The following is a 51,045-nucleotide window of genomic DNA, read 5'->3' as shown; positions in this document are numbered from 1 at the left end:
TCGATCGGCTATATCCCACCGGCAGAGGCCGAGGCAAACTACTACCGGCAACTCGCCAGTCAGGCAGCCACCGTGGAGGCCTGACTTAAACCAAACAGCCTCCACGAAAACCGGGGCGGTTCAAAGCGCTGGTTGGATATGCGCGGCGCCATGCACTACCCCAATCGTTTGGGGTGCATCTGCTTCGCGCATCGTTTCTTTGATGCATGACAGCAGCTTTCGATCTCTTGAACTCAGAAAGGCCTGCTCGATGTCGGATTTTCGTCCTTGACGGAAAGTGTCGTCTCGACTGGGCAGGTCCTCCAGGTCCAGATGCTTGCCAAGCGATTCTCGACTTGCAGTGAGGTAGAGCCAAAATCCGTATATCGGAGAGAGGCACATGAGAGCGGCGCGCTGTGTTATTGGGATCTTTCGCCAGTGCTGCTCAAACTCTCCTTCTGTAACGTCCGCATGTACGAGGCGTAAAGGAAGATTGGCCAGCTTCAAGCCTTGGGGCTGAGTTTCAAGGTTGACGCGAGAGCGTTTGGTGACCCAGCGGTAGGATGTCGTGAGGAGTCGGGTCCGAAAAGAATCGACTCCTTCAAAGAGCACTACATCGCATTCGGAAAGGCGTGAGCAAATATCTCGGTAGTATTCCGAAGTTCCGATGTGGATCATCGGAAAGAGGAGAAATACGGCTGGGTGTTTTTCGCTGCATAAGCGATAGCAAGCAGCGCGTAAGCCCATGACGCTGCTTTCGATGAATTGCAGGGCACGACTCCTTTCGGGTGATATTTAATGCTGAGCGGTCCCCGGGTTGGGGGATGGGTGGCGATGCTCCGTCATCACTTTCCTGCCGTCAAGCGGGGAATTCCGCGCTGTAACAAGGGTGTGCGCGGCTGTCGCGACAGTGGCCCATGGAGTGCGGTGTCTTGCATGTGGTGCGAAACGAGGTGTTATGTCTTATTGGCTTGGAGGTTCGGATATACCCCTCGTGTCGATAGGTGTGGCGCTTTTGCGCTTTGCTTCTGGCGCGCGGGATGCGCGCCTGCTCTTCGGGGCCCCTCGGCGGCGGTGAGGCGTGGACGATCAGGCCGCGCAGCGGGCATCGCCAAGGAGGGCGATGCCTTTTCGACCGGGCAGGAGCCCGGCCGAAAAGCCCGGCCACGGCTCACGGACTTTCCGGCCAGGGATGGACGGAAAGCGCCGCCGCGGGGTGGCCTTCTCTTTTGGCTACTTTTCTCTTGGCCACGCAAGAGAAAAGTAGCTCGGGCGCCGGCAGGCGCACGAAACCGCTTTGTCGCTTGCGATGAATTGAAGAGCGCCCTCTCCCCCAACCCCTCTCCCGCAAGCGGGAGAGGGGAGCGAAGCTACGCTACGGGGCTCGCTTCAACGCCAGCACGGCGTTCAATCCCCCGAACGCGAACGAATTGCTGAGCACCGCCCGCACCGGCATCTCGCGCGCCACGTTCGGCACGTAGTCGAGGTCGCAGGCCGGATCGGCCTTGTCCAGGTTCGCGGTGGGGGGCACCACGTTGTCGCGCAGCGCGCCGATCGCGGCCACCAGCTCCAGCGCGCCGGAGGCGCCCAGCGCGTGGCCGTGCATGGACTTGGTGGAGGTCACTGCCAGCCTGTCGGCGTGGGCGCCGAAGGCGAGGCGGATCGCGCGGGTCTCGGTGACGTCGTTGGCCTGGGTGCCGGTGCCGTGGGCGTTGATGTAGTCCACGTCCTCCGGGTTGAGTCCGGCTTCCGCCAGCGCCTGGCGCATCGCGCTGGCGGCGCCTTCGGCGCTGGGCATCACGATGTCGCTGGCGTCGGCGCTCATGCCGGTGCCGGCGAGTTCGGCGAGGATGGTGGCGCCGCGCGCCCGCGCGTGCTCCAGCGATTCCAGCACGAAGATGCCGGCGCCTTCGCCCAGCACCAGCCCGCGCCGGTTGACGCTGAACGGACGGCAGGTGTCGTCGGAGAGCACGCGCATCGCTTCCCAGGCACGCAATGCCCCGAAGCTGAGGCAGGCTTCGGTGCCTCCGGTGACCGCCACGTCGGTCATGCCGTAGCGGATCATCTGCGCCGCCTGGATGATCGCGTGGTTGGCCGAGGCGCAGGCGCTGGCCACCGCGTAGGTGGGGCCGCGCAGGCCGTAGGCGATGCTGATCTGGCTGGCGGAGGCGTTCGTCATCAGCCGCACGATGGTGAGCGGATGGGTGCGGGTGGCCTTCCCCGCGTAGATGCGGCGGCTCTGCTCGTCCTGGGTGGTCTCGCCGCCCACGCCGGTGCCCACCACCACGGCGGTGCGCTGGCCGAGGCCGTCGCGGGCGAAGTCGATGCCGGAATGCGCGATCGCCTCGCGTGCCGCGTGCAGGGCGAATTCCGAGGTGCGGTCGAGCAGGGGCAGGGTGCGCTCGTCGATGCCGGTGGCCGGGTCGAAGCTTTCCGGTACCTGGGCGGCGATCTTCACGCGCAGCGTGTCGCTCTCGCGGTGGCGCAGCGGACCGATCGCGCTGCGTCCCTCGCGCAGGCCTTGCCACAGCGCACGGGCACCCACGCCCAGCGGGCTGACCGCACCCATGCCGGTGATCACCACCCGGCGCGTCTCGATGGTGGGCATTACTTGCTGCCTTCGCCTTCGGCGGCCTTCTCGTCCAGCGCCTTCTGCACGGCGTCGACCAGACTCTGCGCGGTGTCGCTGTCGAAGTTCGCGCCCTGCTGCTCGGGGAAGTGGATGTCGAAGTGCTCCTCGATGTCGAAGATCAGCTCGATCGCCTCCAGCGAGGCGATGCCCAGGTCCTTCAGTGTGGATTCGGGCTTGACGTTCGCCACGTCGACCTTGGCCTGCTTGGCGATGATCTCGAACACTTGCTGCTGGGTCGTTCCGGTCATGACGGGGTCCTTGGTGGCGGGCGACAATGGAAGGCCGGCGCAAGGTGTGCCGGTCACAGTCCTGACCCGTACAGTCTAGGCAAACTCGCTTACTCATGCCTTTCATTTCGCAACTGGAACCGGACGCCCTGCTGGCGGCGTTCATGGACGAACCGCCAATCGGCTTCACGGTGGCGCGCTCGCCGCAGGGCATGCCGGGCTTCGTGGCACCGTTCGACCTGCTGACCACGGCCGACGACACGCTGCGCCGTCGCGTGGCCGCGTTGCCGCTTGCGCGCTACTGGCGGCGCCTGCTCGTCTGGCGTACACGCTTCGCCGGCACCACGGTGTCCGAGTACGCGCCGCTGCCCGCGGAGGTGGCGCCCGCGGTCCTGGCGCAGGGGCTGAAGGACGCCTGGGGGCGCGAGTGCCGGCTGCTGATCGTGAAGGACATCGCGCAGGACTCGCCGCTGCTGGGCGACGCCGGAAACGCCCACGCGCGCGCCTTCGCCGCGTCCTGCGAAGCGCAAGGCTTCGTGCTGCTGGAAGGGCAGGCGCTGGCCTTCGTGGCCATCGATTTCGGTTCGGACGACGAGTATCTGGCCCGGCTCGGCTACAGCCGTCGGAAGAACATCCGCCGCAAGCTGCGTTCGCGCGCGAACCTCGACATCGAGGTCGTGCGCACTGGCGACGTGCGCTTCCATGACGAGGCCACGCTGGCCGCGTACTACGCGCTGTTCGACAACGTGTATGCACAGAGCGAGATCCATTTCGACCGCTTGAGCCCGGATTTCTTCCGCCGCGTGCTGCGGGATGCCACGAGCGGCGGCGTGGTGTTCGTCTACCGCCACGAAGGGAAGATGATCGGCTGGAACCTCTGCTACGAGCACGACGGCAAGCTGATCGACAAGTACATCGGCTTCGCCTACCCCGAGGCGCGCGAGCACAACCTGTATTTCGTGAGCTGGATGCACAACCTGGGTTACGCGCGCGAACGCGGTCTGAGCCATTACGTGGCCGGCTGGACCGATCCCGAGGTGAAGTCCTTCCTCGGCGCCAGCTTCACCTTCACCCGGCATGCGGTGTACGCGCGCAATCCGCTGCTGCGCGCATTGCTGCGCAAGCTGGGCGGGCATTTCGAGAGCGACCGCAGCTGGCAGGACCAAGCGGGGAAGGGCAATGAATGAGCTTGCACAGCGTCCCGTGGTGCTCGACATCGACAGCTCGGTGGGGCCGCTGCCAGACGGCCTCGTGCTGCCGCTGGCCGAATGGCAGGAAGCGGTCCGCTTCGGCTGCTCGCTGGCCACCATGCGTCGCTTCCGCACGCTGCTGGACGAACAGTTGCCTGGGCACTACGGCACCGTGTTCACCGGCTCGGGCGATTTCCACCACCTCAGCTGGCCGCTGATCGCGCGGCTCAAGCCCGTCACGCCGATTCAGGTGGTGGTGCTGGACAACCATCCCGACAACATGCGCTTCCCGTTCGGCGTGCACTGCGGTTCCTGGGTGCGCCGCGTGGCCGCGCTGCCCTTCGTCGAGCATGTCCATGTGCTGGGCATCACCTCGGCCGACATCGGCGCAGGTCATGCGTGGGAGAACTACCTCGCCCCGTTGCTGCGCGGCAGGCTCACGTACTGGAGCATGGGCGTGGATACCGACTGGTCGCGCCGGTTGGGAATCTCGCGCGCGTTCCGCGGCTTCGATCGTCCCGATGCATTGGTCGATGCCTTCGTCGAAGGACAGCGCACGCAGTCGTTGCCGACCTACCTCACCATCGACAAGGACGCGTTCGCGCCCGAGGTGGCGCGCACCAACTGGGACCAGGGCCGCCTGCAGCTCGAACACGCGCTGGCGCTGATCGGCAGCCTGCGGCAGGGGCTGGCTGGCAGCGACATCAATGGCGAGGTTTCGCACTACCACTACAAGGCCTGGTGGAAGCGCAAGCTCTCCGCGATGGACGAGCAGCCCGAGATCGATCCCGCGCAACTCGCCGGCTGGCAGGCACAACAACACGCGCTGAATCTCGAGTTGCTGGAGGCGATCGCCGCACGATCCGGCTGATTCCACGGACTCGCCATGCCGTGGGCGATCCGTCTCGGGCGAAGTCGACCGATGTCCTCTCGGGCGCGGCCCGGTCGGTTGCTCCGTGCGATCTCAGGGCTTGACGCCACCGCCCGCGGCACCGCATCCGGCTTCCGCGGCGATGTCGCCGGCATGCCAGATGCCCAGGCTGCGGCCGCGAAAGGCCCGCCGCTGCAACGGCGGCACGGGGCGCGGTAATCTGCGCCGCCACATCGTGCGGTTCGAGGTTTGCCGAATGGCCGCCGGGTCATGCCGGATCGGGCGGCAAGAGGGTCAACACCTCAATGCGAGCCAGTCCGCCGCAATCGTGGCGACATCCGCGGCGCCCAGGGGGCGTGTGTCGACGGCCGTGTGGTTGGTTCCATAGGGGCCGTACTTGCCCGAGCAGGTGGTCGAGAACAGGCCAAGGGTCGGCGTGCCGCTGGCGACGGCCAGGTGCATCACGCCGCAGTCGGCACTGATGAAGCCGTCCATGTTCGCGATCACCGCTGCGAGACGGCGGAGGTCTCGCGTGTAATAGGAGGCGAAGTGGTTGCCCAGCTGGCTCTGCCCGTGCTCTGCGACCAGATCGACGATGCAGATGTCCGGGCGCAAGGTCTGCAGGCAGTCGATGAATTGCTTCCACCAGTCCGTGGGGTAACGCTTGGTGCCGGTGGCGTTGGCAAACATGCCGATCACGGGCTGCTTTCCTGGCGACCGCCCGGGCCCGCCAAGGACGGCTTTCAAGGCCTCCCGGGCCTGCATCTTTTCATCGTCCGAGAGTCGCAGGTTCAGCGGCGGCCACGCCTGCTCCGTCTTTCCCGCATAGGCCGTGCGCAGCAGGAACACGCCACGGTGGGCCAGATGCACCGGACACGGGAAATCGCGCCAGGCCGACTTCCTGCCCGACTGCTCGCCCGGATACCCCAACTTGAAGCGGGCCTTGGCGATGGCCAGCAGCAATCGCCCCGATTGCGAGTCGTTGCAGGCATCGATCGCCAGATCATAGGTGTCGCTGCGCACCTGCCGGAGCAGGTCGATCGTCGCCCACAGGTGCCGCGCGATCTTGCGGGGCAGGCTGTACACCGTGCGAACCTGGAAGCGACGCGTGAACAGGTTCCTGGCGGCGCAGCCGGCACTGACCAGATCGATTTCGGCGCCAGGGTACAAGGTTTCGATTTCAGCCAACAGCGGGCTGATCAGCAAGGTGTTGCCGAGCCGGTGATTGGGCCGGCAGACGAGCACGCGATGGATGCCGCGCACTGGCAGTTGGTCCGGTTCGCACAGTTGCTCATCGGTGGATCTCAGCAGGCGGCGAAAACAGCAGGCCACGAGGCGGCGGCGCAAGCGGTGTGTGCGTCGCGTTGGTGCGTTCGGCGGTGACAGCGCGTCCCGCATGGGCGGATGCGATGCCGGATTCGGCATGGTTGGCGCCGGATGAAGAGGTGTACCTTCATCTTGCGCGAGCGGTCTTAGAGGACGCTTATGCCGGTGCACGGCGGTACGGGGCATTGCCGCAACAAGCTGCGGCAACAGGGGATGATGTCAGGTCGGCGTGGCTTCCAGCACGCCGCAGATCGCCGCCATGTCCGCGTCGGTGAGCCACGTGCTGTTGCCGATGCTGAGGCTGCGCGCGGCGAAATCGCGGGCATTGGGCACGCCGCCCGCGGGCACGATGCCGTCGAGGTAGGCGTAGTCGGGCAGGGCGTGGATGAACAGGCGGCTCACGCCGTGGCCGGTTTGCCACAGCTGCTCCAGCACGGCGTCACGGCGCTGCTGATCGGGCAGCAGCAGCATGAAGAACGGCCACGTGCCGCGTGCACCGGCTGGATCGTCCAGCACGCCGATGCCGGGGATGGCGCGCAGGCGCGGCAGGTATCGTTGTGCGCGCGCCGCGCATTCCCCGATGAAGGCGGGTAGCCGCATGGCTGCGTGCGCACCGACGGCTTGCCGCCAGCGACCTACCGCATGCAGCGGCAGCGGCAGCGAAAAATCATCGCCTACCGCGGCCACCGGATCGCCACGGCGCAGTGCGCGGCGCAGCGGATTGCCATAGGCGAGACGCAGGCCGCGCGGGCGATACAGCGCGGCGTAGCCCAGCAACTCCATGCTGCGACGCAGCTCCCAGCCGGGCTGGAACGGCGCGATGCGCGCGGCGGTATGCGCCAGGCGTTCGCGCAGCTCGGGATCGCGCGCGGCGAGCAGGCCACCTTCGTAGATCGACAGGCCCTTGCCCGCAGCGAGGCTGAAGAAGCCGATATCGCCGGCGAGGCCCACGCTGCCGCCTTCGCGGCGCGCGCCCAGCGCCTGCGCGGCATCCTCGATCACGTACGCGCCCACGTTGTTGGCGACGGCCAGTGCGTCGTCCACGTCGGCCACGCGGCCGGCGAGATGGGTGGGCAGGATCGCCAGCGTGCGCTCGTCGCAGGCCGCGCGCAGCGCGTGCGGCTCCATGTCGTAGTGGCCGGGGCGCAGGTCGCAGGGCACCGGTTCCAGCCCGGCCTGGTGCACGGCCAGCGGCACCAGCGGGCAGGTGTAGGCGGGCATCACCACGCGGCGGCATGAAGGCTTCAGCTCGCGCAGCGTGGCGAGCGCGATCAAGAGCGCGGCGGTGCCGGAGCAGGTGAGTGCCAGCGGCGGCGTGCCCAGCTGCGCGGCGATGTCGCCGGCCAGCGTGGCTGGGCCGGGACGCAGGTCCGTCAGCCTGAGCGGCAGGCCGGCGGTGGGCGGCAGTTCGTGGCGGCGACGGGGCAGCATGCGTGCGGCCGGGACTCAGGCCGGAGCCGGACCTTCGTCCGCTTCAGGCACGTGCTCGCGGCTTTCGGCCAGCCCCAGACACACGATGCCGGCGACGATGGCGACGGCGCCCAGCACGCGCGGCAGGGTGAGGTGTTCGTCGAACAGCCACACCGACAGCAGCATCACCGACACCACTTCCAGGTGCGAGGCGGCGAAGGCAGGCCCGATCGGTGCGTGCTTGAGCAGGCTCATCCAGGTGAAGAACGCGCCCACGTAGCCCACGATGGCGCCGTAGATCCACGGCGCGCCGAACACGCGAAGCAGCCAGGCCATGTCCGCGCTGAACGGCAGCGCGCGGGTGCCGGCGTACTTGAAGCTGACCTGCGCCAGGGTGTCGAAGCCCATCAGCAGGGTGAAGCCGATCAGATAGAACCAGCCGCGCTTCATCCCGCCACCCCCACGATCGCCACACCCAGCGTCACCAGCAGGATGCCGGTCACGCGCAGGCGGGTGAGCTTCTCGCCGAACAGGAAGCGTCCGGCCACCATGATGGCCACGATGTTGATCGAGCCAAGCAGCACGCCTTCGGACAGCGGGATCAGCGAGAGGAAGGCGACCCACACCAGGAATTCGATCACGTAGCTGGCTATGCCCAGCCACAGCCATGGACGAGACGCCATGTGCTTCCAGCGGGCGAGACCGTCGCCGGCATCCCGGTCGCCGGCGGCGGCCTTGAACGCGAGCTGGCCGCCGGTGTCGAGCACCACGTTGAGCACCCACAGCAGCGCGACGAGGGGCGAAATGGAACCCGTCGGCACGATCAGGCGGCCACGCGCTGCGGGATGTCGGCCGCGGCGATGCGGTCGAAGAACGCGGCGGAGCGCTCGACCAGGATGCGGCGGTCGCGGTCGATGGTGATCATGTGGTAGCTGTCGTCCAGCAGCAGCAGCTCGACCGGCGCGCTGACCTCGCGCATCACCAGCTCGGCGTTCTTGATGCTGGCCACGTCGTCCTCGCTGGCGTGCGCCACCAGGCAGGGCGCGGTGACCTGCGAGAGCTGGCGGCGCACCGCGGCGGACAGCCCGTACATCTCGGCCAGCGAATACCACGGATTGCCGGGCAGACCGGCGGCGGCGCTGTCGCCGCCCAGCATCGCGGCACTGACCTGGGCGCGCAGGCGCTCGTCGCGGATGCCGTAGGGCGGCTGCTCCATGAAGCTGCGGTCGCGGCCGATACCGAGTCTCTTCAACAGCGGCAGCATGAAGGACATGCGCGCCAGCCGCGGAATGCTCCAGCCGTCGTAGCGGAAGGTGGCGCCGTACACGCCCACGCCCGCGATCTGCCCGGGACGGTCGGCGGCGAGCTTGAGCGAAAGCAGGGCGCCCATCGACAGGCCGCCCACGAACAGGTGGTCCACCTTCTCGCGCAGCGCGTCGGCGGCCTTTTCCACGCTGGCATACCAGTCGCGCCAGCCGGTGGCGAGCAGATCCTCGGCATCGCCGCAATGGCCCGCGAGCTGCATGCCGTGCACGGTGTAGCCGGCGCGGTTGAGGCCCTTGCCGAGCAGCTTCATCTCCATCGGCGTGCCGGTGAGGCCGTGGATCAGCAGCACGCCGCTGCGGCCGCCTTCGAAGAAGAAATCGGTCTGTTGGATCACGTGGGGTACCTGGAACGATGCGAGCCACATCGGCGGCTTTTCAGGCATGCAGCTTCGCAGGGGGCGGTTTCTTCAGTCTTTCGGCTTGCGTGAGCCGGGGTTTCCTGTCTGCTTATCGCAAGCGACGCGGCGGTTTCGAGCGCCTGCCGGCGCCCGAGTTATTTCTCTTTTGCTTGTCCACGCATGCGCAGGAGCGCGTGCGAACAGCGAAGCTGGCCCGCGAGGGCGGAGGGCAGGATGCCCGGAGTCAAGGAGAAGCAACCGAGAGGGAACGACACCCCGATGGTGCGCCTTCCGGGCATCCTGCCTTCTGGGTACGCGGGCGGGTTACGGGTTTTTTCGACGGGGCTCCCGCCCCGGCGAAAAGCCGGCCCGCATCCGTGCGAGCCATCCTGCGGACTTTCCTTCACCTGCCCGCCGCGTCATGGGGGCCGCGGAAAGCAGCGTGCTCCCGACGCACAGAAGCGACAGCACCCCACCCCGGCCCTCCCCTGCATGCAGGGGAGGGCGATTTCATGCATGCGGCGCTTGGCTTTGGCTGTTGCTTCCGGCGCGCAGGATGCGCGCCTGCTCTTCCGGGGCCCCTGGGCAGCGCTGAGGTGGGGACGGAAAGGCCGCGCAGCGGGCGAGGTCAGGGATGGCCTCGCCTTTTCGCGGGGGCAGGAGCCCGCTCGAAAAGCCCGGCCCCGCCTCACGGACTTGCCGGGCAGGAGGCCCGGCAAGCGCCGACTGGGGTGCTCTTTCTCTTTGGCTACTTTCTCTTTGAGCACGCAAAGAGAAAGTAGCTCGGGCGCCGACAGGCGCACGAAAGCTCTTCGCGAACGGATCGAGTCTGAGCAAGCGTTCCCGCGAGCACCCGCCCCTCACCCCAACCCTCTCCCCAAAGAGGAGAGGGAGCGCAGCGAGTCAGCGCCTGGCGTCGGGCAGGAAGCGCACGATCACCCGCTGCCCGATCCGCAGCTGCTGCTCGGGCTGGTCGAAGGCCAGCACGCATTCCACCGTGCGCGCGTTGGCGCGGATCTGCGGATCGTTTTCCAGCGTGGCCGGGCCGTAGACCTGGCCGATGCGCAGCACGTGGGCGCTCCAGCGGCCGTTTTCGGTGTCGTCGTTGGCGACCACTTCGGCGTGCATGCCGGGGTGCACGGCGGCCACGAAGCTCTCGTTGAGTTCGGCACGCACGATGCGCGGCTTGTCCGGCAGCAGGGTGAACAGCGTGTCGGAGGAGGACACGCTGGCGCCGGGCTGGGCGGTCACGTGCACCACGCTGGCGTCGAAGGGCGCACGCAGGCTGCGCTGCGCCAGTTCGTATCTCGCTTCGGCCAGCTTCTGCGCGGCCATGTCCGCCGCGGCCTGGTCGGCGGCCTGTTCGGCGTCGAGTTGCGCGCTGGCTTCGCGGGCGTCGTCGGCGCTCTGGCCGTCGCCGGCGCCGGCGGCGGCGGCGGCGGAGAGGCGCTGCGCGCGCAGCCTGGCGGCAGCCTGCTTGACGGCCAGCAGCTTGAGCTGGGCCTGCGCCTGTTCGAGTTGCGCCTGCGCGGAATCCACGGCGAGCTGGGCGGGACGGGCGTCCAGTGCGGCCAGCAACTGGCCCTGTTTCACGATATCGCCTTCGTGCACGGCCACGCTGGCCAGCACGCCTTCGCGCGGCATGCTGAGCGCGAGCAGGCCGCCTTCGATGTCCACGCGGCCGCGCGCCACCGCGGCGTACTGGCTGGCTGCGGCGGTCGCGGCGGGCGCGGCACCCTTCGAGCAGGCGGCGAGCGCGAGCGTGGCGGCCAGCGCGAATCCGGCGGACCACAGCAGCGCCGCGGGGCGCGCGGACGAAGGCGGACGGGATGCGGTCGGCTTCATGGCGGGGTTTCCTTGAAGGCGCCGGCGTCGGGTCGCCGGTCGCTGAGAATGCGCCCATCCTCCATTGCCAGCACGCGGTCGGCATGCGCGACCAGGCGCGGGTCGTGGCTCACGCACAGCACGGTGGTGCCGTGGGTGCGGGCGATGGTGTGCAGGATGTCGATGATGGTCTGGCCGTTGGCGGCGTCCAGCGCGCTGGTGGGCTCGTCGGCGAACAGCAGCTCGGGTTCCTTGGCCAGCGCACGCGCGATCGCCACGCGCTGCTTCTCGCCGCCGGAGAGTTCCGAGGGCCGCAGCCTGATGCGGTGGGCCAGGCCCACTTCCTCCAGCGAACGGCGGGCGCGTTCGCGTGCCTCCTGCTTCGACAGGCCCATGTGGTTCAGCGGCAGCTCCACCTGCTCCAGCGCGGTGAGCGCGGGAAACAGGTTGAAGCCCTGGAACACGAAGCCGGTGTGCTGCAGGCGGAAGTGTTCCAGCGCGCGCAGGTCGAGCTGGCCCAGCTCGCTGCCGAGCGCGTGCACATGGCCGCTGTCCACTTTCTGCAGGCCGCTGAGGATGGCCAGCAGGGTGCTCTTGCCGCAGCCGGAGGGACCGGAGATCAGGGTGAGTTCGCCGGGATCGATGCTGAGCGACAGGCCGTTCAGCACCTGCGTGTGCAGCTTGCCGGAGGCGAAGGCCTTGCACACCTTGTCGGCACGCAGGATGGGGGCGCGTGGCGTCGTGGTCGTGGCGTGCGTCACGGCGTTCATCGCAGCAGGGTCGCCGGATCGATGCGGCGCATGCTGCGCATCGCGGCCATGCCGGACACCGCGGCCTGGCCCATCACCAGCGCGATGCAGGCCAGCGCGGCCAGCGGGCCGAGCGTGACCGGGACGTCTTCGGCGCGCGCCGCCAGCAGCAGCAGCACGCCCAGCACGGTGGCGCCGACGAGGCCCAGCGCGCCCACCCAGAACGCCTGTTCCAGCACCACCTTGCGCAGCGCGCCCACGCCCACGCCCAGTGCGTTGAGCGTGGCGTATTCGCGCACCGAGCCCTGCACGGCGCCGACCAGGGTCTGGCTGGTGATCACCGCGCCGACCAGGAACACGATGCCGGCGAGGAACAGCACGCCGGCGCCCGCGCCGGTGTCGAACAGCCAGTAGAGCACGGAGATGTGGGCGAAGTCGGCGGCGCTCCACGTGGTATAGGGGCCGAATGCGCTGCTGCCGCGCAGGCGTGCCGCGACCGCATCGGCTTGCGCGGGATCGCGCAGCCTGGCGACGAGGTAGGTGGGGCCGTTGTCGGCGTCGTCGGTGTCGAGCCGGCGCGCGGTGCCCAGCGAGGCGATCACGTTGATGCCGCCCAGCCCGCGCAGGCCACTGCTCACTCCGACCACGCGCACGCGCTGGCCGTTGATGGTGGCGGTCTGGCCCAGCGCCACGCCGAGCTTGTCGAGGTCGGCGCGATCCACGATCACCGCATCCGGTTCGGCCAGCCGTGCGCGCAACGCGGGCGGCAGCACCCGGGAGAACATCAGGCCGTCGGCGGCGGGATCGATGCCCGAGACGAACACCGACACGCCGCCGGTATCGCCGGTGCCGCGCCAGTCGCCGTCGATCCACTCGTAAGGCTCGACGCGCGTCACCGCCGGATCCATCAGGATGCGCGATTCCACGTTGGCGTCGATGGAGCGGCCCGAGCCCACGCTCTGCGTGCCGGGGAAGCCGACCCACACGTCGGCGGACGAGCCGGTGATGTACACGCTGGTGGCGCCGAAGATGCCCAGCACCAGCGCCAGCTGCAGCAGCTGCAGCAGGCCGGCGAAACCCACCGCGAGGATGGCGGGCAGGAAACGCCGCCATTCGTACACCAGGGTCTTGCGGGCCAGGGCCACCATCAGTGCGCCGCCTCGGCGGATTGGCCGGACTGCGCGCCGGGCGCCTCGTCCGCCGGCAGCGGCGCGCCGCCCAGCGCCTTGAACAGCGCCACGTAGGCCAGGCTGCGGCTGGCGCGCGCGTCGGCCAGCTCGATCGCGGCCTGGTCGGCGGCGAGCCGGCCGTCGGCGAGCGCCAGCGGGCTTTCCAGCTTCAGCTTCACGCGGGTCTGCAGCGTGCCGTCGACCCGTTGCAGCGCCTGCCACGCTTCCAGGTCGTGCTGTTCGCGCTGCTGCTGCTGCTGCAGCGTGCCCAGCGCGGTTTCCACCTCGGCCACGCCCTGCAGCACGGCTTGCCGGTAGGCCAGCACGGCGGCCTTCAGCTCGTGCGACTTGGCGTGTTCGTTGGCCTTGCGCAGGCCCCAGTCGAACAGCGGCATGTTGAACATCGGGCCGACCGAGACCAGGCCGTTGTCCACGGCGTGCTTGCGGTTGTTGTTGAGGTCGCTGGCCCAGACCATCGAGGCATCGAGGCCCAGGCTGGGAAAGCGGTCCGCGTGCGCCACGCCCAGTTCGCCGGCGGCGCGCAGCACGTCGGCCTCGGCACGGGCGATCTCGGGGCGCGTGCGCAGCAGGTTGGCCGGGGTACCGGGCAATTGCCACGCGCCGAGTTGCGGCGGCGGCCCGGCCTGCAGCCAGGCCGGGTCCGGGTGGTTCTGGCCCAGCAGCACGGCCAGCCGTTGTGCGGCTTCGTTGATGGCCTGGCGTGGCGCAGCCAGCGCGGCTTGCGCCTGCGCGACGGCGGCGACGGCCTGGTCCACCGTGCCGGCCGGCGCCAGTTGCAGGTGCTGGCGGATCTTCAGCAGATCGAGCTGGTGGCTGCGCAGGTCGCTGATCTGTTGCAGCAGGGCTTCCTGCTGCTGGGCGGTGCGCAGTTCGATCCAGTTGCGCACGACTTCGGCCACCAGCGTCACGCGCGCGGCCTGCAGGTCGGCCATGCCGGCATCCAGCTGGCCCTGCGCCTCGCGGCGGGTGCCCTGCGCGCGGCCGAACAGGCCGAATTCCCAGCTGGCGTCGAAGCCGGCCACCAGGTAGGAGGCGCTGGCGTCGGGGTCGATCACCTGGTCCGTGCTGATCTTGAGATAGGGCAGGTAGGGCGCACCGGAATGCCGTTGCAGCACGCGCGCGGCACGCACCCGCTCGACGGCTTGCGCCACGTCGAGATTGTGCGCCAGTGCCTGGTCGACCAGCGCATTCAGGGCGGGATCGTCGAACGCGCGCCACCAGCTGTGCAGGTCGGTGGGCGTGGCCGCCTGCGTTGCCAGCGCATGCTGCCACTGCGCCGGGATCGGCGGTTCCAGCTTCGGTATCGCCACCGAGCAGCCTGCAAGGGCAACCACCGTGCCGAGCAGCGCAGCGCGCCAGCGGCGGAGCGGTACGGGCCTGGCCTCAGCCATGCTGGTCGCCGCGTGTTGCGGGGCCGGCATGGAGTCCGGTGTTGTCGATGGGGATCAGGGCCACGGTCAGCTTGGGAGAGGTGAGTGGTGGAGGCGCGGATGACGACCGTGCACGTCCGCTCAAGGATACAGGCCAGGCGCCGTGGCTGTCAGCGCGCCGGTGGCGTTTCGTGAGCCGTGGCCGTGTCATCGCGGATCCGTGGCGCCGGGAAGCGCACCTCCACGCACAGGCCGTGTTCCTCGCCGAGCTGGTAGATCACCTCGGCGTGGTGGCGCTCGGCGATGCGCTGCACGATCGCCAGCCCCAGGCCGCTGCCCTCCTCGCTGCTTCCCGGCGCGCGGAAGAACCGCTCGCTGAGCCGCGGCAGCAGTTCGGGCGGCACGCCCGGGCCGTTGTCCTCGACCACGAGGTTGGCGCCACCGTCGGGCCGCGCCTGCAGGCTCACGGTGACCGTGCTGCCGCGGCCGGCGTAGCGGATGCAGTTGTCGATAAGGTTGTCCAGCAGGTCATGCAGGCTGGCAGCATGGCCGGTGATGCTTAGCGCTTGCTCAGGACCCTGGTAGCCGAGGTCCACGCCGGCGGCCAGCGCTTCGTGCACGCGTTGCATCACTGCCTCGGGGATCAGCCGGGTGAGTTCCAGCGGCAGGTGCTCGACCGTGTCGGTCGACGGCGCCTGGGCGCGGGTCAGCGCCAGCAGCTGGGCGGTGGTGCGCGCGGCGCGCTGGTTGAGCCGGCGGATGTGGGTGAGCGCATCGTGCACGTTCGACGGGTCGGGATCGGCCAGTGCGCGTTCCACGTGCAGGCTCAGCCCGGTCAGCGGCGTGCGCAACTGGTGCGCGGCGTCGGCGATGAAGCGGTCGTGCAGCGCAAGCATGCCGCGCAGGCGCGCGAACAGCGCGTCGATGGTGCGGGTCAGCGGCAGGATTTCCTGCGGCACGTCCGGCCCGCCGATCGGGGTCAGCTCGTGGTTGCGGCGCGCCAGCCGGCGGGTCAGCGGATCGAGCACGCGCAGGCCATGGGTGACGCCGAACCACACCAGCGACAGCACGCAGACGATCAGCAGCGACTGGGTGAGGATGGCCAGGTACAGGATGCTGCGTGCCTGTGCGTGGCGGTCGCTCAGGGTCTCGGCCACGGTGATGACGAGGGTGTCGCCCGGGTGGCCGCCGGTCATGGTGCTCAGGGTGACCGCGCGAAGCTGGTGGCCGTCCATGCGGATGTCGAACAGCTCGGGCGGCGCGCCCACGGCGGGAATCCGCGTCGCCGGCGGCAGGCGGTCGTTGCCGGCGATGAAGCCGCGCTGGCGGCTGACGATGCTGAAGTAACCGTTGCCGTTGGGGTCGTACTGCAGCAGGAAGCGCGCCTGCGGGGTCAGCTCGCCGCCCAGCTGCTCGTTGCCCATCATCTTGGCGAGCGTCAGCGCGTCATTGCCGAGGTCGCGGTCGTGCACGTGGTTGGAGTAGCCCAGCGCCACGCCGTAGGTGAGCAGGATGTCCAGCACCAGCAGGATCGCCACCGGGATCAGCAGGAAGCCCAGCAGGCGGCGGCGCAGGCTGGGGCGGCGGGCGGGGGCGGGGCTCATGCCTGGGCGCCGTCGTCGCTGCTTTCTTCCAGCAGGTAGCCCAGGCCGCGGATCGTGCGCACGCCGGTGCCGCTGCCCTCCAGCTTGCGGCGCAGGCGGTGGATCGCGATGTCCAGGCCGTTGTCGGTCAGTTCCTCGTCCCAGCTGCACAGCGCCTCGATCAGCTGGGCGCGGCTGGTGACGCGGTCGGCGCGCAGCGCCAGCGCCTCCAGCAGGCCGAACTCGCGCGCGGTCAGCTCCAGCGGGTCGTCGTCCAGCCAGGCGCGATGGCCGGGCAGGTCCAGCCGCAGCCGGCCGAGCCGCAGCTCGGGCACGCCCTGGCTGCTGCTACGGCGCAGCAGGGCACGCACCCGCGCCTCGAATTCGGAGAGCGCGAACGGCTTGACCAGGTAGTCGTCGGCACCGAGGTCGAGCACATGGATGCGCTCGTCCAGCCCGTCGCGCGCGGTCACCACCAGCACCGGCACGCCAGCGCCACGGGAACGCAGCCGGCGCAGCACCTCGCTGCCGTCCAGCTGCGGCAGGCCCAGGTCCAGCACCAGCAGGTCGTAGTCGTGCTCGCGCAGCGCGGCGTCGGCCAGCTGGCCGCTGGCCACGTGGTCGACCGCGTGGTTGCTGTGGCGCAGCGACGCGCAGATGCCTTCGGCGATGGAGGGATCGTCTTCGGCCAGCAGGATGCGCATGCGGTTCGGGTTCCTTCGGGAGCATGGTTTGCAAGGTGCACAGCTTGCCATGCAGCGCCTATCCGGCAGCTTAGCGAGAGTGGGTTGCCGGAAGCATGACCTCTGGCCTATGACGGCGGGCCGGGCCAGGCGCAGTCTGGTGGAACAACTCGTGGGGAGAGCGCGAATGGGGTCGATCAGGGGCAGGGGCGGGCTGTGGCTCGCCGCGTTGGTCATGGGCTGCTGTGGCTCGTGCGCGAGCCTCGCGCAGCAGGCGCCGGCCGCGGCGGGTAGCGCGGCGGCAGCGGCCGTCGCCGGCGCGGCGACGGATTCGATGGCACCCATCCCGTTCGCGCCGGCGCACCGGACCATCATCACCACGCCCAGCGCTCCGGGTGCCTGGGGCGGCGAGCGCAGCGGCCAGGAGGCCACGCTGTCCGACCGCGTGGTGAGCTACGTGATCGACGCCAGCCTCGACGCGCCCAAGCACCAGGTGGCCGGCAAGGAGCACATGACCTGGCGCAACCGCAGCGACCGGCCGGTCGACCACGTCTACTTCCACCTCTACCTCAACGCGTTCGAGAACGACGGCAGCACCTGGTTCACCGAGCGCAAGGTGCTCACCGCGCACGGCCGTTCGCGCGGCAATGCCGTGCTGAAGGACGGGCAGTGGGGCTGGATCCGTCTGCAGAACGTGGCGCAGGGCGGCACGGCGCTGAAGTGGAGCTTCGTGCACCCCGATGGCGGTCCAGCCACCGACCACACCGTGGTGCGCATCGATCTCGCCCAGCCGGTGGCCGCGGGCGGCACGCTGGCGCTGGACATCGGTTTCCTCAGCCAGTTGCCGCGCGTGGTGGAACGCACCGGCTGGTGGGGCGACTTCAACCTGGTCGGCCAGTGGTTTCCCAAGATCGGCGTGCTGGAGCTGGCCGGCGAACGCGGTGCCACCGCGCCGCGCTGGAACGTGCACGAATTCCACTTCAACAGCGAGTTCTACGCCGACTTCGGCAGCTACGACGTGCACCTCGACGTGCCCAGCGACTACACCGTGGGCGCGGTGGGCCAGTTGCAGGGCGAGCCGCAGGCGGCGAACGGCCGCACCACCTACCACTACGTGCAGGGCGACGTGCACGACTTCGCCTGGGTGGCCGCCAAGGGCTACAAGACGCTGGACGGCAGCTATACCGGCGCGGGCAGTCCGCCGGTGGCCGTGCGCGTGATCTATCCGCCCGAATACGTGGCCAGCGCCGCGCCCACGCTGAAGTCCACCATCGATTCGCTGGGCTACTTCTCGCAGACCATCGCGCCGTACCCGTACCGCACGGTCACTGCGGTGATTCCGCCGTACAACGCGCAGGAGGCGGGCGGCATGGAGTACCCCACGTTCTTCACTTCCGAGGGCTACAAGGAAGTCACGCCGGGCACCCTCAGCCAGTACGGCAGCGACTTCGTGAACATCCACGAATTCGGCCACGGCTACTTCTACGGCATCCTCGCCTCCAACGAGTTCGAGGAACCGATGCTCGACGAGGGCATGAACGAGTACTGGGACGACCGCATGATGCGCGCGCGCCAGGAGGATCTCGTGCTCGCCTCGCCCTTCATGAAGTGGCTGGGCGTCACGCCGGCGATGAGCGGCTTCCAGATGGAGCGCCTGGCCGCGCAACTGCAGCGCCCCGAGGATCCGCTGGCGCAGAACAGCTGGGACCGGCTCTCCAGTTCGAGCTACGGCACGGTCTACACGCGCACCACCACCGCGATGCACGACCTGGAGCAGCGCATCGGCGAGCCGGTGATGGAAAAGGCCATGCGCCTGTACTACCAGCGCTGGCACTTCCGCCATCCCTCGGTGGCCGACCTGCGCCAGGCACTGATCGATGGCTCGGGCGATGCGAAGGCGGTGAACGAGGTCTTCGACCAGGTCGTCTACGGCACGGCCCACATCGACGACCGGGTGGCCGACATCGACACCTCGGAGGTCCTGCCGCAAGCCGGCATGAGCTGGAAGGACGGCAAGCCGGTGGAAGCCGACCAGAAGGCGCTGGACCGGCAGATCGCCAAACAGCGTGCCGACTGGAAGAAGGCCCATCCCGACGCCAAGCCCGGCAGCGGCGGCCCGTTCCCCTGGCACAGCACGGTGACCGTGTTGCGCGACGGCGCCCGCGTGCCCGAGACGTTGCGCGTCACTTTTGCCGATGGCAGCCACGAGGATGCGCGCTGGGACGACGACCGCCGCTGGGCGCGCTTCGAGTTCACGAAGCCGGACAAGGTGGTTTCCGCCGAGCTCGATCCCGGGCAGCAGGTCTATCTGGACGCCAACAAGCTCAACGACAGCTTCGCGACCAAGCCGAACGGCGTCGCTTCGCGCCGCTGGACGGCCGACGTGGCCACACTGCTGCAGACCCTCTACTCGATGCTGGTGACACTGTGATGATGGCCAGGACGACTGTTCCGCGCGCCGGTTTCGGCGCCCTGTTTTCCGCGATGGGCGCCGCCCTGCAATGGCGCCTGCTGCTGCTGTGGCTGCTGCTGATGCTGCTGCCGGCCACGGTGGTGGCGCTGCCGTTGTGGCGCTCGCTGGCTGATCTGCTCGACCACTCCGTGCATGCCGAGGCGTGGGCGCGGCAGTTCGATCCGCTGATGTTCGGCGATGCGGCATTCGCGCTGGGCGGTCACGCCGCCTGGCTGGGCGGTGCCGCCATGCTCGGTCTCGTGCTTGCCCTGCTGCTGTCGCCCTTCCTCGACGGCATGGCGGTGGGCAGCGGGCGCGCCGCACGCAACCTCGGCTTCGGCGCCCTGCTGCAGAACGGCTGGATCGAGTACGGGCGGATGTTCCGCGTGATGCTGTGGTCGCTGCTGCCGTATGCGGTGGTGGTCGCGGTGGCGGGCGCGGCCATGCACATGGCCGACCGGCATGCCGAGCAGGCGGTGCTGGAGGCGCAGGCGGATGCGTGGTCGCATGGCGCGCACTGGGTGCTGCTGGTGGTGTTCGTGCTGGCGCAGGCCATCGTGGAATCCAGCCGCGCGGCCTTCATCGCGGACACCGGCCTGCGCTCGGCCACCCGCGCGTTCGGCCGCGGCTTCATGCAGTTGCTGCGCCGGCCGCTGAAGACCCTGCTGTTCTACCTGCTGGTGAGCGTGCTGGGCCTGGCGATCGCGGCGGCGCTGGGCATCGCGCGCATCCACACCACGGCGGTCGATGGCGGCTTCTGGCTGGCACTGTTGCTCAGCCAGCTGGTCGTGGTGGTGATTGCGTGGATGCGCGTGGCGCGGTTGTTTGCACTGGCGCGGCTGGCGCGTTCGCGCTGATGCAGCCCGGTGCCCCTCTCCCACTTGTGGGAGAGGGGCAGGGGAGAGGGGCTTTGCCCTCGTGCTTTTTCGCAACGACAAAGCAGTTTCGGACGCCTGCCGGCGTCCGAAAGCCCGCCGCAGGCGAGCCCGGTTGCGTTAAGGCCGGTATGTGCGTTGCAGAGTAGCGCCGCACAAGCAGCACGCCCCTGGTCAAGGGCCAATCAACCGCAGGCGGCGCGGCGAACCTCGCGATGCGGCGGATAGTAGGCGAACACGTGGGTGTCGCTGCCGTAGAAATCCATGTCGTCGATGTGCTCGCCGCCGAGGCGTTCGGCGACACGGTCGGAGGCTTCGTTGCCCACGCGCACCAGGCTGATCACCCGTGGCGCGTGCAGGTGGTTCCAGGCGAAGTCCAGCACCGCCGTGCCCGCCTCGGTGGCGTAGCCGTGGTGACGGTGTTCGGGCTTGAGCATCCAGCCCAGTTCCAGGTCGGGCCAGCCCTCGGGGCAGAACAGGCCTGCGCGGCCCACGAACTCGCCGCCGTGCTTCAGTTCCAGCGCCCACATGCCGTAGCCGCGCAACTGCCAGTGGCCCAGCAGCATCGCCAGCGAACGCCAGGCGTTGGTGCGGTCCAGCGGCTGGCCGTCACCGACGTAGCGGGTGCTGTCCGGGTCGGCCAGCATCGTGGCGTAGTCGTCGAAGTGGCGTTCGGTGAGCGCGGTGAGGCGCAGGCGCGCCGTCTCGATTACAGGGATGTCGATCATGCCAAATCAGCAAGCAAGTCACATGCCACCGAGCAGCGCTGCAAGTGCGCGGGTGCTCGAGGCGAGGCTTTCCGTCCAGGACCAGCCGACGATTGTCTCACCAGTTGCCGCATCCGCAAAATCCTCGGCCTCGCCGGGCGGCAGCAGGTGGCGGTAATCCACCGTGATCTCGCTGCCGGCGGGCAGGTCGGCCAGCGCAAACACGAAACCGAGGTGCCAGAGCCCATTGGGCTGGAAGCTGTGGTTGATGTAGCACTCGTCGGGCCAATCCGGCGACACCGTGTAGCGGTCCTCGAACCAGCGCGCGCTGGCGTACTTCAGCCTGGCCATGTCCGGCGCGTCGAGTTCGGCATGGCGGAAGGTCTGGCTGATCGCATCGGGCGCGGTGACGATGCCGCCGGCGCGCACCGCCTCGTCGAGGAACAGGCCCTTGCCCGCGCCGGGGATGCGCGAGGCGGCGATGTGGTAACGCGGCAGGATCATGGCGGCCCCGGTCGAAATGGGGCGCCAGTGTAGTGCCTGCGGCAGGGCGCGGACGGCGGCTTGCTAGAATGGCGGTCTTTCCCCGCTCTGGAGCCACCCATGGATACCGCCCGCCTTTCCCGCTTCGTCGGCAAGCTGTGGGACGACGAGATCGTGCCCAGGCTGGTGGAATACATCCGCATCCCCAACAAGTCGCCGATGTTCGACAAGGACTGGAAGGCGCACGGCCACATGGACGCGGCGGTGAAGCTGATGAGCGACTGGGCCAGGGCCAGGCTCGCGGCGCTGCCGGGCAGCACGCTGGAAGTGGTGCAACTGGAAGGCCGCACCCCGCTGATCTACATCGAGGTGCCGGGGCAGGGTGACGACACCGTGGTGCTGTACGGCCACCTCGACAAGCAGCCGGAGATGACCGGCTGGGCCGAGGGCCTGGGCCCGTGGACGCCGGTGCTGAAGGGCGACAAGCTCTACGGCCGCGGCGGCGCCGACGACGGCTACGCGATCTTCGGCTCGCTCGCCGCGCTGCTGGCGCTGCACGAGCAGGGCGTGCCGCACGCGCGCTGCGTGATCCTGATCGAGGCCTGCGAGGAATCGGGCAGCTACGACCTGCCGTTCTACGTCGACCATCTCGCCGCGCGCATCGGCAACCCCTCGCTGGTGGTCTGCCTGGACTCGGGCTGCGGCAACTACGAGCAGCTCTGGCTCACCACCTCGCTGCGCGGCATGACCGGCGGCAACCTCACCGTGCAGGTGCTGGAGGAGGGCGTGCACTCGGGCGACGCCTCCGGCGTGGTGCCGTCCAGCTTCCGCATCCTGCGCGAGATCCTCTCGCGGCTGGAGGATCCGCAGACCGGCACGATCAAGCCGAAGGAGCTCTACGTCGAGATCCCCGCCCAGCGCGTGGAACAGGCGCAGCACGCGGCCACCGTGCTGGGCAGCGACATCTACACCAAGTTCCCCTGGGCCGGGGGCATGCACCCGGTGACGAAGGAGCTTCCCGAGCTGGTGCTCAACCGTACCTGGCGCCCGCAGCTGGCAGTGACCGGCATCGGCGGCATCCCGCCGCTGGACAGCGCCGGCAACGTGCTGCGCCCGTTCACCGCGGCGAAGCTGAGCCTGCGCGTGCCGCCCACGCTGGACGCGAAGCAGGCCGGAAGGTTCCTCAAGCAGTTGCTGGAAAAGGATCCGCCCTACGGCGCCACGGTCACCTTCGACCTGGAGAAGGACGGCAGCGGCTGGAACGCGCCCGCGCTGTCGCCGTGGCTGGAACAGGCGGTGGACGAAGCCTCGCAGCACCAGTTCGGCGCCCCGGCCACCTACATGGGCGAGGGCGGCTCGATCCCGTTCATGGGCATGCTGGGCGAGAAATTCCCCCGGGCGCAGTTCCTGATCACCGGCGTGCTGGGCCCGCACTCCAACGCCCACGGCCCCAACGAGTTCCTGCACATCCCCACCGGCAAGAAGGTGTCGGCCGTGGTGGCCGAGGTGGTGGCGAAGCACTACGCGCAGGGCGCCAAGGGTTGACTCGGTTTTCTCCCTCTCCCCGCCGGGGAGTGGGCGGGGGTGCGGGGCCGATCTTGCGGAGGCGCAGGCAAAAACCAGGGCGCTTCGTTGCTGGTTCTTCGCGAGCCCCCGCCCCTCACCTCAATCCTCTCCCCAAAGGGGAGAGGAGGCGAACGCAAAGAGCCATTACTCCATGGACCACTTGGACCACTCCCACCTCGCCGCCAACTGGACCGACGTCCGTCGCCGCGTGGACGAGGCCTGCCATGCCGCCGGGCGCGACCCGGCGGAAGTCTCCATCCTGCCGGTCAGCAAGACCTTCGGCCCCGAGGTGGTGCGCGGGGCGGTGGCGCTGGGCCTGCACCGCTTCGGCGAGAACAAGGTGCAGGAGATCCGCGAGAAGTCCGGTCCACTGGCCGACTGTGGCATCCGCTGGGTGGTGATCGGCCACCTGCAGACCAACAAGGCGAAGGATGTGGCGCGGCTGGCCAGCGAGGTGCAGTCGCTGGACCGTCCCGAGCTGGCCGAGGCGCTGGATCATCGCCTGCGGATCGAAGGCCGCAGCATCGATGTGCTGGTGCAGGTGAAGACCTCCAGCGAGGAGAGCAAGCAGGGACTGCCGCCCGCCGGGCTGCCCGCCTTCCTCGACGAACTTGCGCGCTACGACACCCTGCGCGTACGCGGCCTGATGACCCTGGCGACCCATGTCGACGACCCGGCCGAGGTCCGTGCCTGCTTCCGCCAGCTGCGCGAGTTGCGCGACGCGGCCCAGGCCCGCGGCCATGAGTTGCCGCGGCTCTCCATGGGCATGAGCGGCGATTTCCCGCTGGCGGTCGCCGAAGGCTCCACCGAAGTGCGCATCGGTACCGCGATCTTCGGGCGTCGCCCCGCGGCGGGCAGCCTGTAACCGGCCTGAAGCAGGACGGCGGACCCACGCTTCCGGGGCGTTCGACGCAAGCTTCGGAAAAGCTTGGTGTTTTCCGAAGCGTGACCGGGGTGGCGGTGTTTGCGAACGACAGGGTTCAGTTAACCTCGATCCAACAACCCGGTTGGACTGACTTGCTAAGGTCAACCCTTCGTCACGTCGTCTGCACGCCAGGCGGCATCTCCGAGCAGAGTTGTAGGGGTCTTGCCTCATGCCAATCCAGCGATTGACCGGTGTCGCCGCACTCGTTTCGATGCTGCTGCTGGCCACTCCCTCGCATGCGGCGGCTCATCCGGCCCAGAAGAAACACGTTCAGCACCGCCATACCCCGGCCCACCACAGCCACTCGCGCCACGCCAAGTCCAGCCATCCGCAGTCCCGTGCCGTCGCCAGTGCATCGGCCGACAGCCATTACTCGCTGGTCACCGGTGGCATCCTCGCTTCCCCGCTGTCGCTGAATCCGCTGCCCGCCCTCAGCCCGATGCCGACGCTGGCCTCGTCCGGCGTGGTGGGCTTCGGTGCCGGCACGACCCCGGCTTTCGGCGTCAAGCACAGCCTGCTGGCGCCGGTCGTGGCCGCTCCTGCCGTGGCCGAGGCCGCCGGTGCGGCTGCCAGCCAGGTCGACAGTGATGTCGACACGGTCACCGACCTGCGCAAGGCGTTGATCGCGCTGGCGATGAACCTGCGCGACGTGCGCTACGTGCGCGGCGGCCACAGCCCCGCCACCGGTTTCGACTGCAGCGGCTTCGTGCACTACGTGTTCGCCCACGCGATCGGCGTGCAGCTGCCGTCCAATTCGGCCTCGCAGTTCCTTGCCGGCCTGAAAGTGAAGCGCGCGGACATGAAGCCGGGCGACCTGGTGTTCTTCCACACCGGCGGCCGTCGCCACCGCGTCACCCACGTGGGCATCTACATTTCCAACGGCAACTTCATCCACGCCCCCACCTACGGCAAGTCGGTGCAGATATCCAGCCTCGACGAGGCCTACTGGGCGAAGCGCTTCGTGGGGGCCAAGCGTCCCGAGGGGATGCTGGCGCTGGCGGGCAACGGCTGATCCCGGGCCTTGCATCCGCATCGCGAAGCCGCCCAACGAGGCGGCTTTGTTTTTGCGATCGTCCCTGATCGCGAAAGCCAGCCGGGCGGCCATCCATGGCCGCACGCTTCAATGTGCCTTTCCGTACATGTGCGCGGGGCAGCGCAGCCGCTACGCTAGCGCATTGCCCCTGCCGCACAGGTATCGACGGAATCCCCCGTGCCGAATCTCCCGCCGGTCACCCGCTACCTGCTGATCGCCAACGTGCTGGTGTTCGCGCTGCAGCAATTGTTGCCGGACGCGAGCTCGCTGGTCCTCATCAGCCATTTCGCGCTGTGGCCGCTGGGGCCCTCGCCGTACTCGAATGTCGCGGGGTTCGAGCCTTGGCAACTGGTCACCTATGCGTTCATGCATGGCGGTTTCGAGCACATCCTGTTCAACATGTTCGGCCTGTACATGTTCGGCGGGGTGATCGAGCGCACCTTCGGCGCACGCAACTACACCATCTACTACTTCGTCTGCGCGATCGTGGCGGCGGTGGCGCAACTGCTGGTGGTGAAGTACTTCACCCACGGCTTCTATCCCACCATCGGCGCCTCGGGCGCGCTGTTCGGCCTGCTGCTGGCCTTCGGCATGCTGTACCCGCACGAGAAGATGTTCCTGATCTTCCTGCCGATACCGATGCCGGCGTGGCTGTTCGTGATCGGCTACGCGGCGGTGGAGCTGGTGCTGGGCGTCACCGGCACCCAGGCCGGCGTGGCGCACTTCGCGCACCTCGGTGGCATGGTCGGCGGCTATGTCATGATCCAGTACTGGCGCGGGCGACTGCCGCTGAAACCGAAGCGCCGATTGCTGCGCTGAACCCACGGGAAAATCCATGAGTCACGACCTGCAGCGCCGCCTCACGCCGCGCCACATCACCTTCATGGCGCTGGGCATGTGCATCGGCGCCGGGCTGTTCCTCGGCTCGGGCAGCACGATCAAGCTGGCCGGGCCAGCGGTGCTGTTCGCCTACGTGATCTGCGGCGCGATGATCTTCATCATCATGCGCGCGCTGGGCGAGATGGCCGCGCACGAGCCGATCGCCGGTTCCTTCAGTGCCTACGCGCACAAGTACCTCGGTCCGTTCGCCGGCTATCTCACCGGCTGGAACTACTGGATCCTGATGATGGGCGTGGGCATCGTCGAGAGCACGGCGGTGGGCATCTACATGAAGGCATGGTTCCCCGACTCGCCGCAATGGATCTGGGCCTTCGCCAGCGTGGCGATGATCGGCGGCCTGAATCTGCTGGCGGTGAAGGTGTACGGCGAGCTGGAATTCTGGTTCTCGCTGATCAAGGTGCTCACCGTGGTGGCGATGATCGCCGGCGGCTTCGCGATGATCTGGCTGGGCTGGGGCAACGGCGGCACGCCGACCGGCCTGTCCAATTTGTGGATGCACGGCGGCTGGTTCCCGCACGGCGTCAGCGGCATGGTGCTGGCGTTGCCGGTGCTGGTGTTTTCCTTCGGCGGCATCGAGACCATCGGCATGGCGGCGGCCGAGGCCGCGCAACCGGAGCGCACGATCCCGCGCGCGGTGAACTCGGTGATCTGGCGCATCCTGATCTTCTACATCGGCTCGCTGTTCGTGATCATGGCGATCTACCCGTGGAACCAGCTGGACGCGAACAGCAGCCCGTTCGTCACCACCTTCGCGCGGCTGGGCATCCCCCGCGCGGCGGGGCTGATCAACTTCGTGGTGATCACCGCGGCGCTGTCCAGCTTCAACTCCACCACCTTCAGCGGCAGCCGCATGCTGCACAGCCTCGCCGGCAAGGGCCAGGCGCCGGTGGCGATGGGCCGCACCAGCATGCACGGCGTGCCGGTGCGCGGCGTGCTGGTGACCATGGTCTTCCTGCTGTTCGGCGTGCTGATGAACTACCTGGTGCCGGGGCGCATCTTCGGCATGATGATGTCCATCCTCGCCTTCAACACGGTGTGGACCTGGGGCATGGTGCTGGTGGCGCACTGGAGCTTCCGCCGCCGCCACGCCGAGCCGCTCGGGTTCCGCCTGCGCGTGTGGCCACTGTCCAGCGTGCTGTGCCTGGCCTTCCTCGCCTTCGTGTGGGTGATGCTGGGCTGGAGCCCCGAGACCCGCGTGGCGCTCTACGTGGGCGTGGCGTGGATCGCATTGCTCACCGTGGCCTACTACGCGTTCGGCATCGAGCGGCGCATGCGGCAGGCGGCCGCCCCGGGTGCGGCCTGATCCGGGATGGCGCGGCCATTCGCTCCCAAGCGCAGGCGATGCGGCGCCTGGCTGCCCGGTTGATCCGTGCCCGTGGCGGGGATCCGCATGCAGCCGGTGCAGCGCATCGCCTGCTGCGCTGGCGTTTCGTCGCCATCGTCGGCAGCCATCGTTGATCGCGCCCGAATCGGCCCGGCCGGTTGCCGTGGCCGCGCTCGGACCGGCGCCGTTCAAGACGGATTTCGTATCACAGTGAGACGTCGAAGGACGGGCCGGAGATGTCGCCGGCCATCGCGTTTCGCCGCAGCCCTTGCCGGGCCTCGTGAGCGGGTGTCGTCGCGGTTCTTCGCGACGAGGAATCGCTTCGTTTCCGCCGACAAATGGCTAGCGGTTCTTTAACGACGCGCATGATCTATTCGCGCCGAGCCCACGAGTTCAGGGGAAGTTTATGCACGATGCCATCGCAAGCGGCACCGATGTCTGGACCCATCGGGTATTGGCCGCCGTCGCGCGGAATCTCGGCGAAGGTGGCCGCGGGGACGTCGCGTCGCTGGCGATTTCGCTCGCGCAATCGCCGTGGTGGGAAGGTTGCCCCACTGCGGCAGGCGTGTTCGGCGCTGCCGGCGCGAACCGCTATCGGCGGTTGTCGCTGAGGCATCCGCAGGGTCCGGACGACTATGCGGTGCTGCTCATCGCCTGGCCGCCGGGACACGCCACGCCGATCCACGACCATGATGGCCTGTGGGGCATCGAGCTGGTGCTCGACGGCGCGCCGCAGGTCGAATCGTTCGCCATCGCGGTGACGCCGTCGCTGCAGCTCGTGCCGCGGGGAACGACGCCACTGGGCATCGGCGACCATGCCGCGTTCTCCGACCGGGACTACGCCCACCGGTGCCGCAACCTGTCCGCGCAGCGTCCGGCGCTGACGTTGCACGTGTACGGCGGCGCGCTGGAGCGGTATCGCGCCTATGGCCGCGATGCCGCGGGTCGCTGGGACAGCGTTCCGCAACGCGCCGGGCTGGAGCTCGCGAACCACTGATTCCACCCACGGGGACATGCGGGCGACTCATCGAGGGATGAGCCGCACGATCGGATGTCTTCGCCCAACCGACAGGACACCATGCATGACCGACATTGCCATCATCGGTGGCGGCGCTGCCGGGGCCGCCGTTTTCGGCGAGCTGCTGCGGCGGCCGGATCGCCGTGGCGCCATCCACTGGATCACCGGCTGCCAAATGCCGGGGCGCGGCGTGGCCTACGCGACCAGCGAGGACCATCACCTGCTGAACGTGCGCGCCGCCGGCATGGGGCTGTTCGCCGACCAGAAGGACGATTTCCTGCAGCACGCGAGCCGCAGCCTCGGCCAGGCGCAGGGCATCGACTTCCTGCCGCGCCGGCTGTTCGGCGAATTCATCCAGGCACAGGTGCATGCGCGCATGAGCGAGGCGCAGGCGCACGGCGTGAGGTTCCATCTGCATCACGCCAAGGCGGTGTCGGTGAAGCGGACGGCGGACTCGTGCTATCGCATCGAGCTTGAGCATGGTGATGCGCTCACGGTCGATGCGGCAGTGTTGGCGATCGGTGCGCTGGCGCCGCGTGCGCTCAGGACCGTGTCGGTCGAGGCGCTGAACAGCGGCGCCTACATGCTCGATCCGTGGAACCAGGAAGAATCGGCGCGTCCGCCGCGTCGCGTGCTGGTGATCGGCACCGGCCTGACCGCGGTCGACACGCTGATCTCTGTCGCCGCGCGCTGGCCCCGCGCGGAACTGGTGGCCGTCTCGCGCCACGGCCTGCTGCCGCTCCGCCACCAGCCCGTGCCGCTGGCGCCCTATCCCTGCCAGGACGACCTCAACGCCGCCCTGCTCGCCTGCGATGGCGCGGCACCGATGATGCGGCTGGTGCGCGAGGCGATGGCCAGCGCGCCGGGCACGGACTGGCGCGCGGTGATCGACGGCATGCGGCCGGTCAACGCGAGGCTGTGGCAGGGCCTCACGCTGGCCCGGCGGCGCCAGTTCCTGCGGCATGTCCGCTGGGTGTGGGAGGCCTCGCGCCACCGCACCGCGCCGGCCTCGTCCGAGACCGTGCAGGCACTGATCGATTCCGGTCGCCTGCAGGTGCATGCCGCCCGCGTGCTCGCCGTCGACGGCAGCGGACCGTTGGCCGTCACCGTGCGCAGCCGGGCCACCCAGTTGATGAGCACGATCGAGGCGGATCGGGTGTTCCAGGCCACCGGGCTGGACACGGCCGTCGCGTATGCGCGCGACCCGCTGCTGGCGCAACTGCTCGACGAAGGACTGGCCACGCCCGACCCGCTGCAGCTCGGCGTCGCCGCCGAACCCGACGGACGCCTGCTGGATGCCCGGGGCCGGCCGCAGCCACGGTTCTACGGCATCGGTTCGCTGCTGCGCGGCAACCTGTGGGAATGCACCGCGATGCCGGAGATCCGCGCAGCTGCCAGCCGGCTGGCCCGGGCGCTTTCCCAGCCGGACGACGGCACGCGCCAGGATGCAGCCGCGGAAGCGTGAGCCGGTAACGAAACCTTTGCGTCCGGACGTCCAAACGATCCTGCTGTACCGACATATCCACATGCCCACTCGCGATTTCAAAGGACGCAAGACACGCCACTAGCCTGATCACTCCACCCGGAACAGGGAGACCGCAACGATGAAGATCCGCACCGCGCTCATGGCATTGGCCGGCACGCTGCTGGCGACCTCCGCCCTGGCCAGGGACGTTACGCTGCTCAACGTTTCCTACGATCCCACCCGCGAGCTCTACAAGGCGGTGAACAGCGCATTCGCCGCCCAGTGGAAGGCCCGGCACGGCGACGACGTGACGATACGGATGTCGCACGGTGGTTCCGGCAAACAGGCGCGATCCGTGGTCGACGGCCTGCCGGCCGACGTCGTCACGCTGGCGCTGGCCTACGACATCGATGCCATCGCCGATCATGGCCTGCTGGGCAAGGACTGGCAGCAGCGCCTGCCGGACAACGCCTCGCCGTACACCTCGACCATCGTGTTCCTGGTCCGCAAGGGCAATCCAAAGGGCATCCACGACTGGAACGACCTGGTCAAGCCCGGCGTGCAGGTGATCACGCCCAATCCGAAGACCTCCGGTGGCGCGCGCTGGAATTTCCTGGCCGCCTGGGGTTACGCGCTCAAGCGGCCGGGCGGCAACGAGGCGAAGGCCCGTGCGTTCGTCAAGACGCTGTTCGAGCACGTGCCGGTACTCGACACCGGCGCCCGTGGCGCCACCAACACCTTCGCCCAGCGCGGCATCGGCGACGTGCTGCTGGCGTGGGAGAGCGAGGCGCTGCTGGCCAGGCGCGAACCCGGCGGCGACCAGTTCGAGATCGTCGTGCCGTCGATCAGCATCCTGGCCGAGCCGCCGGTGGCGGTGGTGGACAAGAATGCCGATGCGCACGGCACGCGCCAGGTCGCCGAGGCCTACCTGAAGTTCCTGTACTCGCCGCAGGCGCAGGACATCGAGGCGCGCAATTTCTACCGCCCCCGCTCGCAGGCGATCGCCGCGAAATACGCCGCGCAGTTCCCGAAGGTGAACACCTTCACGCTGGCCGACGTGTTCGGCACCTGGCGCCAGGTGCAGGCAAAGTTCTTCGCCGACGGCGGCGTGTTCGACCAGATCGGACCGGGTCACTGAACGTGCGGCGCCGGGTGCTTCCGGGTTTCGGCCTCAGCCTCGGGTACGCGCTGGCCTACCTGGGGCTGATCGTGCTGCTGCCGCTGGCCGCGCTGGCGTGGAAGGCGTCCGGCATCGGTCCACATGGGCTGCTGCATCTGCTCGCCGCGCCGCGCACGCTCGCCGCGCTGAAACTGAGTTTCGGGGGCGCCCTGGCGGCCGCGCTGATCAACGTGGTCGTTGGCCTGTTCGTCGGCTGGGCGCTGGTCCGCTACCGCTTTCCGGGGCGGCGCCTGCTCGATGCGCTGATCGACCTGCCGTTCGCGCTGCCGACCGCCGTGGCGGGCATCGCGCTGACGGCGCTCTACGCCCCGAACGGCTGGCTGGGGCGCTGGCTGGCGCCGCTGGGCATCAAGGTCGCATACACGCCGTGGGGCGTGCTGCTGGCGATGGTGTTCGTCGGCTTCCCGTTCGTGGTGCGGACCCTGGAACCGGTATTGCAATCGCTGGAGCGCGACGTGGAGGAAGCCGCCGAGAGCCTGGGCGCGACGCGCTGGCAGACTTTTGCGCGGGTGATCCTGCCGCTGCTGGTGCCGACCCTGCTGACCGGCTTCGCGCTGGCGCTGGCGCGGGCGGTGGGCGAATACGGCTCGGTGATCTTCATCGCCGGCAACATCCCGATGCGTTCGGAGATCGCGCCGCTGCTGATCGTGCAGAAGCTCGAGGAATTCGACTACGCCGGCGCCGCCGCGCTGGGCGTGGCGATGCTGGCGTTCTCGTTCCTGCTGCTGGTGCTGGTCGCGTTGCTGCAGCGCTGGAGCCGGCGCTGGGCGGAGCGGCACGCATGAGCGGGCGACGAAGCCGCCGCAACGGGGCGGGCGGGCGGGTCGGCCGTGCCGCGATCATCGTGGCGGCGAGCCTCTTCCTCGGCGTGTTCCTGCTGCTGCCGCTGGCCTCGGTCTTTGTCGAGGCGTTCCGCCAGGGCATCCGGGCCTACCTGGACAGCCTGCAACAGCCGGAGGCGCTGGCGGCGATCCGGTTGACCCTGCTGGTGGCGGCCATCGCGGTGCCGCTCAACCTGGTGTTCGGCATCGCCGCCGCCTGGGCGATGACCCGCTTCGAGTTTCGCGGCAAGGCCGCGCTGGGTGCGCTGATCGACCTGCCGTTCTCGGTGTCGCCGGTGATCTCGGGCCTGGTCTATGTGCTGCTGTTCGGCGCCCAGGGATGGTTCGGCCCATGGCTCGCCGCGCACGGCGTGAAGGTGATCTTCGCCGTGCCCGGGCTGGTGCTGGCGACGGTGTTCATCACGCTGCCGTTCGTGGCGCGCGAGCTGATCCCGCTGATGCAGGCGCAGGGCAGCGAGGAGGAGGAGGCCGCGCGCGTCCTCGGCGCCAACGGCTGGCAGCTGTTCTTCCGCGTCACGCTGCCGAACATCCGCTGGGCGCTGCTGTACGGCGTACTGCTCTGCAACGCCCGCGCGATGGGCGAGTTTGGTGCGGTGTCCGTCGTGTCCGGCCACATCCGCGGCCTCACCACCACGCTGCCGCTGGAAGTGGAGATGCGCTACAACGAATACGACTACGTCGGCGCGTTCGCCGTCGCCTCGCTGCTGGCCCTGCTGGCCCTGCTCACCCTGGCCCTGAAGGCCCTGCTCGAATGGCGCTACCGCGGCGAACTCGCCGCCCATGCGCCCGGCGGCCACTGAGACCACCCCATGACGCTAGTCCTCGACCGGCTCAGCCGCCGCTTCACCGAATTCGCCGCGCTCGACGACGTCAGCCTGCGCCTGGCGCCCGGCGAGTTCCTCGCCCTGCTCGGGCCGTCCGGATCGGGCAAGACCACGCTGCTGCGCATACTCGCCGGCCTCGACTATCCCGACGAGGGCACGGTGCGGCAAGGCGATCGCGATTTCCTGGCGGCGGGCGCCCGCGAGCGCAACGTCGGCCTGGTGTTCCAGCACTACGCGCTGTTCCGCCACCTCACCGTGCGCGAGAACGTGGCGTTCGGCCTGCGCGTCCGGCCGCGGCGCACGCGACCGCCGAAGGCGCAGATCCGCGAACGGGTGGAGCGCCTGCTCAAGCGGGTGCAACTGGACGAACTGGGCGACCGCTACCCCAGCCAGCTGTCGGGTGGCCAACGCCAGCGCGTGGCCCTGGCGCGCGCCCTGGCGGTGGAGCCGGAGCTGTTGCTGCTGGACGAACCGTTCGGTGCGCTGGACGCGCAGGTGCGCGTCACGCTGCGCCGCTGGCTGCGCGAGCTGCATGAAGAACTGCGCCTCACCACCGTGTTCGTCACCCACGACCAGGAAGAGGCGCTGGAACTGGCCGACCGCATCGCCGTGATGAACCGCGGGCGCATCGAGCAGGTCGGTACGCCGCAGGCGATCTACCAGGACCCGGCCACGCCCTTCGTGTGCGAATTCATCGGACGGACCAACCGCATTCCGCTGGACCGCCACGCCGGCGGCTGGAGCGCGGGCCGCTGGCCGCTGGCCATCGATCCGTGGGGCGGACGCCATCGACACGGCGTCGCCTATGTGCGGCCGGAGCACCTGGCACTGGCGGTTCCGCATGGCCAGCCCGCGTGGGAGGCGCATCTGCGCCACGTCTACCCGGCTGGCAGCGTGACCCACCTCGACCTGCAGGTTGCCGACATCGACCTCGGCCTGGAAGCCGATGTCGCCAGCGAAGACTTCGCCCGCTGGGGCTGGCAACCCGGCGCCGTGCTGCGGGTCGCGCCGCTGCAACTGGTCGCGTTCCCGTTCGACGGCGACGGGGGCCACGCGGTGATCCGCGACCGCTGGACCTGGCGTCCGCCCGACCGCCGCTGAGCGGCAAGACATCCCACGCCATCCGGGGCCCGGCTGGCCGCCGGGCCGCGCCGGGACGGTGTGCGCCTGCGCCGCCCCGGTTCGTCGCGCCGCCGCTCCACGCGGCGGCCAGGCAGGCGCCACCATGAAAGGGGAACACCCATGAAAAAGACGACGCTGACGGCCGCCTTGGCGATGGCGATCCCGACCATGGCAAGTGCCGCCGGGAGCCAGGCCAACACCTACGACTTCGCCGGCGACTGGCCGACCCACCACGTCTTCGACGACGGCACCGACCTGGGCCTGGCGCTCAAGTACCAATACGACGTCGACCGCTTCTCCAACGATGGCGGCCGGCTTGAGGACGCACAGACCAACCGGCGCAAGGAGCTGGGCTTCTACGTGAAGAAGAAGGGCGTCTACGATGCCACGGTGGTCTACGACTTCCAGGCCAGGACCTGGCTCGATACCTACCTGCGCGTGCAGAGCAAGGGGCTGTTCGGCAAGGACGTCGGCGCGTTCCGCGTCGGCTTCAGCAAGACGCCGGTGGGCTTCGAGGGCAATACCAGCACCGGCGCCACCACCTTCCTGGAAGCCGCATTGCCGATCCAGGCGATCTACGCCAACCGTCGCATCGGGGTGGACTGGGCACTCGAGCGCGAGCACTACCTCGTGGACGCGGGTTACTACCGTGGGGGCGACCTCAATGGCGGCAGCGACGGCCGCATGCTCGCGGCCCGCGCAGCCTGGATCCCGCGCAACCGCCCGGGCGACGTGCTGCACTTCGGCCTGTCCGCCTCGCAGGAATCGCCCGAGGGCAGCACCGATGGCCGCGACGTGTACACGCCGCCGCTCGCCCGCCTGCACACCCGCCCCGAAGCCGCCCTGGCGGATCTCCTGGTCGACTCGGGCAATCTCGCACCGGTCGAGCATATCGACCGCAGCGGCCTCGAAGGCTTGTGGATCGGCGGCCCCTGGTCCGTGCAGGGCGAATACCTGCGGGCCAGGGTTTCCCTCCAGGGGCGTCCCGCCTACGCCGCCGACGGCTACTACGTCTTCGCCAGCTGGGTCGCCACGGGCGAATCCCGTCCTTATGCGGGAGGCAACGTCGGCAACATCAAGCCCAAGGGCAGCCACGGTGCGCTGGAGTTCGCGCTCCGCTACAGCGAGCTCGACCTCGACGACGGCACGGTGGCCGGTGGCCGCGAGCGCGACTGGACGCTGGGTGCGAACTGGTACATCAACCGCCACCTGAAACTGCAGGCCAACTATGTCCATGCACAAAGCGACCGGCGCGGACTGGTGCTGGACCCGAACGTGATCGAAGCCCGGGCGCAGGTCGAGTTCTAGCCGCCGCTCCATCCATTGCCGGTGCTGTCCCGCGCGCCGACCGCCCGCGGGGCAGCGCAGTCGGCGCGCGATCCGGCACGGGGTGACTCGCACGCGATGGCTTCCTATACTCCATGGGGGTATCCAAGGCGAGCGCCCATGCCGTACTCGACGCGGGAAAAGAAACAGGCGCTGGTGCGCGTGCGCCGCATCGGCGGCCAGCTGGACGCGCTGGCGCAGGCGCTGCAGCAGGAGACCGACTGCGGCGCCGTGCTGCAGCAGATCGCGGCGATCCGCGGCGCGGTGAACGGGCTGATGGGCGAGGTGCTGGAGAGCCACCTGCGCGCCAGCTTCGCGCCGCGGGCCGTCAAGCCACGCGGGGCAGCTGATGCAGTGGCACTGGAGCAAACCATCACCTTGCTGCGTACCTACCTCAAATAGCCGGCCGCTGAGCCGGCCGAACCATCGATCCGTTGCAGGAGTACCGCCATGAAATCCCGTGCCGCCGTCGCCTTCGCCCCCGGCAAGCCGCTGGAGATCGTCGAGATCGACGTGGCCCCGCCGAAGAAGGGCGAGGTGCTGGTGAAGATCAGCCACACCGGCGTCTGCCACACCGATGCGTTCACGCTGTCCGGCGACGACCCGGAGGGCCTGTTTCCCTGCGTGCTGGGCCACGAGGGCGCGGGCGTGGTGGTGGAAGTGGGCGAGGGTGTCAGCTCGGTGCGGCCGGGCGACCACGTGATCCCGCTGTACACCGCCGAGTGCGGCGAATGCCTGTTCTGCAGGAGCGGCAAGACCAACCTGTGCGTGGCCGTGCGCGCCACCCAGGGCAAGGGCGTGATGCCGGACGGCAGCACGCGCTTCTCGTACAACGGCGAGCCGATCCATCACTACATGGGCTGCTCGACCTTCAGCGAATACACCGTGGTCGCCGAAGTCTCGCTGGCGAAGATCAATCCGCAGGCGGACCACGGGCAGGTCTGCCTGCTGGGCTGCGGCGTCACCACCGGCATCGGCGCGGTGCACAACACCGCCAAGGTGCAGGAGGGCGACAGCGTGGCGGTGTTCGGCCTCGGCGGCATCGGCCTGGCGGTGGTGCAGGGTGCGCGCCAGGCGAAGGCGGCCCGCATCATCGCGGTCGACACCAACCCGGCCAAGTTCGAGCTGGCGCGCGCGATGGGCGCCACCGACTGCGTCAATCCGAAGGAGCACGACCAGCCGATCCAGCAGGTGATCGTGGCGATGACCGGCTGGGGTGTGGACCACAGCTTCGAGTGCATCGGCAACGTCGACGTGATGCGCGCGGCACTGGAATGCGCACACCGCGGCTGGGGCCAGAGCGTGATCATCGGCGTGGCCGGCGCAGGCCAGGAAATCTCCACGCGGCCGTTCCAGCTGGTCACCGGCCGCAAGTGGATGGGCACCGCGTTCGGTGGCGTGAAAGGTCGCAGCCAGCTGCCCGGCATGGTCGAGCAGGCGATGCAGGGCGAGATCGAGCTGGCGCCGTTCGTCACCCACACCATGGGCCTGGAACGGATCAACGAGGCCTTCGCGCTGATGCACGAGGGCAAGTCGATCCGCTCGGTGATCCATTATTGACAGTGGGCCCCTCTCTCCTCGGGAGAGGGGTTGGGGGTGAGGGTACGGTCGGAGCGTTGCGCTTCGACCGTACCCTCATCCGCCCTTTACCCGCGCCATCCTGTCGCTCGCCCCTGCGGGGCCAGCTTCGCTGTTCCGCAGGTGCATCCTGCACCTGCAGGTGGGCACCTTCATTAGGCACATCCATGTACCTCATCCTTAGGGCGGCTTTCGCCGTGCAAATCGGCTTTCCTGCCGATGTGTCTCCCGGAGGGAGAAGGAAAAGCCAGGGAGATCCGACATGAAACTCGAACGCCTTGAACACCGCGCCTGCTTCGGCGGCTGGCAGGACATCTACCGGCATGACTCGGCCGTGCTGGGCTGCGCGATGAACTTCGCCGTCTACCTGCCGCCGCAGGCGGAGAAAGAGCGGCTGCCGGTGCTGTACTGGCTGTCCGGCCTCACCTGCACCGAGCAGAACTTCATCGCCAAGGCCGGCGCGCAGCGCTACGCGGCCGAGCACGGCGTGATCGTGGTGGCGCCGGACACCAGCCCGCGCGGCGAGGGCGTGGCGGACGACCCGGCCTGGGACCTGGGCCAGGGCGCGGGCTTCTACGTCGACGCCACCGAGCCCCCGTGGGCCGCGCACTACCGCATGCACGACTACGTGGCGAACGAACTGCCCGCGCTGGTCGAGGCGAATTTCCCCGCCAGCGATGCGCGCGGCATCAGCGGGCATTCGATGGGCGGCCATGGCGCGCTGACGATCGCGCTGCGCAATCCCGGGCGCTACCGCAGCGTGTCGGCGTTCGCACCCATCGTTGCGCCCGCGCGGGTGCCGTGGGGCGAGAAGGCGTTCACCGCCTATCTCGGGCCGGACCGTGCAAGCTGGGTGCGCCACGACGCCACCGAATTGCTGGAGACGGCGAGCGAGCGGCTGCCGCTGCTGGTGGACCAGGGCGAGGCCGACGAATTCCTCGCCACGCAGCTCAAGCCGGAACTGCTGCGCGAGGCATGCGCCAGGGCGAGCCATCCGCTGACCCTGCGCCTGCATGCGGGCTACGACCACAGCTACTACTTCGTGGCCAGCTTCATCGGCGAGCACATCGCCTGGCATGCAAGGGCGCTGAAGTCTTGAAAGCCCCTCTCCCGCTTGCGGGAGAGGGGAGTAAAGCCGGGCTAGCGCAGCGCGAGGAAATCCGCGCTGACCACGAAGCGCACCGCATCCAGCCGCAGCCGCGACTGCGGCAGGGCGGCGAGCAGGGCGTCGCGTTCGGTGGCGAGGGTGGCGATTTCCGCGGCGCTGATCGACGGGTTCACCGCGCGCAGCGCATGCAGGCGCGACAGCTCGGCATCCAGTGCGGCGCCGGCCTCGGCCATCGCGGCATCGATCATCGCCTGCGCGCGGGTGCGGGCCGCGAGTTCCGCCTTCTCCAGCATCGGCGGCACCAGCTTGGCGAGGAACTTGCGGTAGCGCGGTACCTCGATGTTGCGGTCGGCGGCCTTGCGCAGCGCGGCCTCGCTGGGCTCGAAGTCCGCGCGCTCGGCCAGCCGGGTGTCGATGGTGACGGTGACCGGCAGCGCGGGCAGGAAGCGCTCCGCATCCAGCCGGCGGTCGGCCACGCATTCCAGCACGAACACGGTCTGCAGCAGAGCGCTGCGCGGCGGCAAGGCATCGTCCACCATGAAGGCGGCATTGCCCTGTTCGCCGGAGAGCGCGAGGTCCAGCGCGCCGGCGATCATCGGGTGGTCCAGCCGCAGCAGCGGCAGCTCTTCGCGCGCCAGCGCCACCGCGCGGCTGAAGGTGGCCGACTGCGGGCCTTCGGCGAAGCCGGGCAGGGCGTCGGTGGAGAGGTACTGCGGATCGAGCAGCAGCACCTTGCCGCCCAGTTCCTCGGCGTGGATGCCGTAGGCTTCCAGCAGCCTTTGCACGAAGGCGTCGCGGGCCGGGTCTTCGTCCTCGCGGCGGAACGCCTGGGCCAGTTCCTCGGCGTGCGGGTCGCGGCTGGCGGCCAGTTCCAGCAGGTGGTCGCGGCCCTCGCGGATCAGTTCGGCCATCTGCTCGTGGGCGGCGCGCGTCTCGGCCAGCAGGGCGTCCAGTTCCTGGTCGCGGCCGTCGTCGCCGCGCGCGTGCTGGTCGGCCAGTTGCGCCAAGGTGTCGCCGTAGCGGCGCAGCAGTTCGCGGCCGTCGGCGGGACTCTGCCGGAACGCATCCACGCCCTCGTCGAACCAGCGCGCCAGCACGTGCTGCGCGCTGTCGGCCACCGCGAGGATGTGGATGTCGATGTCGTGGGTCTGGCCGATGCGGTCGAGGCGGCCGATGCGCTGTTCCAGCAGGTCGGGATCCAGCGGCAGGTCCCACAGCACCAGCCGGTGCGCGAACTGGAAGTTGCGGCCTTCCGAGCCGATCTCCGAGCACAGCAGCAGGCGCGCGCCATCCGGCTGGGCGAAGTAGGCCGCGTTGCGGTCGCGCTGCACGATGCCCAGCCCTTCGTGGAAGCGCGCGATGCCGGCGCCGCTGCGCGTGCGCAGCGCTTCCTCCAGCGCCAGCACCTTGGCCTGGCTGCGGCAGATCAGCAGGAACTTGTCCTGCGGATGCGCGTCGAGCAGCTCCACCAGCGCATTCAGGCGCGGGTCGTTCGCGTAGTCGAGCTCCAGCACCGGGGACGGCTGCTGGATGTCGGCGTGGAACTCGGCAAGCAGGGCCTGGCGTGTGGCTTCGTCGAGGCCGGCGGCATCCAGCACCTGCCACTGCGGCATGCGCCGGGGGAAGCCGCCGATGCCGGTGCGGCGGTTGCGGAACATCGCGCGGCCGGTGCCGTGGCGATCGATCAGCGCGGCGAGGATCTCGCGCGCGTGCTCGGGCTTGGTGGTATGGGCGAGCCGCGCTTCCAATGCCGCATCGCCGGCGAAGGCGCCGCGCAGCGCGGCAAGCTGGGCTTCGTCCAGCGCCTCGCCATCCAGCAGCTTGTCGGCGATGCGCGACAGCGGCTGGAAGCGGTCGGCCTCGGCGAGGTAGGTGTCCAGGTCGTGGTAGCGCTGCGGATCGAGCAGGCGCAGGCGGGCGAAGTGGCCGCTGCGGCCGAGCTGCTCGGGCGTGGCGGTGAGCAGGATCACGCCCGGCGTCTTCGTGGCCAGCTGCTCCACCAGGGTGTAGCGCGGGCTGGCGGTTTCCGGCGTCCACGCGAGATGGTGCGCCTCGTCCACCACCAGCAGGTCCCATGGCGCATCCAGCAGTTGCTGCGCGCGCTTCGGGTTCGCTTCGAGGAAGGCGAAGTCCGCGATCACCAGCTGCTCGTCCTCGAACGGGTTGGCGGGCGCGGCGGCGCCGTCCAGCGGCAGATCCAGCGCCTCGCAGCGTTCCTCGTCGTAGATCGCGAAGCTGAGGTTGAAGCGGCGCAGCAGCTCCACGAACCACTGGTAGACCAGGGTGTCCGGCAACAGCAGCAGCACGCGCGAGGCGCGGCCGGTGGCGAGCTGGCGCGCCACGATCATGCCGGCCTCGATGGTCTTGCCCAGGCCCACCTCGTCCGCCAGCAGCACGCGCGGCGGCCGGCGCGTGGAAGCGATGCCGGCCACGCGCAGCTGGTGCGGCACCAGGCCGACGCGGGCGGCGCCCAGGCCCCACATCGGCGAGCGGCGCGCCTCGGCGCGGCGGCGCAGGCCTTCCAGGCGCAGCTCGAAATGCGCCACGGGATCGGTGCGGCCGCCGATCAGGCGGTCGTCGGCCTGGCTCACGCTCTGCTCGTCGTCGAGCTGGCCCTCGTGCAGCTCGCGGCCCTCGCCGCGGTAGATCAGCAGGTCGTCCCTGATCTCCACCCGCTCCACCAGGAAGGCGATGCCCTTGCCGGCCACGCGCTGGCCGGCGCGGAACTCCGCGCGCACCAGTGGCGCGGAATCGGCGGCGTAGGGCCGCAGCACCCCGGCCTTGGCGAACAGCACCTGCACGCCGCGTCCCTCGACGCGCAGCACGGTGCCGAGGCCGAGCTCGGGCTCGGCGGTGGAGATCCAGCGTTGACCAGGTACGAACATTGCGCAGCCGCTTGGGTTCAAGGGCCGACAATTATCCGCGTTGCGGGCGTCAATGCACAGCGAAGGAAGAGGGGGGCATGGCTTTGACCAAGGCTGTACGGCGTGTGATCCGCGTCACCCGCGTCCGGCTGCCGCTTTCCACTTGTCGGCCAAATCCGCCCGTTGGTCGACTGGCCTCTGGCGATGGCGATGGCGGCGAGTAGATTGCGCAGTCGCATGCAGAGGGGGAGTTCATGCGTATTCCGTCGCCATCGCGAAACGTTCCAGCCATCGGCGCGCCATGCCGTGGGCGCGGTTTCACCCTTGTCGAGCTGATGGTTACGGTCGCCGTGGCGGCGATCCTGCTGGTGATCGCGGTACCCAGCTTCCGCAACATCATCAACTCCAACCGGCTCACCACGGCGGCCAACGCCATGGTGAATACGCTGAACACAGCGCGGATGGAGGCGATCAAGCTGAATGCCACTACCCAGTGGTGCAGTGGTGCGCCCTACCAAAACACGGATAGCACTGGCAGTACCGCCGACTCCGCGCTGAGTGCAGCCTGTGGTACATCCGCTGGCGCAGTCGTTGAACTGACAGGCAGCACCGCCAATTCGCTGCTCGCGGCTCCCCAGTTGACCTCGCCGGTGCAATTGAGCGGCTACAACCTTGGCATCCGTTTCAATGGGCAAGGGGTGGGCTACTGGGCTGAAGACCCCGCCAAGACACCCCTCACAAGCAACATTGCAGTTTTATGTGCTGCCGGCTTGAGCGGCAACAACGTAATTACCATCAGCATGGCCACCGGTACCATCGTCACTACCACATCCAGCGCGGAAACCTGCCGATGACACATCCTTGGCTATCCAGAAAGGCGCAGGCCGGCGTAGGGCTGATCGAAGTGCTGGTGGCCGTGCTGGTGCTGTCCATCGGCTTCGTGGGCATTGCCGCGATGCAGGCACGCTCGCTGTCCACCAACAACAGTGCGCTGGCACGCAGCATGGCCACGGTGGCCAGCTACTCCATCCTCGACGCCATGCGTGCCGACATCGCTGGCGCAGAGGCTGGCAACTACAACGGCAAAGTCACGGCCAATTCCTGCGGTAGCGCGGGTACTGCACTGGATACCGAGCAAATCTATGCATGGTGCAACCAGCTCGGATCCACGCTGGGCGCCTCCGCCAGCACCACGGGCGATGTTGAGTGCAGTGCCGTGACGGGCTCGACCGCCCTCTGCACGATCACCATCCAGTTCGACGACAGCCGCGCTGGCGAAGGCGGCGGTTCCGCCCAGCAAGTCGTCACCAGGGCCATGCTATGAGCAAGTTGCAAATGACCCACGGCCAACCACGGCGCCATCGCGGCTTCACCCTGGTCGAGCTGATGATCGCCATGCTGCTGGGCCTCATCGTGATTGGTGGCGTGATCAGCGTGTTCCTCGCCGGCCAGCAAACCTACCGTGCCAATGAGGCGATGGGCGACGTGGGTGACAGCTCGCGTGTGGCGTTCGAGTTGCTGTCGCGCGATTTCCGCGGCGCCGGTCACACCGGTTGCGACGACACCAACGGCCGCGTCGCCAACGTGCTCAACAACGCCACGCTCTGGTACACCAACTGGAGCCTGCCGCTGCAGGCCTATGACGACGCCAGCAAGGACCCGGCGATCAGCACCATCACGGGCGACGGCGCGCCGGTGGCCAATACCAGCTCGGTGCTCATGCTCAGCACCAGCAACACGGACGCGTCGGTGGGTAGCGCATCCGGCGACCCCGCCAGCTTCAACATCAATGCCGCCAGCACGCAACTGGCCGCGGGCGACATCATCGTGGTGTGCGATTTCGACCACGCCACGATCATGCAGGTCACCTCGTACAGCGGCACTTCGGTCGGGCACGCCTCCGGTACCACGGTGACGCCGGGCAATTGCACCACGGGACTGGGCTATCCGGGGAATTGTTCCGGTAGCAACTCCTACACCTTCCTGCCCAATGCGCACATAGGTCTGCTCACGGCGTCGGACTGGTACATCGGCACCAATCCCACGGGTACGGGCGGCCATTCGTTGTACCGGGTCAGCGTCACCTATGGCGCCACCGGAGCGTCGGTATCCGCGCCGGTGGAAATGGTGCGCAACGTCAGCAACATGCAGATCAGTTACCTGCAGTCCGGCGGCACCGCCTTCGGCAATGCCGCCAGCATTGGCAACTGGTCGACGGTCAGCGCCGCGCAGGTCACGCTCACCGTACAGAGCGCCAACCTCCGCGCCAGCGTCGACAACTCGGCGCCACTCTCGCGCCAGTTCACTTCCACCATCACCTTGCGTAACCGGGTGCAATGACATGAACGTGCCTGACGTTTCCCGTGCCTGCCGCATCCGCCCCATGCCTGGCGGCGCCCGCGCGCAGCGCGGCATCGCCCTGGTGGTGGCGCTGATTCTGCTGGTGCTGATTACCCTGGTGGGCCTGGCCGCGATGCACGGCACCATCATGCAGCAGCGGATGGCCTCCAACCTGTACGATCGCGAGCAGGCGTTCCAGAGCGCCGAGGCGGCGGTGCGTGCCGCCGCCGCGCAGATACCCACGGACTCCACCATCATCTGGCACAACTGCCAGGCCGGCGGCATCGTTTGCCAGCCCAATCCGTTCGACAGCAGCGGCGCCAACCCAGCGCCGGCCAGCGCCATCCACAACGTGCCCACCGGCACTGGTACCGGCGACTACACCGCCAGCGCCACGGCCTACGGCCAGCCGCAGTTCGTGGTGGAAAGCATGGGCAACTGGGTGGACCAGAACACCAATACCGGCTTTGGTCAGACCGCCAACTCCCGCAACTACGGCGTGCAGGGCGCCTCCGGCACGGCGGTGTACTACCGCATCACCGCGCGCAGCGGCGATCCCGCCGTGGTGGGCGACCGGGCGGTGGTCACCGTGCAAGCCATCGTCAAGCAGGGCTGACAGCCAACAATCACATGCAGGCGCACGCGCGCCGCCCTTTTGAAGAGTGGAATCGCCATGAAAAAGACATTGCCGCCGAGTCATCCTCGTGTCAGCGCCTTCGGCCGGTTGCTGGGCGTCATGTTCGGTGTCTGGTTGCTGGGCGCCGTGTACACACCCGCCGTGGCCGCCACCACGAGGGTGACCGTGGATCAGCAGCCTCTGACCGTGCAGCCTACGATTCCGCCGAACGTCATGCTGATGTTTGACGACTCGGGGTCGATGTATTGGGACTATATGCCCGATTGGGGATATATGACCTCGTCCAGCGGTAACGGCAGTCCGACCAATGACCAAGTGCGCAACTCCGCGATCAATGGCGTGTATTACAACCCAAACATAACGTATACGCCGCCACCCAAGGCTGATAGCACGGCGACCAATCCGGATCTTTATCCCAATTCGCCCGGGCTGACGAACGCCTACTTCGACGGGTTCAACGACACGTCCACGGCTGACGAACAGGATATAACTTCCTATCAGGCAAACAATAACGCCAATAACAGCGGTGGCAGCAATTATCCCTACTACACGACGTTCAGGGTAACTGTTACCTCCCCCGATACTGTCAATCAGACGACGTCCTACTCTTGCCCGGGTAGTGCGCCAAGCGGTTCATATGTGCTGGGTGCCGAAAGTCCACCCCTTTGCTATCAATGTCCTAGTGGTTATACCCGATTGTCCTACGGAAGCAATCCGGTCAAATGCGAAAAACCCTCGCCTAGCACCACCAAGACATCGTTCATTGCCACGATCGCCTCCACTTCGACGACAACCTACTCTTGTCCGAGTGGGGACACGTCGAGCGGAAGCGGCAGCAGCACCACTTGCACAAAGAGTGCGAGGGTTAACCAGAACTATTTCACGTACACGACAGGTGCCAGCAATACCGAGCATTACGTGGGTACGACGGGTACCTGTGCATTGCTGTCGACGGCCAGTCCGGCCGTCAGCACAAGCTTGTGCGACGAAACTGCGGCAACCCAGCAGAACGTGGCCAACTGGTTCTCGTACTACCGCACGCGCATCCTGATGGCCAAGAGCGGCCTGATGACGGCCTTCTCCACGGTGGATCCGAATTTCCGGGTTGGTTTTGCATCCATCAATGGCAGTGGAGCAAGCTGGATCAAAAACAATCTGAGCAATTACCAGAAATTCTCGACATCGACGAATTCCAGCAACTATCTGGCGCAAGTGCAGCCGTTTGGCGATGGTTCGTCAGGCACTCAGAAAGCAAACTTCTGGCAATGGGCGGTTGCACTGTCAGCGAATGACAGCACCCCTTTGCGCGGTGCGCTTGACCAGGTGGGTCAATATTACGAAACGAGCCAACCATGGACGGTGATGTCGTCGGATCCGAATTACGACCCCAATGCCACCGATCAATCGCCGATCGCGTGCCGTCAGGCTTACACTATTCTGACCACGGACGGCTTCTGGAACGACAGCTACACATCGACCACCACGCAAGGCGCCAGCGATACCGCAGGTCCGGAAGTGGATGGGCCGAACGATCAGAAATACACCTATCCCGCCACGTCACCGTATTCCGGAGGTGACGTGGCATCGACCGTGACGAGGCATCGGGATGGCAGCACGACCACCACATTGAATCCGTCGCTTGCCGACGTGGCGATGTATTACTGGAAGACCGATCTGCAATCCGGTATCAGCAACGAGGTACCGCCCAGCACGGACGATCCCGCGTTTTGGCAGCACATGACCACGTTCACCATGGGCTTGGGCTTCACGCCGAGCGATGCGAATGGCAACGCGATCGACTCGACCGCCGTGTTCAGCTGGGCCAATGGCGGAACACAGCCTTCCAACTGGGGTGGTTGGCCGACGCCGGCGTCCAATTCGATCAACAACATCGCCGACCTTGCCCACGCAGCGGTGAACGGTCACGGCGGCTTCTATTCCGCCACCAGCCCGCAGAGTTTTTCCAGCGGCCTGACCGATGCCTTGAAGCGTGCGGGATCACGCACGGGCACCGGCGCCAGCCTGGCGGCCAACTCCACCCAGCTCACCAACGGCACGGTGGCCTACCAGGCTAAGTATGTCACCTCTCTGTGGGACGGCGATCTGATCGCGCAGGCGGTCGACTCCAGCACCGGCGCAATTACCACGACCAACTGGAGCGCAGTCACCCAACTGGGCAAGAGTGCCAGTAGCGGCACCTACCCGAACCGCGATATCGAAACCTACGTGCCGCCAGCTACCTGGACGACGGGCACGGGTAGTTTCGTGGCGTTCAAGGACAGCGGCACCACGCCGCCGTCTTTGTCCAGCAGCCAGTTGAGCGCGCTGGGCAGCGATGCCACCGCGCAGGCGAATATGGTGAACTACCTGCGCGGCGACGACACGCTGGAGCAGCAACTGAAGGTGGGCAACTACCGCAACCGCACCACTCCGCTGGGCGACATCGTTGATTCGCAGCCGGTGTATTCCGGCGCGCCCAATCCCAACGAGTTCGAAGGCCAGTCGTTCACCGGCATCAGCAACAGCGCCAGCAGCGGCGACAACTCCTTCCAGGCCTTCGCGGTGGGCACCACGGATTCCAGCGGCACGGCCACGGCCAGCGCGGCATCCACGCGTACCCCGCTGGTGTTCGTGGCGGCCAACGACGGTATGCTGCATGCGTTCAAGGCCAGCACCGGCGATGAGGCCTATGCCTACCTGCCTGGCGCGGTGATCACGGCGGGCCTGAGCAACCTGTCCAACCCGGACTACGGCTCCGACACCGTGCCGCACCAGTACTACAACGACGGCGAGTTGACCATCGCGGACGTTTTCCTCGGTTCGGCGTGGCACACGGTGCTGGTGGGTACCACCGGTCGTGGTGCGGCCAAGGCCATCTATGCACTGGACATCACCAATCCCGACAGCATCACACCGCTGTGGGAGCGCTCGGCCGGCGATGGCGGCACCAATGCCAACTACATCGGCCAGATGGTGGGCAAGCCGGTCATCGCCCAGGTGGCCGATGGCAACTGGCAGGTGCTGATCGGCAACGGCTACAACAGCGCCAACGGTACGGCGGCATTGCTGGAGTTCAACATCGCCGATGGCACGCTGAGCGTGCATACGACGGACAGCACGGCCGGCAATGGCCTGGCCGCACCCGTGGCGTGGATGGACGACCCCAGCAACGGCATCAGCATGGAAGCCTATGCCGGCGACCTGCAGGGGCGGGTGTGGGAGTTCCCGTTGGATACGGCGACAACGACTACCAGTGGCAGCACCACCACGACCACGTATACGGCCGATCTCGCCACGGCAGGCACCAAGGAGTTCACCGCCGATTCGGGCGGCACGGTGCAGCCGATCACCGCCGGCATGCTGGCGGGGCGCGATCCGGCGACCGGCAACGTGTGGGTGTTCTTCGGCACCGGCCGGTACCTGAGCAGTGGCGACATTACCAGCACGCAAGTGCAGAGCTGGTATGGCCTGATCGTGCAGGCAGGCAAGAACCAGCCGGCCCTGCCCGCCCTGCCGACGGACACGCAAAGCGGCAACCTGGTGCAGCGCTCGATCACCTATGAACAGGACGCCGATTCCACCGCCACGCCGCCGACCCTGGGCGTGCGTACGGTGACCACCTTGCCCACCCCCAGCGACATGGCTGGCAAGCTCGGCTGGTACATGGATCTCGAAGCGCCGACCGGCACCGATGGCGCGCTGGTTCCGCAGGGCGAACGCATAGTCACGCCCAGCCAGTTCCAGGGCAACCTGTTGCTGGGCACCACGCGCATCCCGGAAGCGGCTACAAACAGCGACATCTGCAACTCCTCCGGCACGGGCTGGGTGATGGCGGTGGATCCGTTCACCGGAACCAACCCTGGCGCGAGTTTCTTCCAGGTCAACGGCGGTAACGGCACGGTGACCTTGCCCAGTGGTCAGGTCGTTCCAGTGGCGGGCGTGGGCTTCACTTCGCTGCCCAACAACCCGATCTTCGTGGGCGGCGACATGCTGATGAGCTTCGACAACGGCACCACGAGCAACGTGAACACCTCGGGCGCCAGCGGTGTGCCGCAGCGCGTTTCCTGGCAGGAACTGGTGAACCCATGAGCAAGGCCGACATGAACAAGGCAAACCACATCAGGGCGTGGACGCACGCGGGGTTCACCCTGCTCGAACTGATGATCGTGGTAGCGATCATCGCGATACTCGCGGCCATCGCGATTCCCTCGTATTCGCGCTATGTCGTCAAGACCAACCGGGCTGCGGCCGAAGGCTGCCTGTCCGAGTACGCGAACTACATGGAGCGCTACTACACCACCAATTTGCGCTACGACGAGGCTCCCGCCAGTTCGGGAACCGCAGCGGATACGCCGAATCCGATCATCGCTTCGCCGGAGACAGTGGTGGGGTGCGCGTCGCCGTCGCAGACGGGTAGCAATTACAACTACTCTGCGCCAGCGGTTTCGGCGACCAGCTATACCGTCCAGGCCGCGCCGATCAATGCACAGCTCACGCGTGACACCGAATGCGCCAACCTGACGCTGGACCAGACCGGTACCCGCAACATCAGCGGCACGGGCACCGTGGCGGAATGCTGGGGCGGCTGAGGCTCAGCTCTCCACCCATTGCCGCAACAGGTTGTGATAGACGCCGGTGAGCTGCAGCACGGCGTCGCGGTCGGCGCCGGTGGCGGCGAGGCGCTGGATCGAGGCGTCCAGTTCGAACAGCAGGCGGCGGCGGCCGTCGTCGCGCACCAGGCTTTGCACCCAGAAGAACGCGGCCACGCGCGCGCCGCGTGTCACCGGCTGCACGCGGTGCAGGCTGCTGGCGGGGTAGATGATGGCGTCGCCGGCGGGCAGCTTCACCTCGTGCTCGCCGTAGGTGTCGCTGACGATCAGCTCGCCGCCGTCGTAGTCCCCCGGCTCGCTGAGGAACAGCGTGCATGAGATGTCGCTGCGCAGCTGCTCGCCGTTGGGCAGAGCCATCACCGAACCGTCGACGTGCATGCCGTATTCGCCGCCGCCCTCGTAGCGGTTGAAGCGCGGCGGCAAGGTGCGAAGCGGCAGCGTGGCGGCGTGGTAGAGCGGGTGGCGCGCCAGCGCGGCAAGCACGACGCGGCCCAGTTCCTCGCGCAGCGGCGAGGCGTCCGGCAGCTGCCGGTTGCGCTTCACCTGCGCACCTTGCGCGCCGACGGTCTCGCGGCCGTCGGTCCAGTCGGCCGCGTCGAGCGCCTGGCGCAGTCGCGCGACCTGCGCGGAATCGAGGATGCCGGGGATGTGCAGCAGCATGGGTGGTCCCTGGACGGAGCAAGTGTTGCGGATTTTCTCATCCCCCTGCCTGCAGGGGAGGGGCGACATCAGAAGCGGAAGTTGGCGGTCAGCATGCCCGAGCGCGGCGTGCCGGGGATGTAGCGGTAGCCGCTCTTGTTGATCGACGCGGCGTACTGCTTGTCGAACAGGTTGTAGAGGTTGAGCTGCAGGTCGAAGTGCTTGTTGACCGGGTAGGTGGCCATGGCGTCGAACACCCAGTAGGCCTTGAGGTACTGCGGGGTGCCGATGGCGCCGTCGGTGCCGCGCTGCATTTCGCCGGAATAGCGTGCGCCACCGCCGATGACAAGGCCGAACGGCAGGCGGTAGGTGGTCCAGCTGGTGAACGCGCTCTTCGGCGTGTAGGCCAGCACGTTGGAGCCGTCGGCGGCAGGCGAGGAGTTGGAAGTGGCGCTGCCGACGGCGCCGCTGCTGGTGCTGGTGTGCATGCTGGTGAAGCCGGCGTTGACCGCCCAGTTTTTGGTGATCTGGCCGACGGCGGTGATTTCCACGCCCTGCACGCGCTTCTGGCCGATCTGGTAGTAGAGCAGGGTGGTGGGGTCCTGCTCCAGGTCGTTGCTGACCGTGGTGCGGTAGAGCGCGGCGGTCAGCAGCAGGCGTTCGTCGAGCAGGTTCCACTTCGTGCCCACTTCGGCGGTGCGCGCCTTCTCGGGGTTCAGCATCGCGTTGTCCGCGCTGCTGGCCGAGCTGCTCAGCGACAGGTTGTTGCCGCCGGGCGGCTGGGCGGAGGTGGCAAGGTTGGCGTAGACGCTGCCGTCTGCCGTCGGCTTGTAGATCACGGCGAACTGCCAGCTGGTCAGGTTGCCGGATTTGCCGGCGTCCAGGCCGGGCACGATGGAGCCGTTCGACAGGCTGCCGCAGGCCGGGGCGCTCTTGCCGCCGCAGGCGACGGCGCTGGCGAAGTCGGTGCTGTAGTGGTCCATGCGCGCGCCAGCGTTGACTTGCCAGTGTTCGTCGAACTTCAGCGTGTCGAACAGGTAGGCACCGGCCGTATCGGTCTTGCCGTTGTTCCAGGCGCCGTTGGGGCCGTAGATCAGGCCGTCGCCGACATCGGGATCCGGGTCGTACAGGTTGGCCGCGGGCCAGCTGCTGCCGTTCAACGCGGCCATCGTGATGGCGTCCAGCTTTTCCCGGCTCAGCTCGATGCCGGTGCTGAGGTCGTGCGTGATGGCGCCGGTCCCGAAATCGGCCGTGAGGTTGAGCTGGTTGGCGACGATGCGGTTGGTCTGGTTCTTGAAGTTCGGGTTGCTGCGCGCCAGGGTCCAGGTCGAGGGGTCGTTCGGGTCGGGTGTCTTGAGGTTGGCGGCGGTGGCGGTGAACGAGGTCAGCAGGTAGTCCTCGTGCGTGCGGCCCCAGCGCAAGGTGTCGTGCAGCGCCACGTCTTCCGAGAAGTCGTGCTGCAGGATCGCGGTGAACATGTCTTCGACGACGTGGTCGTGGTCCTGGTCGGTGCCGTAGAAGTTGCCGGGATCGACCTTGGGCGCGTCGCCGATGAACGGCCGCGTGGAATCGGGGCTGCCGTAGCCGGGCAGGCCGATGGTGGGGATGCCGCCGTCGGGCACGTTGTCCTGCTTCACGTGCAGGTAGTCGAGGTAGACGCGGGTGGATGTGCCCAGGCCGAAGGCCAGCGTGGGCGCCACGCCCCAGCGCTTGTTCTTCACCTCGTCGCGGCCGGGCACGCCGCTGTCCTGGTCCAGCACGTCGAGGCGGAAGGCGGCGTGGTCGCCGATCCGCTGGTTCCAGTCGGCGGTGGCGCGCCTCTGGTCGGCGCTGCCCCAGGACACCGAACCGGACAGGGCTTCGCCTAGCAGCGGCTGCTTGCTCACCATGTTGACCGCACCGGAGGGGGCGGTGCGGCCGTATTCCGTGCTGTCCGGGCCCTTGGTCACTTCGACCTGTTCGATGTCGAACACGTCGCGCGAGATCGTGCCGAGGTCGCGCACGCCGTCCACGAAGATGCTGCCGGAGGTGTCGAAGCCGCGCATGAAGATGGCGTCGCCAGTGCTGGTGGAGCCGTTCTCGCCCGCGAAGAACGTGCCCACGCCGGGAGTGTTGCGCAGCGCCTCGGTGAGCGTGGTGGCGCCCTGCTCGTGGATCAGCTCGTTGCTGATGACCACGATGGTCTGCGGCGTGTCCACCAGTGGCTGGGTGAACTTGGGAGAGGAAACCTGATCGACCTTGTACGGCACCGCCGTGCCTTCCACGGTGACGCCGGGCAGGCGCTTGGCCGTGGCGACCTGGGCATCGGTGGCGGGCGTCGCGGCATCGGTGGTTGCTGCCATCGCCGGCAAGGCCAGCGCGAGCCCGGTCGCCAGCGTGGCGGCGGTGAGCGCGGGTACGGGCGAGCGGCGCATCACCGGATGCTTGCGGCTCTTGACGAAGTCCATCAGGGAAAACTCCTCGGTATGCCGGAAGGGAGGGCGGGGCGCAGGCGCCATGCCCGGCGAGATGCGCGCAAGCGCGTCTCGTG

At 68.2% G+C, this 51,045-nt stretch carries 44 protein-coding genes; 25 read left to right on the top strand and 19 right to left on the bottom strand.

Annotated features, from left to right (window positions below; translation table 11 throughout):
* Positions 1–120 precede the first annotated feature (120 nt).
* The 3 genes from ABQJ56_RS05645 to ABQJ56_RS05635 form a co-directional block, all read right to left on the bottom strand.
* Positions 121–726, bottom strand: coding sequence for a hypothetical protein (locus ABQJ56_RS05645; protein WP_367844008.1), 606 nt, complete (start codon positions 724–726; stop codon positions 121–123).
* Between the two features lie 628 nt (positions 727–1,354).
* A complete protein-coding gene (locus ABQJ56_RS05640) occupies positions 1,355–2,587 on the bottom strand; it encodes a beta-ketoacyl-[acyl-carrier-protein] synthase family protein (RefSeq protein WP_367844007.1) in 1,233 nt (410 codons plus the stop codon).
* Positions 2,587–2,859, bottom strand: coding sequence for an acyl carrier protein (locus ABQJ56_RS05635; RefSeq protein WP_367844006.1), 273 nt, complete (start codon positions 2,857–2,859; stop codon positions 2,587–2,589). The genes ABQJ56_RS05640 and ABQJ56_RS05635 overlap by 1 nt, the downstream gene beginning before the upstream one ends.
* Positions 2,860–2,954: 95 nt before the next feature.
* Here ABQJ56_RS05635 and ABQJ56_RS05630 point away from each other — a divergent pair, with 95 nt between their 5' ends.
* Positions 2,955–4,025: a GNAT family N-acetyltransferase gene (locus ABQJ56_RS05630; protein WP_367844005.1), complete on the top strand. Its 1,071-nt coding sequence runs from the start codon at positions 2,955–2,957 to the stop codon at positions 4,023–4,025.
* A complete protein-coding gene (locus ABQJ56_RS05625; RefSeq protein WP_367844004.1) occupies positions 4,018–4,899 on the top strand; it encodes an arginase family protein in 882 nt (293 codons plus the stop codon). The genes ABQJ56_RS05630 and ABQJ56_RS05625 overlap by 8 nt, the downstream gene beginning before the upstream one ends.
* Before the next feature lie 294 nt (positions 4,900–5,193).
* Here the strand turns inward: ABQJ56_RS05625 and ABQJ56_RS05620 are convergent, their stop codons facing one another.
* From ABQJ56_RS05620 to ABQJ56_RS05570, 11 genes are all read right to left on the bottom strand, one after another.
* Entirely contained in the window at positions 5,194–6,324 is a 1,131-nt protein-coding gene (locus tag ABQJ56_RS05620; protein WP_367844003.1) for a glycosyltransferase family 9 protein, read from the bottom strand.
* A gap of 120 nt (positions 6,325–6,444) precedes the next feature.
* Positions 6,445–7,656, bottom strand: coding sequence for a DegT/DnrJ/EryC1/StrS family aminotransferase (locus tag ABQJ56_RS05615; protein WP_367844002.1), 1,212 nt, complete (start codon positions 7,654–7,656; stop codon positions 6,445–6,447).
* A gap of 15 nt (positions 7,657–7,671) precedes the next feature.
* Positions 7,672–8,085, bottom strand: coding sequence for a DMT family transporter (locus ABQJ56_RS05610; protein WP_367844001.1), 414 nt, complete (start codon positions 8,083–8,085; stop codon positions 7,672–7,674).
* Positions 8,082–8,456: a DMT family transporter gene (locus ABQJ56_RS05605; RefSeq protein WP_437343394.1), complete on the bottom strand. Its 375-nt coding sequence runs from the start codon at positions 8,454–8,456 to the stop codon at positions 8,082–8,084. The genes ABQJ56_RS05610 and ABQJ56_RS05605 overlap by 4 nt, the downstream gene beginning before the upstream one ends.
* Before the next feature lie 2 nt (positions 8,457–8,458).
* Entirely contained in the window at positions 8,459–9,295 is an 837-nt protein-coding gene (locus ABQJ56_RS05600; protein ID WP_367844000.1) for an alpha/beta hydrolase, read from the bottom strand.
* A 906-nt stretch (positions 9,296–10,201) separates the two neighbouring features.
* The gene (locus ABQJ56_RS05595; protein ID WP_367843999.1) at positions 10,202–11,143 is read right to left on the bottom strand and encodes an efflux RND transporter periplasmic adaptor subunit; all 942 of its coding nucleotides are present in this window, start codon (positions 11,141–11,143) and stop codon (positions 10,202–10,204) included.
* Complete coding sequence (locus tag ABQJ56_RS05590) at positions 11,140–11,892, bottom strand: ABC transporter ATP-binding protein (protein WP_367843998.1); 753 nt, start codon at positions 11,890–11,892, stop codon at positions 11,140–11,142. Before ABQJ56_RS05590 ends, ABQJ56_RS05595 begins: the two co-directional genes overlap by 4 nt.
* Positions 11,889–13,019, bottom strand: coding sequence for an ABC transporter permease (locus ABQJ56_RS05585; RefSeq protein ID WP_367843997.1), 1,131 nt, complete (start codon positions 13,017–13,019; stop codon positions 11,889–11,891). The genes ABQJ56_RS05590 and ABQJ56_RS05585 overlap by 4 nt, the downstream gene beginning before the upstream one ends.
* On the bottom strand, positions 13,019–14,452 hold the full coding sequence (locus tag ABQJ56_RS05580) for an efflux transporter outer membrane subunit (RefSeq protein WP_367843996.1): 1,434 nt from the start codon (positions 14,450–14,452) through the stop codon (positions 13,019–13,021). Before ABQJ56_RS05580 ends, ABQJ56_RS05585 begins: the two co-directional genes overlap by 1 nt.
* Before the next feature lie 149 nt (positions 14,453–14,601).
* Positions 14,602–16,035 (bottom strand): sensor histidine kinase, encoded by a 1,434-nt coding sequence (locus tag ABQJ56_RS05575; protein WP_367843995.1) that lies wholly within the window; start codon positions 16,033–16,035, stop codon positions 14,602–14,604.
* The gene (locus ABQJ56_RS05570) at positions 16,032–16,718 is read right to left on the bottom strand and encodes a response regulator (protein WP_367843994.1); all 687 of its coding nucleotides are present in this window, start codon (positions 16,716–16,718) and stop codon (positions 16,032–16,034) included. Before ABQJ56_RS05570 ends, ABQJ56_RS05575 begins: the two co-directional genes overlap by 4 nt.
* A gap of 313 nt (positions 16,719–17,031) precedes the next feature.
* Between ABQJ56_RS05570 and ABQJ56_RS05565 the strand changes: the two genes are divergently transcribed.
* Both ABQJ56_RS05565 and ABQJ56_RS05560 read left to right on the top strand, forming a co-directional pair.
* Positions 17,032–19,128, top strand: a complete 2,097-nt coding sequence (locus ABQJ56_RS05565; protein ID WP_367843993.1) for a M1 family metallopeptidase — start codon at positions 17,032–17,034, stop codon at positions 19,126–19,128.
* On the top strand, positions 19,128–20,006 hold the full coding sequence (locus ABQJ56_RS05560; RefSeq protein WP_367843992.1) for a hypothetical protein: 879 nt from the start codon (positions 19,128–19,130) through the stop codon (positions 20,004–20,006). The genes ABQJ56_RS05565 and ABQJ56_RS05560 overlap by 1 nt, the downstream gene beginning before the upstream one ends.
* Before the next feature lie 203 nt (positions 20,007–20,209).
* Here the strand turns inward: ABQJ56_RS05560 and ABQJ56_RS05555 are convergent, their stop codons facing one another.
* Positions 20,210–20,752, bottom strand: a complete 543-nt coding sequence (locus ABQJ56_RS05555) for a GNAT family N-acetyltransferase (protein WP_367843991.1) — start codon at positions 20,750–20,752, stop codon at positions 20,210–20,212.
* A gap of 18 nt (positions 20,753–20,770) precedes the next feature.
* Complete coding sequence (locus ABQJ56_RS05550; RefSeq protein WP_367843990.1) at positions 20,771–21,235, bottom strand: SET domain-containing protein-lysine N-methyltransferase; 465 nt, start codon at positions 21,233–21,235, stop codon at positions 20,771–20,773.
* 99 nt (positions 21,236–21,334) lie between these two features.
* Between ABQJ56_RS05550 and ABQJ56_RS05545 the strand changes: the two genes are divergently transcribed.
* The 15 genes from ABQJ56_RS05545 (at position 21,335) to fghA (ending at position 37,416) form a co-directional block, all read left to right on the top strand.
* The gene (locus ABQJ56_RS05545) at positions 21,335–22,759 is read left to right on the top strand and encodes a M20 family metallopeptidase (protein ID WP_367843989.1); all 1,425 of its coding nucleotides are present in this window, start codon (positions 21,335–21,337) and stop codon (positions 22,757–22,759) included.
* Between the two features lie 172 nt (positions 22,760–22,931).
* Positions 22,932–23,645, top strand: coding sequence for a YggS family pyridoxal phosphate-dependent enzyme (locus tag ABQJ56_RS05540; protein ID WP_367843988.1), 714 nt, complete (start codon positions 22,932–22,934; stop codon positions 23,643–23,645).
* A 229-nt stretch (positions 23,646–23,874) separates the two neighbouring features.
* Positions 23,875–24,717 (top strand): C40 family peptidase, encoded by an 843-nt coding sequence (locus ABQJ56_RS05535; protein ID WP_367843987.1) that lies wholly within the window; start codon positions 23,875–23,877, stop codon positions 24,715–24,717.
* 198 nt (positions 24,718–24,915) lie between these two features.
* Positions 24,916–25,557: a rhomboid family intramembrane serine protease gene (locus tag ABQJ56_RS05530; RefSeq protein WP_367843986.1), complete on the top strand. Its 642-nt coding sequence runs from the start codon at positions 24,916–24,918 to the stop codon at positions 25,555–25,557.
* A gap of 16 nt (positions 25,558–25,573) precedes the next feature.
* A complete protein-coding gene (locus ABQJ56_RS05525) occupies positions 25,574–26,941 on the top strand; it encodes an amino acid permease (protein WP_367843985.1) in 1,368 nt (455 codons plus the stop codon).
* A gap of 427 nt (positions 26,942–27,368) precedes the next feature.
* On the top strand, positions 27,369–27,959 hold the full coding sequence (locus tag ABQJ56_RS05520) for a cysteine dioxygenase (RefSeq protein ID WP_367843984.1): 591 nt from the start codon (positions 27,369–27,371) through the stop codon (positions 27,957–27,959).
* A gap of 85 nt (positions 27,960–28,044) precedes the next feature.
* Positions 28,045–29,445 (top strand): FAD/NAD(P)-binding protein, encoded by a 1,401-nt coding sequence (locus tag ABQJ56_RS05515; RefSeq protein WP_367843983.1) that lies wholly within the window; start codon positions 28,045–28,047, stop codon positions 29,443–29,445.
* A 139-nt stretch (positions 29,446–29,584) separates the two neighbouring features.
* A complete protein-coding gene (locus ABQJ56_RS05510; protein ID WP_367843982.1) occupies positions 29,585–30,583 on the top strand; it encodes a sulfate ABC transporter substrate-binding protein in 999 nt (332 codons plus the stop codon).
* Positions 30,584–30,585: 2 nt separating this feature from the next.
* Positions 30,586–31,410, top strand: a complete 825-nt coding sequence (gene cysT, locus ABQJ56_RS05505; RefSeq protein ID WP_437343393.1) for a sulfate ABC transporter permease subunit CysT — start codon at positions 30,586–30,588, stop codon at positions 31,408–31,410.
* Positions 31,407–32,267, top strand: a complete 861-nt coding sequence (gene cysW / locus ABQJ56_RS05500) for a sulfate ABC transporter permease subunit CysW (RefSeq protein ID WP_367843981.1) — start codon at positions 31,407–31,409, stop codon at positions 32,265–32,267. The genes cysT and cysW overlap by 4 nt, the downstream gene beginning before the upstream one ends.
* Positions 32,268–32,276: 9 nt before the next feature.
* Complete coding sequence (locus tag ABQJ56_RS05495) at positions 32,277–33,392, top strand: sulfate/molybdate ABC transporter ATP-binding protein (protein ID WP_367843980.1); 1,116 nt, start codon at positions 32,277–32,279, stop codon at positions 33,390–33,392.
* A 141-nt stretch (positions 33,393–33,533) separates the two neighbouring features.
* Positions 33,534–34,721 carry an OprO/OprP family phosphate-selective porin gene (locus ABQJ56_RS05490; RefSeq protein WP_367843979.1) on the top strand — a complete coding sequence of 396 codons (1,188 nt, stop codon included), beginning with the start codon at positions 33,534–33,536 and terminating at the stop codon, positions 34,719–34,721.
* Positions 34,722–34,859: 138 nt separating this feature from the next.
* Positions 34,860–35,141, top strand: coding sequence for a metal-sensing transcriptional repressor (locus ABQJ56_RS05485; protein WP_367843978.1), 282 nt, complete (start codon positions 34,860–34,862; stop codon positions 35,139–35,141).
* Between the two features lie 48 nt (positions 35,142–35,189).
* Positions 35,190–36,299 carry an S-(hydroxymethyl)glutathione dehydrogenase/class III alcohol dehydrogenase gene (locus tag ABQJ56_RS05480; protein WP_367843977.1) on the top strand — a complete coding sequence of 370 codons (1,110 nt, stop codon included), beginning with the start codon at positions 35,190–35,192 and terminating at the stop codon, positions 36,297–36,299.
* Positions 36,300–36,579: 280 nt separating this feature from the next.
* On the top strand, positions 36,580–37,416 hold the full coding sequence (gene fghA / locus ABQJ56_RS05475; protein ID WP_367843976.1) for an S-formylglutathione hydrolase: 837 nt from the start codon (positions 36,580–36,582) through the stop codon (positions 37,414–37,416).
* 41 nt (positions 37,417–37,457) lie between these two features.
* On the opposite strand, the gene rapA is transcribed toward fghA, so the two are convergent.
* On the bottom strand, positions 37,458–40,310 hold the full coding sequence (rapA, locus tag ABQJ56_RS05470) for an RNA polymerase-associated protein RapA (protein WP_367843975.1): 2,853 nt from the start codon (positions 40,308–40,310) through the stop codon (positions 37,458–37,460).
* A 233-nt stretch (positions 40,311–40,543) separates the two neighbouring features.
* On the opposite strand from rapA, the gene ABQJ56_RS05465 reads away from it, so the two are divergent.
* Genes ABQJ56_RS05465 through ABQJ56_RS05440 form a run of 6 tightly spaced genes read left to right on the top strand, consistent with a single transcriptional unit; the run spans position 40,544 to position 47,855 of the window.
* Entirely contained in the window at positions 40,544–41,143 is a 600-nt protein-coding gene (locus ABQJ56_RS05465) for a pilus assembly FimT family protein (protein ID WP_367843974.1), read from the top strand.
* Positions 41,140–41,613, top strand: coding sequence for a type IV pilus modification protein PilV (pilV, locus tag ABQJ56_RS05460; protein WP_367843973.1), 474 nt, complete (start codon positions 41,140–41,142; stop codon positions 41,611–41,613). Before ABQJ56_RS05465 ends, pilV begins: the two co-directional genes overlap by 4 nt.
* Positions 41,610–42,629, top strand: coding sequence for a prepilin-type N-terminal cleavage/methylation domain-containing protein (locus tag ABQJ56_RS05455; RefSeq protein WP_367843972.1), 1,020 nt, complete (start codon positions 41,610–41,612; stop codon positions 42,627–42,629). The genes pilV and ABQJ56_RS05455 overlap by 4 nt, the downstream gene beginning before the upstream one ends.
* A 1-nt stretch (position 42,630) precedes the next feature.
* The gene (locus tag ABQJ56_RS05450) at positions 42,631–43,245 is read left to right on the top strand and encodes a pilus assembly PilX family protein (RefSeq protein ID WP_367843971.1); all 615 of its coding nucleotides are present in this window, start codon (positions 42,631–42,633) and stop codon (positions 43,243–43,245) included.
* Between the two features lie 57 nt (positions 43,246–43,302).
* Positions 43,303–47,355: a pilus assembly protein gene (locus ABQJ56_RS05445; RefSeq protein ID WP_367843970.1), complete on the top strand. Its 4,053-nt coding sequence runs from the start codon at positions 43,303–43,305 to the stop codon at positions 47,353–47,355.
* Positions 47,352–47,855 (top strand): type IV pilin protein, encoded by a 504-nt coding sequence (locus tag ABQJ56_RS05440; RefSeq protein ID WP_367843969.1) that lies wholly within the window; start codon positions 47,352–47,354, stop codon positions 47,853–47,855. The genes ABQJ56_RS05445 and ABQJ56_RS05440 overlap by 4 nt, the downstream gene beginning before the upstream one ends.
* 3 nt (positions 47,856–47,858) lie before the next feature.
* Here ABQJ56_RS05440 and ABQJ56_RS05435 read toward each other — a convergent pair whose 3' ends face one another.
* On the bottom strand, positions 47,859–48,536 hold the full coding sequence (locus tag ABQJ56_RS05435) for a Fe2+-dependent dioxygenase (RefSeq protein ID WP_367843968.1): 678 nt from the start codon (positions 48,534–48,536) through the stop codon (positions 47,859–47,861).
* A 68-nt stretch (positions 48,537–48,604) separates the two neighbouring features.
* Positions 48,605–50,962, bottom strand: a complete 2,358-nt coding sequence (locus tag ABQJ56_RS05430; RefSeq protein ID WP_367843967.1) for a catecholate siderophore receptor Fiu — start codon at positions 50,960–50,962, stop codon at positions 48,605–48,607.
* Between the last annotated feature and the right edge of the window lie 83 nt (positions 50,963–51,045).

The organism is Rhodanobacter geophilus, assembly GCF_040812275.1.
Classification (GTDB): Bacteria; Pseudomonadota; Gammaproteobacteria; order Xanthomonadales; family Rhodanobacteraceae; genus Rhodanobacter_A; species Rhodanobacter_A geophilus.
Note: the sequence above shows the minus strand (reverse complement) of the source record. Positions and strands in the feature narration are given on the sequence as shown.

Excerpts from the sequence above, each read along its gene's own strand:
- ABQJ56_RS05625 (WP_367844004.1), top strand. The coding sequence starts at position 4,018 with ATGAATGAGCTTGCACAGCGTCCCGTGGTGCTCGACATCGACAGCTCG.
- ABQJ56_RS05485 (WP_367843978.1), top strand. The coding sequence starts at position 34,860 with ATGCCGTACTCGACGCGGGAAAAGAAACAGGCGCTGGTGCGCGTGCGC.
- ABQJ56_RS05615 (WP_367844002.1), bottom strand. The coding sequence starts at position 7,656 with ATGCTGCCCCGTCGCCGCCACGAACTGCCGCCCACCGCCGGCCTGCCG.
- ABQJ56_RS05525 (WP_367843985.1), top strand. The coding sequence starts at position 25,574 with ATGAGTCACGACCTGCAGCGCCGCCTCACGCCGCGCCACATCACCTTC.
- fghA (WP_367843976.1), top strand. The coding sequence starts at position 36,580 with ATGAAACTCGAACGCCTTGAACACCGCGCCTGCTTCGGCGGCTGGCAG.
- ABQJ56_RS05570 (WP_367843994.1), bottom strand. The coding sequence starts at position 16,718 with ATGCGCATCCTGCTGGCCGAAGACGATCCCTCCATCGCCGAAGGCATC.
- ABQJ56_RS05560 (WP_367843992.1), top strand. The coding sequence starts at position 19,128 with ATGATGGCCAGGACGACTGTTCCGCGCGCCGGTTTCGGCGCCCTGTTT.
- rapA (WP_367843975.1), bottom strand. The coding sequence starts at position 40,310 with ATGTTCGTACCTGGTCAACGCTGGATCTCCACCGCCGAGCCCGAGCTC.
- ABQJ56_RS05450 (WP_367843971.1), top strand. The coding sequence starts at position 42,631 with ATGAACGTGCCTGACGTTTCCCGTGCCTGCCGCATCCGCCCCATGCCT.
- ABQJ56_RS05535 (WP_367843987.1), top strand. The coding sequence starts at position 23,875 with ATGCCAATCCAGCGATTGACCGGTGTCGCCGCACTCGTTTCGATGCTG.
- ABQJ56_RS05635 (WP_367844006.1), bottom strand. The coding sequence starts at position 2,859 with ATGACCGGAACGACCCAGCAGCAAGTGTTCGAGATCATCGCCAAGCAG.
- ABQJ56_RS05465 (WP_367843974.1), top strand. The coding sequence starts at position 40,544 with ATGCGTATTCCGTCGCCATCGCGAAACGTTCCAGCCATCGGCGCGCCA.
- ABQJ56_RS05610 (WP_367844001.1), bottom strand. The coding sequence starts at position 8,085 with ATGAAGCGCGGCTGGTTCTATCTGATCGGCTTCACCCTGCTGATGGGC.
- ABQJ56_RS05445 (WP_367843970.1), top strand. The coding sequence starts at position 43,303 with ATGAAAAAGACATTGCCGCCGAGTCATCCTCGTGTCAGCGCCTTCGGC.
- ABQJ56_RS05645 (WP_367844008.1), bottom strand. The coding sequence starts at position 726 with ATGGGCTTACGCGCTGCTTGCTATCGCTTATGCAGCGAAAAACACCCA.
- ABQJ56_RS05585 (WP_367843997.1), bottom strand. The coding sequence starts at position 13,019 with ATGGTGGCCCTGGCCCGCAAGACCCTGGTGTACGAATGGCGGCGTTTC.
- ABQJ56_RS05630 (WP_367844005.1), top strand. The coding sequence starts at position 2,955 with ATGCCTTTCATTTCGCAACTGGAACCGGACGCCCTGCTGGCGGCGTTC.
- ABQJ56_RS05545 (WP_367843989.1), top strand. The coding sequence starts at position 21,335 with ATGGATACCGCCCGCCTTTCCCGCTTCGTCGGCAAGCTGTGGGACGAC.
- ABQJ56_RS05575 (WP_367843995.1), bottom strand. The coding sequence starts at position 16,035 with ATGAGCCCCGCCCCCGCCCGCCGCCCCAGCCTGCGCCGCCGCCTGCTG.
- ABQJ56_RS05595 (WP_367843999.1), bottom strand. The coding sequence starts at position 11,143 with ATGAAGCCGACCGCATCCCGTCCGCCTTCGTCCGCGCGCCCCGCGGCG.
- ABQJ56_RS05455 (WP_367843972.1), top strand. The coding sequence starts at position 41,610 with ATGAGCAAGTTGCAAATGACCCACGGCCAACCACGGCGCCATCGCGGC.
- ABQJ56_RS05640 (WP_367844007.1), bottom strand. The coding sequence starts at position 2,587 with ATGCCCACCATCGAGACGCGCCGGGTGGTGATCACCGGCATGGGTGCG.
- ABQJ56_RS05555 (WP_367843991.1), bottom strand. The coding sequence starts at position 20,752 with ATGATCGACATCCCTGTAATCGAGACGGCGCGCCTGCGCCTCACCGCG.
- ABQJ56_RS05590 (WP_367843998.1), bottom strand. The coding sequence starts at position 11,892 with ATGAACGCCGTGACGCACGCCACGACCACGACGCCACGCGCCCCCATC.
- cysW (WP_367843981.1), top strand. The coding sequence starts at position 31,407 with ATGAGCGGGCGACGAAGCCGCCGCAACGGGGCGGGCGGGCGGGTCGGC.
- ABQJ56_RS05495 (WP_367843980.1), top strand. The coding sequence starts at position 32,277 with ATGACGCTAGTCCTCGACCGGCTCAGCCGCCGCTTCACCGAATTCGCC.
- ABQJ56_RS05520 (WP_367843984.1), top strand. The coding sequence starts at position 27,369 with ATGCACGATGCCATCGCAAGCGGCACCGATGTCTGGACCCATCGGGTA.
- ABQJ56_RS05430 (WP_367843967.1), bottom strand. The coding sequence starts at position 50,962 with ATGGACTTCGTCAAGAGCCGCAAGCATCCGGTGATGCGCCGCTCGCCC.
- ABQJ56_RS05510 (WP_367843982.1), top strand. The coding sequence starts at position 29,585 with ATGAAGATCCGCACCGCGCTCATGGCATTGGCCGGCACGCTGCTGGCG.
- ABQJ56_RS05580 (WP_367843996.1), bottom strand. The coding sequence starts at position 14,452 with ATGGCTGAGGCCAGGCCCGTACCGCTCCGCCGCTGGCGCGCTGCGCTG.
- ABQJ56_RS05440 (WP_367843969.1), top strand. The coding sequence starts at position 47,352 with ATGAGCAAGGCCGACATGAACAAGGCAAACCACATCAGGGCGTGGACG.
- ABQJ56_RS05435 (WP_367843968.1), bottom strand. The coding sequence starts at position 48,536 with ATGCTGCTGCACATCCCCGGCATCCTCGATTCCGCGCAGGTCGCGCGA.
- ABQJ56_RS05480 (WP_367843977.1), top strand. The coding sequence starts at position 35,190 with ATGAAATCCCGTGCCGCCGTCGCCTTCGCCCCCGGCAAGCCGCTGGAG.
- ABQJ56_RS05550 (WP_367843990.1), bottom strand. The coding sequence starts at position 21,235 with ATGATCCTGCCGCGTTACCACATCGCCGCCTCGCGCATCCCCGGCGCG.
- ABQJ56_RS05565 (WP_367843993.1), top strand. The coding sequence starts at position 17,032 with ATGGCACCCATCCCGTTCGCGCCGGCGCACCGGACCATCATCACCACG.
- pilV (WP_367843973.1), top strand. The coding sequence starts at position 41,140 with ATGACACATCCTTGGCTATCCAGAAAGGCGCAGGCCGGCGTAGGGCTG.
- ABQJ56_RS05620 (WP_367844003.1), bottom strand. The coding sequence starts at position 6,324 with ATGCCGAATCCGGCATCGCATCCGCCCATGCGGGACGCGCTGTCACCG.
- ABQJ56_RS05515 (WP_367843983.1), top strand. The coding sequence starts at position 28,045 with ATGACCGACATTGCCATCATCGGTGGCGGCGCTGCCGGGGCCGCCGTT.
- ABQJ56_RS05490 (WP_367843979.1), top strand. The coding sequence starts at position 33,534 with ATGAAAAAGACGACGCTGACGGCCGCCTTGGCGATGGCGATCCCGACC.
- ABQJ56_RS05540 (WP_367843988.1), top strand. The coding sequence starts at position 22,932 with ATGGACCACTTGGACCACTCCCACCTCGCCGCCAACTGGACCGACGTC.